The organism is Pseudomonas sp. NY11955, assembly GCF_048068035.1.
GTDB lineage: Bacteria > Pseudomonadota > Gammaproteobacteria > Pseudomonadales > Pseudomonadaceae > Aquipseudomonas.
Window position 1 is genome coordinate 114,347 of record NZ_JBLUPS010000013.1, and the last position, 56,640, is coordinate 170,986.

The 56,640-nt window shown below is 64.2% G+C and carries 48 protein-coding genes and 2 pseudogenes (2 of these 50 only partly in view); 27 read left to right on the forward strand and 23 right to left on the reverse strand.

Features of this window, described 5'->3' with window-relative positions:
* The 4 genes and pseudogenes from ACNFBR_RS22305 to ACNFBR_RS22320 all read right to left on the reverse strand — a co-directional run.
* Positions 1-575: pseudogene (locus tag ACNFBR_RS22305) on the reverse strand (MFS transporter) (its annotated part extends 808 nt beyond the left edge of the window); the annotation flags it as partial.
* A 161-nt stretch (positions 576-736) separates the two neighbouring features.
* Positions 737-1,063 carry an NIPSNAP family protein gene (locus ACNFBR_RS22310; protein ID WP_416736803.1) on the reverse strand — a complete coding sequence of 109 codons (327 nt, stop codon included), beginning with the start codon at positions 1,061-1,063 and terminating at the stop codon, positions 737-739.
* Complete coding sequence (locus ACNFBR_RS22315; RefSeq protein WP_416736804.1) at positions 1,063-2,781, reverse strand: FAD-dependent oxidoreductase; 1,719 nt, start codon at positions 2,779-2,781, stop codon at positions 1,063-1,065. Before ACNFBR_RS22315 ends, ACNFBR_RS22310 begins: the two co-directional genes overlap by 1 nt.
* The gene (locus ACNFBR_RS22320) at positions 2,778-3,605 is read right to left on the reverse strand and encodes an SDR family NAD(P)-dependent oxidoreductase (RefSeq protein ID WP_416736805.1); all 828 of its coding nucleotides are present in this window, start codon (positions 3,603-3,605) and stop codon (positions 2,778-2,780) included. Before ACNFBR_RS22320 ends, ACNFBR_RS22315 begins: the two co-directional genes overlap by 4 nt.
* A 177-nt stretch (positions 3,606-3,782) precedes the next feature.
* Between ACNFBR_RS22320 and ACNFBR_RS22325 the strand changes: the two genes are divergently transcribed.
* Complete coding sequence (locus ACNFBR_RS22325; RefSeq protein ID WP_416736806.1) at positions 3,783-4,655, forward strand: helix-turn-helix domain-containing protein; 873 nt, start codon at positions 3,783-3,785, stop codon at positions 4,653-4,655.
* A gap of 119 nt (positions 4,656-4,774) precedes the next feature.
* On the opposite strand, the gene ACNFBR_RS22330 is transcribed toward ACNFBR_RS22325, so the two are convergent.
* The 4 genes from ACNFBR_RS22330 to ACNFBR_RS22345 form a co-directional block, all read right to left on the reverse strand.
* A complete protein-coding gene (locus ACNFBR_RS22330; RefSeq protein ID WP_416736807.1) occupies positions 4,775-5,548 on the reverse strand; it encodes an IclR family transcriptional regulator in 774 nt (257 codons plus the stop codon).
* Positions 5,549-5,613: 65 nt separating this feature from the next.
* Positions 5,614-7,071 (reverse strand): amidase, encoded by a 1,458-nt coding sequence (locus ACNFBR_RS22335; protein WP_416736808.1) that lies wholly within the window; start codon positions 7,069-7,071, stop codon positions 5,614-5,616.
* Positions 7,068-8,378: a citrate-proton symporter gene (locus ACNFBR_RS22340; RefSeq protein ID WP_416736809.1), complete on the reverse strand. Its 1,311-nt coding sequence runs from the start codon at positions 8,376-8,378 to the stop codon at positions 7,068-7,070. Before ACNFBR_RS22340 ends, ACNFBR_RS22335 begins: the two co-directional genes overlap by 4 nt.
* Positions 8,379-8,459: 81 nt before the next feature.
* Positions 8,460-9,635 carry a M20 aminoacylase family protein gene (locus tag ACNFBR_RS22345; protein ID WP_416736810.1) on the reverse strand — a complete coding sequence of 392 codons (1,176 nt, stop codon included), beginning with the start codon at positions 9,633-9,635 and terminating at the stop codon, positions 8,460-8,462.
* A gap of 273 nt (positions 9,636-9,908) precedes the next feature.
* Between ACNFBR_RS22345 and ACNFBR_RS22350 the strand changes: the two are divergent.
* The 5 genes and pseudogenes from ACNFBR_RS22350 to ACNFBR_RS22370 form a co-directional block, all read left to right on the forward strand.
* Positions 9,909-10,091, forward strand: a pseudogene (locus tag ACNFBR_RS22350) (type VI secretion system protein TssA); the annotation flags it as partial.
* Positions 10,092-10,416: 325 nt separating this feature from the next.
* On the forward strand, positions 10,417-12,933 hold the full coding sequence (locus ACNFBR_RS22355) for an excinuclease ABC subunit A (protein WP_416736811.1): 2,517 nt from the start codon (positions 10,417-10,419) through the stop codon (positions 12,931-12,933).
* A gap of 87 nt (positions 12,934-13,020) precedes the next feature.
* The gene (locus ACNFBR_RS22360; protein ID WP_416736812.1) at positions 13,021-13,527 is read left to right on the forward strand and encodes a sigma-70 family RNA polymerase sigma factor; all 507 of its coding nucleotides are present in this window, start codon (positions 13,021-13,023) and stop codon (positions 13,525-13,527) included.
* Positions 13,527-14,489 carry a FecR domain-containing protein gene (locus ACNFBR_RS22365; protein WP_416736813.1) on the forward strand — a complete coding sequence of 321 codons (963 nt, stop codon included), beginning with the start codon at positions 13,527-13,529 and terminating at the stop codon, positions 14,487-14,489. Before ACNFBR_RS22360 ends, ACNFBR_RS22365 begins: the two co-directional genes overlap by 1 nt.
* A gap of 101 nt (positions 14,490-14,590) precedes the next feature.
* Positions 14,591-17,008 carry a TonB-dependent siderophore receptor gene (locus ACNFBR_RS22370; protein WP_416736814.1) on the forward strand — a complete coding sequence of 806 codons (2,418 nt, stop codon included), beginning with the start codon at positions 14,591-14,593 and terminating at the stop codon, positions 17,006-17,008.
* Between the two features lie 101 nt (positions 17,009-17,109).
* Here ACNFBR_RS22370 and ACNFBR_RS22375 read toward each other — a convergent pair whose 3' ends face one another.
* Positions 17,110-17,985: an AEC family transporter gene (locus ACNFBR_RS22375; RefSeq protein WP_416736815.1), complete on the reverse strand. Its 876-nt coding sequence runs from the start codon at positions 17,983-17,985 to the stop codon at positions 17,110-17,112.
* 525 nt (positions 17,986-18,510) lie between these two features.
* Here ACNFBR_RS22375 and ACNFBR_RS22380 point away from each other — a divergent pair.
* The 15 genes from ACNFBR_RS22380 to ACNFBR_RS22450 all read left to right on the forward strand — a co-directional run bounded on the left by ACNFBR_RS22380 (position 18,511) and on the right by ACNFBR_RS22450 (position 36,233).
* Positions 18,511-19,803: an MFS transporter gene (locus tag ACNFBR_RS22380; RefSeq protein WP_416736816.1), complete on the forward strand. Its 1,293-nt coding sequence runs from the start codon at positions 18,511-18,513 to the stop codon at positions 19,801-19,803.
* Between the two features lie 192 nt (positions 19,804-19,995).
* Positions 19,996-20,304: a hypothetical protein gene (locus ACNFBR_RS22385; RefSeq protein WP_416736817.1), complete on the forward strand. Its 309-nt coding sequence runs from the start codon at positions 19,996-19,998 to the stop codon at positions 20,302-20,304.
* Between the two features lie 48 nt (positions 20,305-20,352).
* A complete protein-coding gene (locus ACNFBR_RS22390) occupies positions 20,353-20,904 on the forward strand; it encodes a YbhB/YbcL family Raf kinase inhibitor-like protein (RefSeq protein WP_416736818.1) in 552 nt (183 codons plus the stop codon).
* A 554-nt stretch (positions 20,905-21,458) separates the two neighbouring features.
* The gene (locus tag ACNFBR_RS22395; RefSeq protein ID WP_416736819.1) at positions 21,459-22,520 is read left to right on the forward strand and encodes a 3-deoxy-7-phosphoheptulonate synthase; all 1,062 of its coding nucleotides are present in this window, start codon (positions 21,459-21,461) and stop codon (positions 22,518-22,520) included.
* Between the two features lie 79 nt (positions 22,521-22,599).
* Positions 22,600-22,881: a peptidylprolyl isomerase gene (locus tag ACNFBR_RS22400; protein ID WP_416736820.1), complete on the forward strand. Its 282-nt coding sequence runs from the start codon at positions 22,600-22,602 to the stop codon at positions 22,879-22,881.
* Positions 22,882-22,894: 13 nt separating this feature from the next.
* On the forward strand, positions 22,895-24,820 hold the full coding sequence (locus ACNFBR_RS22405; RefSeq protein WP_416736821.1) for an extracellular solute-binding protein: 1,926 nt from the start codon (positions 22,895-22,897) through the stop codon (positions 24,818-24,820).
* Positions 24,817-25,875 carry a microcin C ABC transporter permease YejB gene (locus ACNFBR_RS22410; protein ID WP_416736822.1) on the forward strand — a complete coding sequence of 353 codons (1,059 nt, stop codon included), beginning with the start codon at positions 24,817-24,819 and terminating at the stop codon, positions 25,873-25,875. Before ACNFBR_RS22405 ends, ACNFBR_RS22410 begins: the two co-directional genes overlap by 4 nt.
* Positions 25,875-26,891 carry an ABC transporter permease gene (locus ACNFBR_RS22415; protein ID WP_416736823.1) on the forward strand — a complete coding sequence of 339 codons (1,017 nt, stop codon included), beginning with the start codon at positions 25,875-25,877 and terminating at the stop codon, positions 26,889-26,891. Before ACNFBR_RS22410 ends, ACNFBR_RS22415 begins: the two co-directional genes overlap by 1 nt.
* A 19-nt stretch (positions 26,892-26,910) precedes the next feature.
* Positions 26,911-28,293, forward strand: a complete 1,383-nt coding sequence (locus ACNFBR_RS22420; RefSeq protein WP_416736824.1) for a sigma-54 interaction domain-containing protein — start codon at positions 26,911-26,913, stop codon at positions 28,291-28,293.
* A gap of 225 nt (positions 28,294-28,518) precedes the next feature.
* Complete coding sequence (locus tag ACNFBR_RS22425; protein WP_416736825.1) at positions 28,519-29,910, forward strand: GntP family permease; 1,392 nt, start codon at positions 28,519-28,521, stop codon at positions 29,908-29,910.
* A gap of 10 nt (positions 29,911-29,920) precedes the next feature.
* On the forward strand, positions 29,921-30,691 hold the full coding sequence (gene hbdH, locus ACNFBR_RS22430) for a 3-hydroxybutyrate dehydrogenase (RefSeq protein ID WP_416736826.1): 771 nt from the start codon (positions 29,921-29,923) through the stop codon (positions 30,689-30,691).
* A 55-nt stretch (positions 30,692-30,746) separates the two neighbouring features.
* Complete coding sequence (gene eco / locus ACNFBR_RS22435; protein ID WP_416736827.1) at positions 30,747-31,226, forward strand: serine protease inhibitor ecotin; 480 nt, start codon at positions 30,747-30,749, stop codon at positions 31,224-31,226.
* Between the two features lie 143 nt (positions 31,227-31,369).
* Positions 31,370-33,328, forward strand: a complete 1,959-nt coding sequence (locus tag ACNFBR_RS22440) for an acetoacetate--CoA ligase (RefSeq protein ID WP_416736828.1) — start codon at positions 31,370-31,372, stop codon at positions 33,326-33,328.
* Between the two features lie 34 nt (positions 33,329-33,362).
* Positions 33,363-33,638 (forward strand): peptidylprolyl isomerase, encoded by a 276-nt coding sequence (locus ACNFBR_RS22445; protein ID WP_016715601.1) that lies wholly within the window; start codon positions 33,363-33,365, stop codon positions 33,636-33,638.
* A 120-nt stretch (positions 33,639-33,758) separates the two neighbouring features.
* A complete protein-coding gene (locus ACNFBR_RS22450; RefSeq protein WP_416736829.1) occupies positions 33,759-36,233 on the forward strand; it encodes an autotransporter outer membrane beta-barrel domain-containing protein in 2,475 nt (824 codons plus the stop codon).
* Here the strand turns inward: ACNFBR_RS22450 and ACNFBR_RS22455 are convergent.
* Positions 36,230-36,853 carry a LysE family translocator gene (locus ACNFBR_RS22455; RefSeq protein WP_416736830.1) on the reverse strand — a complete coding sequence of 208 codons (624 nt, stop codon included), beginning with the start codon at positions 36,851-36,853 and terminating at the stop codon, positions 36,230-36,232. The two genes, ACNFBR_RS22450 and ACNFBR_RS22455, sit on opposite strands and share 4 nt — an antisense overlap.
* Positions 36,854-36,984: 131 nt before the next feature.
* On the opposite strand from ACNFBR_RS22455, the gene ACNFBR_RS22460 reads away from it, so the two are divergent.
* Together ACNFBR_RS22460 and ACNFBR_RS22465 are read left to right on the forward strand one after the other, a co-directional pair.
* The gene (locus ACNFBR_RS22460; RefSeq protein ID WP_416736831.1) at positions 36,985-37,794 is read left to right on the forward strand and encodes an AraC family transcriptional regulator; all 810 of its coding nucleotides are present in this window, start codon (positions 36,985-36,987) and stop codon (positions 37,792-37,794) included.
* Positions 37,795-38,031: 237 nt separating this feature from the next.
* A complete protein-coding gene (locus tag ACNFBR_RS22465; RefSeq protein WP_416736832.1) occupies positions 38,032-38,646 on the forward strand; it encodes a LysE family translocator in 615 nt (204 codons plus the stop codon).
* Here the strand turns inward: ACNFBR_RS22465 and ACNFBR_RS22470 are convergent.
* A complete protein-coding gene (locus ACNFBR_RS22470) occupies positions 38,594-39,319 on the reverse strand; it encodes a metallophosphoesterase (protein WP_416736833.1) in 726 nt (241 codons plus the stop codon). The genes ACNFBR_RS22465 and ACNFBR_RS22470 overlap by 53 nt on opposite strands.
* A 75-nt stretch (positions 39,320-39,394) precedes the next feature.
* Between ACNFBR_RS22470 and ACNFBR_RS22475 the strand changes: the two genes are divergently transcribed.
* The 3 genes from ACNFBR_RS22475 (at position 39,395) to ACNFBR_RS22485 (ending at position 40,968) form a co-directional block, all read left to right on the forward strand.
* Positions 39,395-39,910 (forward strand): DUF3016 domain-containing protein, encoded by a 516-nt coding sequence (locus ACNFBR_RS22475; protein WP_416736834.1) that lies wholly within the window; start codon positions 39,395-39,397, stop codon positions 39,908-39,910.
* A 75-nt stretch (positions 39,911-39,985) separates the two neighbouring features.
* On the forward strand, positions 39,986-40,729 hold the full coding sequence (locus tag ACNFBR_RS22480; RefSeq protein ID WP_416736835.1) for a carbon-nitrogen hydrolase family protein: 744 nt from the start codon (positions 39,986-39,988) through the stop codon (positions 40,727-40,729).
* Positions 40,726-40,968, forward strand: a complete 243-nt coding sequence (locus tag ACNFBR_RS22485; RefSeq protein WP_416736836.1) for a hypothetical protein — start codon at positions 40,726-40,728, stop codon at positions 40,966-40,968. Before ACNFBR_RS22480 ends, ACNFBR_RS22485 begins: the two co-directional genes overlap by 4 nt.
* A 4-nt stretch (positions 40,969-40,972) precedes the next feature.
* Here the strand turns inward: ACNFBR_RS22485 and ACNFBR_RS22490 are convergent, their stop codons facing one another.
* From ACNFBR_RS22490 to ACNFBR_RS22530, 9 genes are all read right to left on the reverse strand, one after another.
* Positions 40,973-41,473: a methylated-DNA--[protein]-cysteine S-methyltransferase gene (locus ACNFBR_RS22490; RefSeq protein ID WP_416736837.1), complete on the reverse strand. Its 501-nt coding sequence runs from the start codon at positions 41,471-41,473 to the stop codon at positions 40,973-40,975.
* Positions 41,474-41,543: 70 nt separating this feature from the next.
* On the reverse strand, positions 41,544-42,344 hold the full coding sequence (locus tag ACNFBR_RS22495; protein WP_416736838.1) for a lipopolysaccharide biosynthesis protein: 801 nt from the start codon (positions 42,342-42,344) through the stop codon (positions 41,544-41,546).
* 165 nt (positions 42,345-42,509) lie between these two features.
* The gene (locus ACNFBR_RS22500) at positions 42,510-44,150 is read right to left on the reverse strand and encodes a fatty acid--CoA ligase (protein WP_416736839.1); all 1,641 of its coding nucleotides are present in this window, start codon (positions 44,148-44,150) and stop codon (positions 42,510-42,512) included.
* Between the two features lie 11 nt (positions 44,151-44,161).
* Complete coding sequence (locus ACNFBR_RS22505) at positions 44,162-45,940, reverse strand: acyl-CoA dehydrogenase C-terminal domain-containing protein (RefSeq protein ID WP_416736840.1); 1,779 nt, start codon at positions 45,938-45,940, stop codon at positions 44,162-44,164.
* Positions 45,933-48,398, reverse strand: coding sequence for an efflux RND transporter permease subunit (locus tag ACNFBR_RS22510; RefSeq protein ID WP_416736841.1), 2,466 nt, complete (start codon positions 48,396-48,398; stop codon positions 45,933-45,935). Before ACNFBR_RS22510 ends, ACNFBR_RS22505 begins: the two co-directional genes overlap by 8 nt.
* 15 nt (positions 48,399-48,413) lie before the next feature.
* Positions 48,414-49,409, reverse strand: coding sequence for a WD40/YVTN/BNR-like repeat-containing protein (locus ACNFBR_RS22515; RefSeq protein WP_416736842.1), 996 nt, complete (start codon positions 49,407-49,409; stop codon positions 48,414-48,416).
* A 22-nt stretch (positions 49,410-49,431) separates the two neighbouring features.
* Positions 49,432-50,790 carry a DUF1329 domain-containing protein gene (locus tag ACNFBR_RS22520; protein ID WP_416736843.1) on the reverse strand — a complete coding sequence of 453 codons (1,359 nt, stop codon included), beginning with the start codon at positions 50,788-50,790 and terminating at the stop codon, positions 49,432-49,434.
* A 38-nt stretch (positions 50,791-50,828) separates the two neighbouring features.
* Positions 50,829-52,784, reverse strand: a complete 1,956-nt coding sequence (locus ACNFBR_RS22525) for a DUF1302 domain-containing protein (RefSeq protein ID WP_416736844.1) — start codon at positions 52,782-52,784, stop codon at positions 50,829-50,831.
* Positions 52,785-52,858: 74 nt separating this feature from the next.
* Positions 52,859-53,437 carry an RBBP9/YdeN family alpha/beta hydrolase gene (locus tag ACNFBR_RS22530; protein ID WP_416736845.1) on the reverse strand — a complete coding sequence of 193 codons (579 nt, stop codon included), beginning with the start codon at positions 53,435-53,437 and terminating at the stop codon, positions 52,859-52,861.
* A 244-nt stretch (positions 53,438-53,681) separates the two neighbouring features.
* Between ACNFBR_RS22530 and ACNFBR_RS22535 the strand changes: the two genes are divergently transcribed.
* Positions 53,682-54,692, forward strand: coding sequence for an AraC family transcriptional regulator (locus tag ACNFBR_RS22535; protein WP_416736846.1), 1,011 nt, complete (start codon positions 53,682-53,684; stop codon positions 54,690-54,692).
* Here ACNFBR_RS22535 and ACNFBR_RS22540 read toward each other — a convergent pair.
* The 3 genes in view from ACNFBR_RS22540 to ACNFBR_RS22550 are tightly spaced (each overlapping or abutting the next) and all read right to left on the reverse strand, a layout consistent with a single transcriptional unit that may run on beyond the window.
* Positions 54,689-55,705, reverse strand: coding sequence for a YeiH family protein (locus ACNFBR_RS22540; protein WP_416736847.1), 1,017 nt, complete (start codon positions 55,703-55,705; stop codon positions 54,689-54,691). The genes ACNFBR_RS22535 and ACNFBR_RS22540 overlap by 4 nt on opposite strands.
* Positions 55,702-56,028 (reverse strand): Rieske (2Fe-2S) protein, encoded by a 327-nt coding sequence (locus ACNFBR_RS22545; RefSeq protein WP_416736848.1) that lies wholly within the window; start codon positions 56,026-56,028, stop codon positions 55,702-55,704. The genes ACNFBR_RS22540 and ACNFBR_RS22545 overlap by 4 nt, the downstream gene beginning before the upstream one ends.
* Positions 56,025-56,640 carry the 3' portion of a DsbA family protein gene (locus tag ACNFBR_RS22550; RefSeq protein WP_416736849.1) on the reverse strand. Its footprint extends 38 nt past the window's final position, so 616 of the gene's 654 nt are visible here — the last part of the coding sequence; its start codon lies beyond the right edge, outside the window; its stop codon occupies positions 56,025-56,027. The genes ACNFBR_RS22545 and ACNFBR_RS22550 overlap by 4 nt, the downstream gene beginning before the upstream one ends.

Below are 56,640 nucleotides of genomic sequence, written 5' to 3' on the forward strand. Positions count from 1 at the left end.
AACGGCAAGACCAACAGCGGCAACACCCCGCCCAACGCCAAGACACTGCGCCAGCCCAGGTTGGGGATCATCCAGGCGCTGACGAAACCACCGGCCGCCGCCCCCAGGGAGAACCCACAGAACGCCAGGGTGATCAGCAGTGAGCGGCTGCGGGCCGGGGCATACTCGCTGACCAGGGTGCTGGCATTGGGCATGGCCGCGCCCAGGCCCAGGCCGGTGAGAAAGCGCAGTGCGACCAGGGTTTCCAGGTTGGGGGAAAAGGCCGAGGCCAGGGTCCAGATGCCGAACAGCAGCACGCTGCACAGCAACACCGCCTTGCGCCCGTAGCGGTCCGCCAGAGGCCCGGCAACCAGCGCACCAAGGGCCAGGCCGATCAGTGCGGCGCTCAGTACCGGGCCCAGGCTTTGCGCATCCAGGCCCCAGTCGCTTTTCAATTGTGGTGCGATGAAGCCGATGATGGCGACGTCCAGGCCGTCCAGGGCAATGATGAGGAAGCCGAGGAACACCACCCATTTCTGGTAGCGGCCGATGGGTTGCTGGTCGATCAGTTGGCGCACGTCGAGCGTGTTGTTCATGGGTATCACCTGTTGTTGTTTTTATGACGGTGTTTCGCAAGCAACCGGCTTTGTGCAGGAGCAGCCTTGTGCTGCAAAAGGGCCGGCATGATCACAGAGGATCTGTGGCTTTACGGGCCTCTTCGCAGCACAAGGCTGCTCCCACAGCTACCGCGCGTGCATTAGGGGAAAAGGCTGGGCAAGCGTACAGGCCTGATGATCCGTGTCTCCTGCGCCACCACCAGGTCGCGGGTGGCGTGCAGGTACGCGGCAAAGTCCGGGTCGGCATCGCGTGCCGCGCTGCGCTTTTCAAAATCATCGAGGCTGTCATAGCCCCACAAGTGCACCACCTGGTTCAACGGGCCGATGCTGCTGGTATAGAACGCCAAGGGTGCGCCGAGGTGGCGCAGCAGGATCGGCATCGCCAACTGGTCGAATGCTTCGAGAAAAGCCGCCATGCAGCGCGGGCGAATGGTGTAGATGCGGTGGTCGACCACAGGCTTGTCCATCACGCCACCTCCCGCGCACTGCCCGCAGCCGCCAGCCCCTGCTCGACACCCGCCAGATGGCGCCCGGTGATGTAGCCAAAGGTCATGATCGGCCCCAGGGTGATGCCCGCACCCGGGTAGTTGCCGCCCATGATGCTGGCGCGGTCGTTACCCACCGCATACAGGCCGTCGATGGCCTGCCCATCGGCCGCCAGCACTTCACCGACCACGCTGGTGCGCAGCCCGTCGAAGGTGCCCAGGTCGCCCATGATCACCTTCACGGCAAAGTACGGCCCTTCGCCCACCGGCGCCACGCACGGGTTGGGCTGTTGCTGCGGGTCGGCCAGGTAGCGATTGAAACGGGTGCTGCCGCGACCGAACTGGCGGTCTTCGCCATGCACCGCGCCTAAGTTGTACTCGCGTACAGTCTGCTCCAGCCCTTGTGCATCGATGCCGGCCTTGCCTGCCAGCTCGGCCAGGGTCTTGCCCTTGAGCAGGTAGCCGTTGCGCAGCAATGGCCCCAACGGCATCGGTGCAGGCTTGGCAAAGCCCAGCCCATACTTGGCCAAGGTGCGGCGGTCGCACACCAGCCACATGGCGGTTTCTGCCTGGTCGGCACAGGCTTCGATCAACGCTGCACCCACGTCATGGTAGGAGTTGGACTCGTTGGTGAAACGCCGGCCTGAACGCAGCACGCCGATCACACCTGGCTTGTAGCGGTCGAGCAAATGCGGAAAGGCAATGTGCCGCCCACCAGCCACCGGCACCTTCGATACCGGCATCCACGCTGCAGGTGCCTGCAGGCGGATATCCACCTTGGCCCCCAGCGCCTCGGCCATGCGCGCACCATCACCGGTATTACCTGCCGGCACCGGTGAAAAATGCTCGCCGCCACGCCGCACATGCGGGTAAGCCTGACGCAGCCGTTGCAAGTCATGGGAGAAACCGCCACAGGCCAGCACCACCCCGCGCCGGGCCTGAATGCGCAGCTCGCTGCCGGTCTGCCCGGCCAGCGCTCCAACCACCCGCCCCTCTTCGTGCAGCAACTGCCGCGCCGGAGTGCCTGTGAGAATCGGGATGCCCAGGTCCAGTGCCGAGCGCACCAGCCGCGCCGCCAGCGCATTACCGCTGGTGACCTGGGTGCCACGTCGGTACAGGGCCAGTTCCTTCAAGTGGGTCATCAGGCGCTTGGCCACATACACGAACGAGGTCAGCGAACGGGTGACATTGAAGAAGTGCTTGAGGTCGGCATTCGACGAATTGAACATCATGCCAATGAACGTGATGGTTTTCAGCGGCGGGCGCAGGCGCGCCATGTCCGGCCCCAGGCCACGAATGTCGTAAGGCGCGGCCAGTATCGAGCGACCCACATCGACGCCGCCCTCCACCTGTGGGTGGTAGTCGGGGTACAGCGTGGGCACGAACTTGACCGACGTCTCGCGCTCGAAAAACGCCACCATCTGCGGCGCGTAGCGCAAGAAGGCCTCGACCCCGGCCGCATCGAAGCAGGCACCGGCTTCGTTGCGCAGGTAGGTCATGGCTGCCGCGTAAGTGTCGTTGCCCCCATGCGGGTTGCCCGGTACCCACAACACGCCGCCGGAAAACGCCGTGGTGCCGCCGAAGCAATCGTCCTTTTCGATGACGATGACCTCCAGGCCAAGCTTTTTCGCCGTGATGGCAGTCGCCAGGCCACCCGCCCCCGCACCGATCACCAGCACATCGCAGCTGCGCGTATTCATTGGCCTGCCCCCTCGAAACCCGGGCGCGGGATCAATGCCATGGGCATGCTTTCCAGCCCGCCATCCACGGTCAGCTCGGCGCCGTTGATGTAGTCGGCGCGGCGGCTGGCCAGGAACAGCACGGCCTCGGCGATGTCCTGCGGCTCACCGATGCGCCGGTTGGCGGTCATGGCGCTACGCTGGCGCTCCACCTGCGGGTCGGCATAGAACGCCGCCGACAACGGCGTGCGGATCAAGCCCGGGCACACCGCATTGCTGCGCACACCGTGTGGCCCCCACTCCACGGCAAGCTGCCGCGACAGCATGCTGACGCCGGCCTTGGCCGCGCTGTAGGCACCGCTGTTGGGTTGCGGGTAATGGGCGGCAATCGAGGCGACATGCACGATGCGGCCCTGGCCGCGGGCCAGCATCGAACGGCCGAAGGCCTGGGCACACAACAGGTAGCCACTGAGGTTGACCGCCAGCACCTGGTTCCATTGCTCCAGACTCAGCGTGTCCAGCGCGCCTGGGCGCAGCACGCTGGCATTGTTGACCAGGACATCGCAGCGCCCATGCAGTGCCTGCACCTGGGCAGCCGCTTGCTCCACGCTGGCCGGGTCGGCGATGTCGCAGCCCAGGGCGCTGACTTCGCCCGCGCTGTGCTCACCCAGGGTGGCTGCCAGTTCGCGGCATTTGTCTAGGTCGCGGTCCAGCAGCACCACATGGGCCTGCTGCTCCACCAGGGCTGCGGCCAGCGCCGCACCTATGCCGCCGGCAGCGCCGGTTACCACGCAGACGGCCGAGTCCAGGCCCAGCCACTGAGAGGAAATATTGTTGTTATGCATGCTGCTCTCCAGAGTGTCGCTTGTTCTGGGCAACAGCCTATGGCCGGCAGACGTACCGGCAGAATGGACAAAACCTGCAACCAGCCCCACATTCCCGACAATTTTCTCCCTGCCCCCTGAAGCCTGCAGGCAGGTGTGGCACAGTAGCCAGGTACCGAACAGAACAATTACAACAACATGAACAAAATCCCCAATTACGCCCTGTACGGTGAAACCGCGCAGCCGGTGTGGCACGAAGCCCTGCACGTGGAGCAGATTTCCCTGCGTTCTGGCGCGCACAACTGGGAAATTGCCGCACACCGTCATGACGGCTTGCTGCAGCTGCTATACCTGCAGAGCGGTGGCGGTGAGGTGTTGTTCGACAGTGACCGGTTGCAGGTTCATGCGCCCTGCGTGGTGTATGTGCCGGCGCAGGTGGTGCATGGCTTTCATTGGGCCGGCCAGGTCGAGGGTCAGGTGATCACTGCCGCGCAGCCCCCGTTGGAAAGCATCGCCCAGGTGCTGGCACCCAACCTGCTGGTGCAATTGCGCAAACCACAGGTGATCGCCCTGCCGCTGTGGTCCGCCGATGAGGACCCGCTGCTGCCACTGTGCCAGGCCCTGCGCGAGGAATACCACAACCGCGCCCGCGAACATGTGGCCAGCAGCATGGCGCTATTGCTGACGCTGATGATCCAGGTGCTGCGTCATGAACCGCATGTGCCTCAGGGCGAACAGCGCCCGGTGTCCAGGCGCAGCCAGCAGTTGACCGCTTTCCGTGAACAGGTGGACATGCACTACCGCACGCACCGGCCACTGGCGGACTACGCCGCCGAGCTGGGCATGACCCTGGCGACCTTGGGGCGGTTGTGCCAGGAGCACCTGGGCATGACGCCAATGAATGTAATCAATGCCCGGCTGATGCTGGAGGCCAAGCGCATGCTTGCGCATTCGAGCCTGAGTGTGAAAGAGATCGCCCATGAACTGGGGTTTGCCGATGTGGGGTATTTCAGCCGGTTCTTTCGCAAGCAGGCTGGGGTGAGCCCTAGCGGGTTTCGGGAGGGCCAGTAGCACCTGCGGGCTTTTGCTTTGGCCTGTGGCGGCCCTTTCGCAGCACAAGGCTGCTCCTACAGGTATCGCGTGCTTTCTGTAGGAGCAGCCTTGTGCTGCGAAAAGGCCGCCACAGGCAATCAAACAGCCAAGGCCCGCTGCACCTCGCCGACGGTGGTCGCCAGGCTGCTCAAGTGCAAATTCAACACCCGCTCCACCGGTGCCTGGTCAAGCGGCCAATGCAAGGCAATGCTCCCGGCCAGGCGCCCTTCGGCATGCACCGGCAATGCAATGGCGCGGATCAGGAACGGCAAGCGCACCGGGTACTCCCAGTGCCCTTCGGTGCGCTGGCCAAAGCCCTTATGCGCTTCTTCTTCGATATCGCGCAGCAACGTGTCGTCACCCAACCGCGCATGGTCCGCCAGGCGCTGCACTTCATCCTCCGCCAGCTCGCCCAGGCAGGCCCGCCCCATCGCCGAATGGAACAGGCTGGCATGGTGCCCAACGATCTGGCAGGTGTGCGGGTAACGCTTACGCAACACCTGGGGAATGGCGCTTTCCATCACCTCCAGCCGCTGCCCGTCGAAACACGACAGGTCCGCCACCAGCCCGGTGCGTTCGCTCAGCTCCAGCAGCATGGGTGCGGCGCTTTCCACCAGGCGCCGCTTGAAGCGCAACTGGCGGTCACCGAACAGGCGCCGCGCGCACAGCCGGTAGCGCCGATCGCTCAGGCCACGGTACACCCAGCCTTGCTCCTGCAAGGTGGCGAGCATGCGCGACACCGTAGCCTTGGGCAGCGCTGTCAGGTAGTGCAGTTCTTCCAGGCCCAGTGCCTGGTGTTCGCCCAGCAGGTCGACAATGGCCAGCGCCCGCTCCACCGAACGCACGCCGCCACTGTCTGCCGTGATGCCCATGGATGTGACCTCCTTGTAGCGGGATGGTCAGGATAGCCAGCAAGAACCGCGCCTGCCCAGTGCTTTCATGAGCCCTGCAGGCATTGTGGCGGGCAACGCTCCACCCAGCGGGTGAGCTGCTCATGGGCATACGCCAACTGCAACACGGCATGATCAGCCTGCGCCGGGCCTATGATCTGCAGGCCCATGGGCAGGCCGGCGGCGTTGAACCCGACCGGCACGCTGATGCTCGGCAAGCCGGCCAAGGTTGACCCGATCACCACCTCCATCCAACGGTGATAGGTGTCCATCGCCCGCCCCCCGACCACCGTCGGCCATGGCTGGCGTGCATCGAAAGGGAACACCTGGGCCGAAGGCAACAGCAGGAAATCGTAACGTTCGAACAGCTTGGCCAAGGCGCGGTACCAATCGCTGCGGTCCAGCGAGGCCTGGTACAGCGCCGCCGCACTCAACTGCAAGCCACCTTCCACCTCCCACTGCGCTTCGGGCTTGAGCAGTGCGCGCTTGCCTGGGTCGGCATAGGCCGCGCCGAGGTTGCCGTGCACCAGGAAGTGGCGGTGGCTCAGCCAGCATTGCCACAAACGGGCCAGGTCGAATGCCGGCTGGCAGGCCTCGACCTGGCAGCCCAGTTCGGCAAAGTCGGCCAGCGCCGATTCGCACAGGCTCATGACCCCGTCATCCATCGGCAGGTAGCCGTTGTAGTCGCCCAGCCAGCCGACCCGTACACCGCGCAAGTCACGCTGCAAACCCTGGGTGAAATCGCGCCGGCCTTCGCTCAGCGACAGTGGCACCCGCGCGTCGACGCCAGCCTGTATCGACAGCAACCGCGCCACATCGACCACGCTACGGCCCATCGGCCCCTCGGTTGCCAGCTGCTGTACGAACAGCTCCGGCGCCGGCCCGTGCGGCACGCGGCCCTGCGACGGGCGCAGGCCGAACACGTTGTTGAACGCCGCCGGGTTGCGCAGCGAGCCCATCATGTCGCTGCCGTCGGCCACCGGCAACAGGCGCATGGCCAGTGCCGCAGCCGCCCCGCCGCTGCTGCCACCGGCCACCCGTCCTGGGTCATAGGCATTGGTGGTGGTGCCAAACAGGCTGTTGTAGGTTTGCGAACCGAGGCCGAACTCAGGCACGTTGCTCTTGCCCACGATCAGCGCCCCGCTCGCCCGCACCCGCGCCACGCTGATCGCATCCTGCTCAGGCAGCTGCTCGGCGAACAGCGGCGAACCCAGCGTGGTGCGTAGCCCGGCGGTAGCAGCCAGGTCCTTGATCGCCTGCGGCATGCCATGCATCCAGCCGCGCGAGTGGCCACGGGCAAGTTCGCGGTCGCGCTCGTCGGCCTCGGCCAGCAGCACCTCGGCCGGGCGCAGCGACACCAGCGCATTGACCTGCGGGTTGAAGCGTTCGATATGCGCCAGGTAGGCCTGCATCACCTCCCGGCACGACAGCTGGCCGGCATGAATGGCCTGGGACAATGCCTCTGCATCGAGGGCAACGATGGGGTCGATGGCTAGCGGCTTCACGGTTTTACTCCAAGGTTGAAAGTGGCAGGCTGGCCCGCTCGGGGTGCTTCTTTCAGGCAGTAGGTAGCCAACAGCGTCAGCAGGCAGGCGAACAGCACGTAGAACGATGGCGCCACCGGGGTGCCCAGCACTTTGCTCAGCCAAGTCACGATCAACGGGGCAAAGCCGCCGAACACCATCACCGCCACGTTATAGGCCACCGACACGCCGGTGGAGCGCACCTCCACCGGGAACTGCTCGGCCAGGGCGGTAGGCGCCGGGCCAAAGAAGCCGCCGATGGCCGTGCACAGCAGCAGCTGCATGACCAGCAGGCGCTCCACGGAGGGCGCGGCGGCCACCCACACATACAGCGGGTAGACCATCACGAAGAACGCCAGGGTAAAGGCCATCAGCACCGGGCGCCGCCCCAGCCGGTCGGACAGCGCGCCAGACAACGGAATCACCACGGTCATCAGCCCTACCGCGAGCATCTGTACCAACAGCACCTGGTCCAGCGGCAGCCCGAGGTTCTTGTGGGCGAAGGTCGGCATGTTCACCAGCACCACGTAGAACGACACCGTCGCGCCACAGGCCAGGCCCATCGATACCAGCAGACTACGTCGATGTTCACGCAGTACCTGCCACAGGCTGGGCGACTGGCCCTTGGCCTGACGGCGTGCCTCGACGAACTCTTCGGGCTCTTCCATATGCTTGCGAATCCACAGCCCCACCGGGCCGATCAGTAGGCCCAGCACGAACGGAATACGCCAACCCCAGCTGTCCAACGCCTCGGGCGAGCACAGGTGGGTCACCAGCGCCACCATGGCCGCGCCGGAGAACACCGCCAGGCACTGCCCTACCAATTGCCACGAGCCATAAAGGCCCTTGCGATGGGCAGGCGCGCTCTCCACCAGAAACGCCGTAGCACTGGCATACTCACCGCCCGTGGCAAAGCCCTGCAGCATGCGCGCCACCACGATCAGCAACGGCGCGGCCATGCCGATGGCCAGGTAGTCGGGGGCAAAGGCGATCATCGCGATCGACACGGTCATCAGCCGGATGATCATCTGCATGGCCGCCTTGCGGCCCTTGCGGTCGGAATACATGCCCAGCAGCACGCCACCTACCGGGCGCATGAAAAAGCCGACGCCGAAGGTGGCCAAGGCCATCAGCAGCGAGGCGTACTCATCGTCGGACGGAAAGAACTGCCGAGCGATGATGCTGGCCAGAAAGCCGTACACGATAAAGTCATACCATTCCAGGGCATTGCCGATAACGGCGGCGACCACTTGCCGGGTACGCGACACGCCGGTGCTCGAAGTCTGCATAGGGAACACTCCACACAATGATTGGGTGATCGCCCAGGCGCGGTCGCGCCCAGGTTCCAGCGGCAGTCGTCAAAAAGGCGATCAGGCGGGCGCGAGCCAGCGCTCTGCCAGCGCGCCCCAGTAGGCGGCGCCGGTCAGCAGGATGTCGTCGTTGAAGTCATAGGCCGGGTTGTGCACCATCGGCCGCGATACCCCATTGCCGATGAACAGGTAGGCGCCCGGGCAGCGCTGCAGCATCCAGGCAAAGTCTTCGCTGCCCATCAGCTTGCGGGTGTTGCCATCCACCGCCTCGGCACCGAGCAGCTCGATGCCTACCTGGGTGGCGAAGGCGTTTTCCGCGGCATGGTTGACCAGCACCGGGTAAGCCGGGCGGTGTTCGATGCTGGCGCGGCAGCCAAAGCTTTCGGCCTGGCTGACGATGATCGCCCGTACCCGCTCCAGGGTCTGCGCCCGCACCTCGGCGTTCAGCGCGCGCAGGCTCAGGCGCAGCAGCGCCTGTTGCGGGATCACATTGGCCGCTTCGCCGGCCTGCAACGCACCGACGGTGACCACCGCCGCCTCCTGCGCATCGATATTGCGCGCCACCACGGTTTGCAGCGCCATCACCACACTGGCCGCCGCCACCAGCGGGTCGACGGTCAGGTGCGGCATCGAGCCATGGCCGCCCACCCCGTCGAGGGTCACCGTGAGCAGGTCTTGCGAGGCCATCATCGGCCCCTCGCGAAAGCCCAGGTGCCCGGCTGGTAGCCCAGGCATGTTGTGCATGCCGAACAGTGCATCGCAGGGGAAGCGTTCCAGCAGGCCGTCGGCGAGCATCGCCTCGGCACCACCCTGGCCCTCCTCGGCCGGCTGGAAGATCAGCGTCAGCGTGCCGTCGAACTGCCGGGTCGCCGCCAGGTAGCGCGCCGCGCCCAGCAGCATGGTGGTGTGCCCGTCATGGCCGCAGGCGTGCATGCAACCCTGGTGCTGGCTGCTGTAGGCCGCGCCCGTTGCTTCGTGGATGGGCAGCGCGTCCATGTCGGCGCGCAGGCCCAGGCGGCGTGGGCTGCTGCCATTGCGCAGCACGCCGACCACACCGGTCTTGCCGATGCCGGTGTGCACTTCATAGCCCCATTGCTCCAGCAACCGGGCGACCAGCGCCGAGGTGCGGCTTTCTTCGAACCCCAGTTCCGGGTGGGCATGGATATCGTGACGGATCGCGTGCAGGTCGCTGGCCACATCGTTCAGCCAGGCCAGGATGTGCTGATGTCGGGACATGTAGAGTCTCCTCGCGCGGGTGGTTTCCCGTTCTTGTTGTTCGCCTTGAGGTCACGACGGGTGAGGCAGGTCGTGCTTGGCTGACAGATAAGCGCGAGTGACGAGGGATAACAAACGAATGTGGTTCCACCCAGCGGAACCAGTTGCGGAGACGGAAAGCGGTGTGAGCAAGGGAGTGGTCAAACTTTCGGTGCTTAGTAGCTGAAACGCTGGGTCAGGTAAAAGAAAGTCAATAGATCCGAGCCATCCTTTTTACTCTTGTCATGAGAGTTAGTGCTGCGCTACGACGAGTCGCGCCACGTAGAAAACCTCGCCTTGCAGAGCCCCAAGGCGATGCAGACCGCGCTGAACGAAGGCAAGACAACGCCGAAATCTTTCAGCGCTCGGTAGCGCTCAGCGACTCCGATCACCTGCGCGCCAAGCGCCTGCAGATCGCCACCGGCCTGAAGGCTTGCGATCAGTCCATCGTGACTAGAAAAGGACTCAGTGGAGTTGAGTGCGAAAGCGAAGACGACCTTAATGCCGGTACTTTTTCATGCAGGGGTTCAAGAATAGCCGACTCCTTGCCAAGCAGCAGATTCCATCCGCTGGCCTCCTTCAATGATTCCCAACCAAGATCAAGAAGAGAAACCCCTGCAATCTAACTTCCTGTACAGTCTTCCTGATATCGCTAAACAACTGCCTGACATAGCTCTCAGACTTACGGGTTCCAGAACCCGCACGGTATATGCATTTGCTGTTACCGCGAGCGCTTCATTGAGCCACAGCCAAGGACTGCCTCATGCCCCCACGCCCAACCACCCCAAGCGGCTTCGTCCGCGTGCGGGGCGCCCGCGAGCACAACCTGAAGAACATCGATGTCGATATCCCCCGCGACGCCTTGGTGGTGTTTACCGGCGTGTCCGGCTCGGGCAAGTCTTCGCTGGCGTTCTCCACGCTGTATGCCGAAGCCCAGCGGCGCTATTTCGAATCGGTGGCGCCCTATGCCCGGCGCCTGATCGACCAGGTTGGCGTGCCGGACGTGGATGCCATCGACGGCCTGCCGCCTGCCGTGGCCCTGCAGCAGCAGCGCGGCACGCCTAGTGCACGTTCCTCGGTGGGCAGCGTCACCACTTTGTCCAGCTCGATCCGCATGCTCTATTCCCGCGCAGGCCACTACCCGGCCGGGCAAGCGATGCTGTATGCCGAAGACTTTTCGCCTAATACGCCCCAGGGTGCCTGCCCGGAGTGCCATGGCATGGGCCGGGTCTACGAAGTGACCGAAGCGACCATGGTCCCCGACCCGTCGCTGACCATCCGCGAGCGCGCAGTGGCGGCATGGCCGATGGCCTGGCAAGGGCAGAACCAACGCGACATCCTGGTAACGCTGGGCTATGACGTGGACATCCCCTGGCGCGACCTGCCACAAGCGCAGCGCGACTGGATCTTGTTCACCGAGGAGACGCCCACCGCCCCCGTGTATGCCGGCCTTACCCCAGCGCAAACCCGCGAAGCGCTCAAGCGCAAACTGGAACCCAGCTACCAGGGCACGTTCATGGGCGCTCGGCGTTACGTGCTGCATACCTTCATGCACTCGCAGAGCGCGCAGATGCGCAAGCGCGTGGCCCAGTACATGCGCCCCAGCCCCTGCCCACTGTGCCAGGGCAAGCGCCTGAAGCGCGAAGCACTGGGCGTGACCTTCGCCGGCCTGGACATCGCCGAGCTGTCGCACTTGTCGTTGCAGGCGCTGGCTGCGGTATTCGCCAAGGTGGCGGCAGCAGACTACCTGACGCAGCAGCAGGATGACCTGAGCCTGGAAAAGCGCCTGGCCGCTCAACGCATCGCCAACGAGTTGCTCGAACGCATCACTACCCTGCTCGACCTCGGCCTGGGTTACCTGGCCCTGGAGCGCAGCACCCCGACGTTGTCCTCCGGCGAACTGCAACGCCTGCGCCTGGCCACCCAGCTGAACTCGCAGCTGTTCGGCGTGATCTACGTGCTCGACGAGCCGTCGGCCGGTTTGCACCCGGCCGACAGCGAAGCACTGTTCGAGGCCTTGCAGCGCCTGAAGCACGCGGGCAACTCGGTGTATGTGGTGGAGCACGACCTGGACACCATGCGCCGCGCCGACTGGCTGGTGGATGTAGGGCCGGCTGCCGGCGAGCATGGCGGCACCATTCTTTACAGCGGGCCGCCCGCAGGCCTGGCCCAGGTCGAGCAGTCATGCACCCGCGCCTACCTGTTCAGTGCCCCGGTCCAGGCCACCCGTGCACCCCGCCAGCCCGGCGACTGGCTGAAGCTTGAAGGCATCACCCGCAACAACCTCGATAACCTTGCTGCCGCATTCCCGCTGGGCTGCTTCACCGCCGTTACCGGTATTTCCGGCTCTGGCAAGTCCAGCTTGGTCAGCCAGGCCCTGCTGGAACTGGTTGGCGCACACCTGGGCCATGCCGAGCCACGTAGCGAGCCCGAAGAACACAGCCTGGAGGACGAACCTGAACAGGCCAGCAGCGGCCACGTGAGCGCGGGGCTTGGCAGCATCAAGCGCCTGGTGCAAGTCGACCAGAAGCCAATCGGCCGCACACCGCGCTCCAACCTGGCCACCTACACCGGCCTGTTCGACCATGTACGCAAGCTTTTCGCCGCCACCGAGCAGGCCAAGGCCCGGGGCTTCGACGCGGGGCGCTTTTCGTTCAACGTTGCCAAGGGCCGCTGCGGCAACTGCGAGGGCGAAGGTTTCGTCAGCGTCGAGTTGCTGTTCATGCCCAGTGTCTACGCGCCCTGCCCGACCTGCCATGGCGCCCGCTACAACCCCGAAACCCTGGCGGTGAACTGGCAGGGCATGAACATCGCGCAGGTGCTGCAACTGACCGTCGACCAGGCCCTGCAGGTGTTTGCCGAACAGCCACCGGCGCGACGTTGCCTGCAAGTGCTGCACGATATCGGACTGGGCTACCTGCGCCTGGGCCAGCCGGCTACCGAGCTGTCCGGTGGCGAGGCACAGCGGATCAAACTGGCGACCGAACTGCAACGCATCGCCCGTGGGGCAACGCTGTATGTGCTGGATGAGCCCACCAACGGCTTGCACCCGCAGGACATCGACCGGCTGCTGGTGCAACTGAACCGCCTGGTCGAGAGCGGACACAGCGTGGTGGTGGTCGAACATGACATGCGCGTGGTCGCGCAGAGCGACTGGGTCATCGATATCGGGCCGGGGGCCGGAGATGCCGGTGGCAAAGTGGTGGTCAGTGGCACACCGCAGGTAGTGGCTGAGTGTGCCGACAGCCGCACAGCGGCGTTCTTGGCCAAAGCCTTGTAGCGGCTGCGCATTGCCAGGTTCCGTGGACGGCGTTTAGAATGCGATCAATTCTTAATTACAGCCTTCGCCTGGAACCTTGCGCCCGCCATGCCGCCCGCCGACGCTACCCTCAACCTGCAGGTCCAGACGCTGTACACCGAGCACCATGGCTGGCTGCAGGGCTGGCTGGGGCGCAAGCTGGGCAATGCCTGCGATGCTGCCGACCTGGCGCATGACACGTTCGTGCGCCTGCTCAGCCGGCAGGGCAATAGCTATTTGGGCAGTGAGCCCCGGGCCTTGCTGACCCACATCGCCAAGGGCCTGGTGGTCGACCGCTGGCGCCGCCAGGATGTCGAGCGGGCCTACCTGGAAGCCATTGCCCACTTGCCGCAACCCGAAGTGCCTTCGCCGGAAACGCGCTGGTTGATCCTCGAAACCCTGTACCGTATCGACGCCATGCTGCGCGACATGCCGGCCCGGGTGCGCCAGGTGTTTCTCCTGTCGCAACTGGACGGGCTGACCTACGCACAAATCGCCGAACAGCTGCAGGTTTCACTGATCACGATCAAGCGCGACATGCGCACGGCTTTCCTCGCCTGCCTGAGCATCGACTGATGGTGCAGCGCATCGACCCGTTGATCCTTGGCGAAGCCGCAGACTGGCTGGTGCAGTTGCAATCGGGCAGCGCCACCGAGGACGACCATCGTGCCATCCAGGCCTGGTGCCAGCGCAGCGCCGAGCACGCCCAGGCGTGGCAGCGTGCCGAGGCCATTCTTGGCGACTTTCGCCGCCTGCCCACCCCCGTTACCGGCGAAACCCTGCGCCGCCTGAGCCGCAACGGTGCGGTCAGCCGCCGCCAGGCCCTGCATCGCCTTGGGCTGTGGCTGCTGGCAGCGCCAGCGGCTTGGCTGGCCTGGCGAGAAATGCCCTGGCAGCAATGGACCGCCGATGCACGCACAGCAGTTGGTGAACAACGTGCGTTGACCCTGGCCGACGGCAGCCAGGTGCTGTTGAACACCGCTACCGCCATCGATATCACGTTCGACGCCCGACAGCGCCGCATCGACCTGCTGGCGGGCGAGATTCTGCTCACCAGCGCCAAGGACCCTGCCACCCCAGCGCGCCCGCTGCTAGTGCGCACCGTGCATGGGCAAGCCACCGCGCTGGGCACACGTTTCAGCGTCCGTGTCGATGGCGCGCTGACCCGGGTAGCCGTACTAGAGGGCGCAGTCGATACCCGCCCATTGCATGCTGGCGGCCTGCTGCTCAACGCTGGGGAGCGCAGCGCTTTCGATGCCGAACGGGTACTGCCTGCCTCCATGCTGGAAACGGGGGACCTGGCCTGGGAGCACGGTATGCTGCTGGCGCGCGACATGCGCCTGGCCGACCTGCTGCTGGAGCTGGGCCGCTATCGCCCCGGCGTGCTGCGCTGCCATCCAGCGGTGCGCGAATTGAAGGTATCTGGCGCCTTTCCACTGGCCGACACCGATGCCAGCTTGCGGCTGTTGAGCGACACCTTGCCAGTGGTGGTACAGGGCCTGACCCGCTACTGGGTGACCGTTGAGCCCATCAGTTGACGGCCCGCCTGCAAGGGCCGCGAAAATTGAGTGATACCTTTTCCTGCGTCGTCCGGTGATGAGTGCAGAACCTTCATTTTCCGCACCCACAGGACCCTCGCATGACGCCCCGCCAGCCGTACCGTTTGCCTTTCAAGGCCCTGGGCCTTGCCATCGTCATGGCCGCCCTGGCCCCCACGGCGATGGCCGCCGACACCACCCCGCGCACCTACCACCTGGCTGCCGGCCCATTGGCCGATGTACTGGCGCGCTTCGCCGCCAGCGCCGGGGTACCGTTGTCGTTCGACCCCGCTTTGCTCAAGGGCGTGCAAAGCCAGGGCCTGGAGGGCAGCTACAGTATCCCGGAAGGCTTCACCCGCCTGCTGGCCGGCAGCGGTTTCAGCCTGATCACTACCGACAGCGGCGGCTACACCCTGGCACCAACAGTGGAGCTGGGCAATGCTCTGGAACTGGGCGCGACCACCATCAACAGCGACCTGGCCGCCAGCAGCGACACCTGGCAAGGCGGCCAGGTCGCCCGTAGCGCCCGTCTGGGCGTGCTCGGCGACCAGGCCATCAGCGATGTGCCGTTCAGCGTCACCAGCTACACCGCCAAGGCCATCGCCGACCAGCAGGCTCGGACGCTGGGTGACGTGTTGCTCAATGACGCGTCGGTGCGCCAGTCGGCGGGCTTTGGCAACTTTTCTCAGGTCTTTACCATCCGCGGCTTGCCGCTGAACACCGACGACATCAGCTACAACGGCCTGTACGGCGTACTGCCGCGGCAGATCGTGACCACCGAGGCGTTGGAAAGGGTCGAGGTGTTCAAGGGCTCCAGTGCCTTCCTCAATGGGGTTGCGCCCCAGGGCAGCGGCATTGGGGGTGCAATCAACCTGGTGCCCAAGCGCGCCGAAGATACCCCCACGCGGCATGTCACCCTCGACTATGCCACTGGCGACAACGTTGGCGGCCACCTCGACCTGGGCAAGCGTTTTGGTGAAGACAACCGTTTCGGCGCTCGCCTCAACCTGGCCCAACATGATGGCGGCACCGGCGTCGACGACGAGGCCCAGCACTCCACCCTGGTCGCCGTAGCGCTGGATTACCGTGGTGAAAGGCTGCGCCTGTCCACCGACCTGGGTTACCAGAAAGAGCGCATCAACCAGGGCCGCGCGGTGATCTACCCCACCGGCAGCAAAGTGCCCCATGCGCCCTCGGCGCGTGACAATTATTCGCAGGCCTGGACCTGGTCGCAGCTGGAAGACACCTACGGCATGCTCAACGCCGAGTACGACCTGAACGACGACTGGATGCTGTATGCCGGTGCCGGCGCCAAGCATACCCGCGAGAATGGCGAATACTCCTCGCTGTACGTCAGCGACGAGAACGGCACCGCGCGCGGCGGTTTTCTCTATTCGCCCCACGACGAGGACAACAAAAGCGCCGTCGCCGGGCTCAATGGCCGCTTTGCCACCGGCCCGGTCAGCCATCGGGTCAATTTCGGCCTGTCGGGCATGTGGGGCGAACAGCGCTCGGCCTACGAGGCGTTGGCCGCCAGCAAGCGCTACGACAGCAACCTGTACAACCCGGTGAGGGTTCCTCGCCCAACCGATACCTACTTCGGCAGCGACCTGCACGACCCACGCATCGTCGGCAAAAACCGCAACAAGAGCGTCGCGTTGTCCGACACCCTGGGCTTTCTTGATGACCGTGTGCTGTTGACCGTGGGTGTACGCCGGCAATCGATCAGCGTCGACAGCTGGGCGACCGCCACGGGTGTACGCAACACGCCTTACGACGAGTCGATCACCACGCCGGTGTATGGCCTTGTGATCAAGCCTTGGGAGCATGTGTCGTTCTACGCCAACCGCATCGAGGGCCTGGCCCAGGGCCCGACGGCACCGTCGAGTGTCAGCAATGCCAACGAGGTGTTCCCGCCCAAACGCAGCAAGCAAATCGAGGCCGGGGTGAAACTGGACTGGAACAGCTTCGGCGCCACGCTGGGGGTGTACCGCATCGAGCAGCCCAACAGCGTCACCTACCGCGCCCCAGGCGCTGCGCTGGACACGTTCAGCATGGACGGCGAGCAGGTCAACAAAGGTGTGGAGCTGAACCTGTTCGGTGAACCGGTAGACGGCCTGCGCCTGCTGTCAGGCGCGGTGTTCATGCACACCGAGCAAAAGCATACGGCCTATGGCAACAACGACGGCAACCGCGCCGCCGGCGTGCCACGCTTTCAGTTCAACCTGGGTGCCGACTGGGACGTGCCTGGTATTCAGGGTGCCGCGCTCAATGCCCGGCTGCTGCGCACCGGTGGCCAGTACGTGAACGCGGCCAACAGCCTGAGCATCCCGGCCTGGACCCGGGTGGACCTGGGCGGGCGCTATCGCTTCAAGGTCGATGACAAGCAGGTGACATTGCGCGCCAATGTGGAGAACGTGGCGAACAAGGCGTACTGGGCATCGGCGTCGACCTCGAACAACTACTTGACCCAGGGTACGCCGCGAGTACTGCGATTGTCGGCCAGTGTAGATTTCTGAGCCCTTCGCAGCACACGCTGCTCCTGCAGGTACGGCGCCGCCTGTAGGAGCAGCCTTGCGCTGCGAAAGGGCCGGAACAGATGGATGTCATTACCACTGCCCTACATCCACCAGGCCAGCACCACCGGCAACCAGGCAAACGACAGCACCGTCGAGCACATCACCAAGTTTGCCACCTGCTCCGGCTCACGGTTGGCCCGTACCGCCATCAGGTAGTTGAACACGGCCACCGGCATCGCCGACTGCACCACCAACACCGCACGCTCCAGGCTGTCCATCCCCAGCGCTGCGCCCACCGCCCAGCCCACCCCGGCCCCCAGGCCAATGCGCAAACCACCCAGCAGCATGCCACTGCCGACATGGCGCAGGCGAATGCTGGCCAGCGATATCCCGAGGGTCAGCAGCATCAACGGAATGGTCATGCCACCCAGTAAGTCTGCGGTGTTGGCCAGCCAGCGCGGCAACTCGAAATCCAGAAATATGATCGGCATGGCACCGGCCAGGCTGATCACGATAGGGTTGTGCAGCAATGCCTTGAACGAAGCGGCGGTGCCGGAAATGGCCATGCCAAGGGTGAACTGCACGATCGACAAGGTGAGAAAGAACGCCACCGCCAGTGCCAGGCCATGCTCGCCAAAGGCGTACAGGCTGATCGGCAGCCCCATGTTGCCCGTGTTGGGGAACATGAACGCCGGCAGCAGCACCCGCCAGTGCATGCCCGAAGCGCGGCACACCAGCAACCCGGCCAGGGCCATGCCCAGGGTACACAACAGACAGGCCAGGGCCATGCTGGTGAAGGCGCTGGGGTCCAGCTCGGTGCGGCTGAGGGTGGAGAGCACCAATGACGGTGTGCCGACGGTCATCACCACCCGGGCGATGAACTCGGTCGGGTAGTCCAGGCCCTTGCGGGCCCAGGCATAGCCGATGCCGGCGACGATGAATACCGGTGCCAGGACTGCGAACAGCGACGCGAACATTCAGGGCCTTCCTTGGTGTAGGTTCAGCATTATGCAGCAGTCTGCACATTTTCCCAGGCGCGAACACGCCCCTGTAGGAGCAGCCTTGTGCTGCGAAAGGGCCTGTAACCGGTCAAACTGTCTGTGGCGTTAACGGCCTCTTCGCAGCACAAGGCTGCTCCTACACAAACCAGATCAGCCATCGAAAATGTCTGTAAAAGACACTTTCATGTCGCGCCGAGACTGCGGCGTCTCGTCGCACACCGATGCCCCTTGGGCAAACGCTTCCAAGCCCGTAGAATCCCGCTTCCTTTTCGCCCGTCGCCTTGAACGGTGGCAACCGGCAGCAATGACAGAGTCAGCGCCTGAACACATGGACGCACATGTGAAATAGGCTCAACCCTCCCCGCCCGGCCCATTCCTCATGGGGCCCAGCGGTTGAGTCTTGCCCAGGTCGCATCCGTGTCGCCACTCGCCCCTTGCCGGGTCGAGCCGGTGTGCGCGTCCGAGAAGGCGCTCATTCCGCTCATCCAACTAGAGGTACGTATGTCTCCGCGTTTGCTGGCCATGGCGCTGGCGCCCCTGCTCGGGCTGTTCATCATCGCCCTGGGCAACGGCTTCATGTCTTCCCTGACCACCCTGCGCCTGGGCGCTGCCGGTGAATCAGCCACCACCATTGGTATCGTCTCGTCGACCTACTTCATCGGCCTGACCCTCGGTGCCATCTTCAACGACCGGCTGATCCTGCGCATCGGCCACATCCGCGCCTACACCAGCTTCGCCTCGCTGATCGCCGTGACCATCCTGCTGCAAGGGCTGTTCTACGACGTCACCTGGTGGTCGGTGCTGCGCCTGATCAACGGCTGGGCGGCGGTCGGCGTGTTCCTGGTGATCGAAAGCTGGCTGCTGCTGGCCGGAGACGCGAAGATCCGTGGCCGCCTGCTGGCGCTTTACATGATCGCCTTCTACGGTGCCGGGGTGATCGCCCAGGCGGGCCTTGGCGAAATTACCCAGCTGGGCGACACCGCACCCTTCATGCTGGCTGGCGTGCTGGCTGCCCTGTCGGTCCTGCCCATCGTTATCCTGCCGCGTGTATCGCCGCTGCTGGACCAGGTAGAGCCGCTCAAACCCCGCCAGTTGTTGGGTGTGGCGCCGTCGGGCCTGGTGGGCTGTTTCGGTTCCGGGGTGGCCATTGCCGGCATCTATGCGCTGCTGCCGCTGTACCTGCAGCGTATCGGCCTGGAGGTGGGTGAGGTCGGCAACATGATGGCCTGGGTGATCCTCGGTGCCATGTTGCTGCAATACCCGGTGGGCCGCTGGTCCGACCGCAAGGACCGCCAGGATGTGCTGATCGCCCTGGCCGCGCTGTGCGTGGTGCTGTCGCTGATCACGGTGTTCCTGCCGTCTGACTCGTTCCTGCTGCCGGCCATGCTGTTCCTGCTGGGTGGCGGCGTGTTCACCTTGTACCCGGTGGCGGTCAGCCATGCGGCTGACCGGGCGCCGTCCGATGCACTGGTACCGATGATTCAGGGCTTGCTGCTGATCAACTCGCTGGGTTCGGCCATGGCGCCGGTCGCCATGTCGCCGATGATGACCGAGTTTGGCGAGGCCGGGTTGTTCTGGGCCTTTGCCGTGGTCAACCTGGGCATGGTGTGCTTCTTCATGTGGCGCCGCGGCAAGCGCCCGGCTGCGGAGCACCCGGCGCCGTTCACGGCTTCGACCACCTTCTCGCCAACCGGCGCCGAACTGCGCGTGACGGAAGACCTGATGCATGCGGCGCAGGAGCATCCGCCGCTGGAGCCAGTTGAAAGCCCGACGCAACGCTCAGAACCCATCTGAGTCAATCGCTGGTCCTCTGTGGGAGCGGGCGTGCCCGCGAAGCAGGCAACACGTTGTCTGGCACCGGCTTCGCCGGTGTTCGCAGGCACGCCCGCTCCCACAGTGGTGCAATGACCACCCGTCGCCCGGACGGCACGCCTCCTTTCGCCCTAAGCCAAACGAATGACAGATCATCCGCAAAGGAGACGTTCCATGATCCGCATTCGCCCACTCTCCCTGTGCCTGGCGCTCGCCTTGAGCAGCCTCGCCGGCACCACCTTCGCCGCCACCGATACCAACACCGACAGCCACCCGCAAACCGACCAGACTGGCGGCAAGACCGCCGGTGAAGACAGCAGCGTCAATAGCCCCGGCAGCGGCAAAAGCAACGACAGCAGCGACACCGGCAGCAATACCGATGCCGCCGACGGCGCCAGCGGCGGCTCCAACAGCACCGGCGAAGCCACCGGCTCAGGCGCCGGGCACACCGGTGGCACCGCCGAGGACCAGGACAGCTACTGAAGCACCCCTGGGCTACACTGCGCTGCAAAGCCCGGCCAAGGAGTTACCATGAACCTCAAGCCCTGGCTGCTCGCCGCCCTGCTGCCCTGCGCAGCCTTGGCCAACAGCAGCAACCAAGGCGCGCTGTCGATCAGCTCCTCGTCGTTCACCGATGGCGGCGTGATCGCGCTGCAGCAGGTTGGCCTGGACCCGGCCTGCGGGGCCGGCGAGGAGCGTACCCCGCAGCTGAGCTGGGACAACCTGCCCCCAGGCACGCAATCGCTGGCCCTGATCATGTTCGACCCGGATGGCGGCAAGGGGGTTGGCGTGGTGCACTGGCTCGCCTACAACATCGACCCCGAACAGGATGGGCTCAAGGAAGGCTCGGCAGGGCTGAGCGGGCAATACGTGACCGTTGGCCGCAACTCGCGGGGCACCTCCAGCTACCGTGGCCCCTGCCCACCCGCCGGCGATAACCCGCACCACTACGCATTGACCCTGATCGCCACCGACCTGCCGTTAGGTACCTTGCCCAAGGAGCTGGACCGCAACGGCCTGCTGCAACTGCTGCAAGGCCATGCACTAGGGGCGCAAACCCTGGTCGGGCGCTACGGCCATTGAACCAGCCAGTACAAAAACAAATCATCGACCCCATAGCATTTATCCATTGAATGGCCCGGTCGAACTGAAGTAAGCTCGGGCTCATTCACTGGAGAGCAACATGCCGAAACACACCCGCAACCACGCCAACCACACCGGTCGCAACCTGCGCCCTGTGCTGGCCGTTGCCGGCTGCGTGGCACCTGCCAACTATTACTTTGGGTATTGGTTTAGCCACTAGGCGCCGGTACCCACACGGCGCCCACCTTCGAGGGGCCGCCGAACATGAGAATACTCAAACCCCCGGTCGGCTCCCCGACCGGGGGTTTTGCTTTTCAGGCCTTTGAACAACACCGATTCACATTGAGGACAGATTCATGAACTACGCCACTTATTACTACGCAAACACCTATGCCTGGCGATTTAGCCAATCCCGTTCGGGCCAGCCTGCCGCCTCCGACCGGTCTTCTACAGGTGGCAATGCAGCAGCCAATACGAATTCAACGATCTGTCGAACACCTCGATAGGGCCGACCACGCGGGCTTGAACCCGCCGTCCGCCCAGGGAAAAACGCCATGCAAGCTTCCAACCTCGCCCTGCCCCTGACCCAGCCGCAAGCGGCCAACAGCACCGTCAGCAAACGCCTGCCCAGCCCGCACCTGCTCAAACAGCAGATGCCACTGCCCAGCGAACTGGCCCTGCAAGTCCAGGCCCACCGCCAGGCTATCCGCAACATCCTCGAAGGCCGCGATCAGCGCTTGCTGGTCATCGTCGGCCCGTGCTCGATCCACGACCCACGCTCGGCCCTGGAATACGCCGACCGCCTGGCCGCCCTCAGCCGCGACGTCGACGACAAGCTGCTGCTGGTGATGCGCGCCTACGTCGAAAAGCCGCGTACCACCGTGGGCTGGAAAGGCCTGGCCTACGACCCGCACCTCGATGGCAGCGACGACATGCACTCGGGCATCGCCTTGTCCCGTGGGCTGATGCTGAGCATGATCGAACGCGGCCTGCCGATCGCCACCGAGTTGTTGCAACCGATGGCCGCCGGCTACTTCGATGACTTGCTGGCCTGGGCCGCGATTGGCGCACGCACCACCGAATCGCAAATCCACCGCGAAATGGTCAGCGGCCTGGAATTGCCGGTCGGCTTCAAGAACGGCACCGACGGCGGTATCGCCATCGCCAGCGATGCCATGCGCAGCGCTGCCCACCCGCACCGCCACTTCGGCATGGATGCGCAGGGCCACCCGGCAATCATCGAAACCTTGGGCAACCCGGACACGCACCTGGTACTGCGTGGCGGCCACAAGGGCCCGAACTTCGACGCCAACAGCATCGCCATGGCCCGCCAGGCGTTGGCCAAAGCCGGGTTGCAGGCACGGATCATGGTCGATTGCAGCCACGCCAACAGCGGCAAGGACCCGGCGCGCCAGCCGGCCGTCTTCAATGATGTGCTGGAGCAGCGCCTGGCCGGCGACCGTTCGCTGGTCGGCGTGATGATCGAGGGGCACTTGTTCGATGGCTGCCAGGCACTGGGCAAGGGCGCACTGAAATACGGCGTGTCGATTACCGACGGCTGCCTGGGCTGGGCGTCGACTGAAACCCTGTTGCGCGAAGCGGCACAAAAACTGTGAGCCGAAGGTCGTAAGGCTGGCAAGACATACCCCGGGCAAGTGCGCTAGGCTTGCCTTTTTACCCCAAGGAGCAGTACCCATGGCCCGTGCAACAGCCCGCCACATCCTGGTCAGCAGCGAAGACAAATGCAACGAACTGAAAGCCCAGATCGAAGCAGGCGCCGATTTCGCTGAAGTCGCCAAAGCCAACTCTACCTGCCCGTCCAGCCGCCAGGGCGGTGACCTGGGCTCGTTCGGCCCAGGCCAGATGGTCAAGGAATTCGACACCGTGGTGTTCAGCGCCCCGATCAACACCGTGCAAGGCCCGGTGAAAACCCAGTTCGGCTACCACCTGCTGGAAGTGACCAGCCGCCAGGACTAAGTCATCGCAGCCGATGAAAATCCCTGTGGGAGCGGGCATGCCCGCGAATAGGCCGGATCAGGCAACCCGATTGCCTGGTCTGACGCATTCGCGGGCTGGCCCGCTCCCACAAGGCTTGGGTTGCCTGCTCTTGCTTTGTCTTGCCTTCAACACACTGGCCGCCCCAACCCACGCCCTCACCGTCTACGGTGAAGCCCCGCGCTACACTGCCAACTTCCAGCATTTCGACTACGTCAACCCCAATGCCCCCAAGGGCGGTATCCTGCGCCGTTCGGCCATCGAGATTGGCCAGTTCGACCACCTCCTCCCCTACATCGACAAAGGCATCGGCGTCAGCGAAGTCGATGGCTTGCTCTACGCGCCACTGGCTGTGCGCTCTTTCGACGAACCCTATACCGTGTATGGCCTGATCGCCCGGCGCATGGAGCGGGGCCCCGAGGATGCCTGGCTGCGCTTCGACATCGACCCGCGCGCCACCTTCGCCGATGGCAAGCGGGTGCGCGCCGAAGACGTCCGCTTCACCTTCGAGTTGCTGATGAGCAAGGGCAGCCTCAAGTACCGCACCCAGTTCGCCGACGTGACCGGCGTGACCGTGGAAAGCCCGCACAGCGTGCGCTTCGACTTCAAGCCCGAGCACGGCCGCACCCTGGCGCTGGACCTCGCCAGCCTGCCGGTGTTGCCCGAACACGATTGGCAACAGCGCGACTTCACCAACGGTGCCGGCTTCGACAAACCTGTCGGCAGCGGGCCGTACCGCATCGGGCGCATCGACAACGGCCGCAGCATCACCTTCGAGCGCGACCCTGCCTGGTGGGCGCGTGACCTGCCGGCCAGCCGTGGCCGCTACAATTTCGACAAGCTGCGCATCGAGTACTTCGGCGATACCGAAGTGGCGCGCCAAGTGCTCAAAGGCGGTGGCTACGACTACAACCGCGAGTTTTCCGCCACCGCCTACACCCTGGGCTACAACGGCGCGCAACTGGACGACGGCCGCCTGCAACGCGCCCATCTGGGCCCGGCCAAGCCGCAGGTGGCCCAAGGCTTCGTGTTCAATCTCGACCAGCCGCAGTTCAAGAACCGCCGTGTGCGCCAGGCGCTGGGCATGTTGTGGGACTACGAGTGGAGCAACCGGCAGATGATGCGCAATATGTACATCCGCCAACAAAGCGTGTTCTCCAACACCCCGCTGGCTGCCCGCAAGCTACCCGATGCCGGTGAGTTGAAGCTGCTTGAACCGCTGCGCGGCAAGGTGCCAGACGAAGTCTTCAGCGCCGTGTTCACCGCCCCGGTCACCGATGGTTCGGGGATTATCCGCCAACAGCAGTTGCAGGCCCTGGCCCTGCTTGAAAAGGCCGGCTGGCACCCTGAAGGCGACCGCCTGGTGAACAGCCAGGGCACACCGTTGGCGTTTACTTTCCTCAATGGCCAGTCGGGCATGGAGCGCCTGCTGCTGCCGTGGAAGCGCAACCTGGCCCAGATTGGCGTCACCCTGAACATCCGCAACGTCGATTCGGCCCAGTACGTCAACCGGCTGATGGCGCGCGACTACGACATGATCGTGACCGGCTACCCGGTCACCCTGTCGCCGGGCGCCGAGCTATACAACTACTTTGGCTCGGCTGCGGCCCACGACCCCGGCTCGAACAACTTGATGGTGTTGCAGGACCCCGCCGTGGACCAGCTGATCGACGGCCTGGTGCGCGCCAACAGCCAGGCCGACATGCTGCACCACGCCCATGCGCTGGACCGGGTACTGCAATGGAACTACTACTGGATCCCCAACTACTATCCGCCGGGCAGCTCCACCGCCTGGTGGAACCGCTTCGGCCTGCCCAAGGTGCAGGCGGCCTATGATGAAGGCTTGGACACCTGGTGGGAGATCAGCCCCAGCCCACTGACCAACGCACAGATGGCCGAACGCCAGAAGTCCTCACCATGACCACCTACCTCCTGCGCCGCTTGCTGTTGATCGTCCCAACGCTGCTGGCGATCCTGTTGGTCAATTTCGCCATCGTCCAGGCCGCGCCGGGTGGCCCGGTGGAACAGGCCGTGGCGCGCCTGCAAGGCCTTGGTGGCGGCGCCCCCGGCGCGCGGGCTGAAGTTGTCCACGGCGAATCCCGGGCCACCCGGGGCCTGGACCCAAAACTGATCGAAGAGATCAAGCGCCAATACGGTTTCGACAAAACCGCCCCTGAGCGCTTGTGGTTGATGCTCGGCCAGTATGCCCGGCTGGACTTCGGCAACAGCTTCTTTCGCGGCGCCAAGGTTACCGACCTGATCCTGGACAAGCTGCCGGTCACCCTGTCGCTGGGCTTTTGGGCCACGCTGATCACCTACCTGGTGTCGATCCCGCTGGGTATTCGCAAGGCGGTGCGCCACGGCAGCCGCTTCGATGTCTGGAGCAGCGCGCTGATCGTCATCGGCTACGCCCTGCCCTCGTTCCTGTTCGCCCTGCTGCTGATCGTGCTGTTCGCCGGCGGCACCTCGCTCAACTGGTTCCCGGTGCGCGGCCTGGTCTCGGACAATTTCGACGAGCTCAGCCTGCTGGGCAAGGTGGCCGACTATTTCTGGCACTTGGTGCTGCCGGTCGGCGCCCTGGTGATCGGCGGTTTCGCCACCCTGACGCTGCTGACCAAGAACGCCTTCCTCGACGAAATTTCCCGCCAGTACGTGGTGACAGCCCGTGCCAAGGGCCTGAGCGAGCGCCGTGTGCTGTATGGGCATGTGTTGCGCAACGCCATGCTGCTGGTGGTGGCCGGGCTGCCACAGGCGCTGATCAGCGTATTCTTCGCCGGCTCGTTGCTGATCGAAGTGATCTTCTCGCTTGATGGCCTGGGCCGCATGAGTTACGAGGCGGCCGTGTCGCGGGATTACCCGGTGGTGTTCGGTACGCTGTTCATCTTCACCCTGGCAGGCCTGCTGATTCGCCTGATCGGCGACCTGTCGTACACCCTGCTCGACCCGCGCATCGACTTCGACACGAGGGCGCACTGATGCTCTCGCCCGTATCGCGCCGACGCCTGCAACGCTTTCGCCGCAACCGCCTCGGTTGGGTGTCACTGTGGTTGTTTGCCGGCCTGCTGCTGCTCAGCCTGGGGGCTGAGCTGGTGGCCAACGACAAGCCGCTGCTGCTGAGCTACAAGGGCCAATTGTACGTACCGGCGCTCAAACGCTATACCGAGCAGCAGTTCGGCGGGCAACTGCCATTTCAGCCCGATTACCGCAGTGCCTATGTGCGGCAGCTGATAGCGGACCAGGGCGGCTGGATGCTGTTCGCACCTATCCCGTTCAGCGCCGATACCCCCAACTACGACCTGCAGGTGCCCACCCCCAGCCCGCCCAGTGCCAGCAACTGGTTAGGCACCGACGACCAGGGCCGTGACGTGCTGGCGCGCGTGCTGTACGGCACGCGGGTATCGCTGCTGTTTGCCTTCGCCCTGACCGTGGTCAGCGTGCTGATCGGCCTGGTGGCCGGTGCCCTGCAGGGCTACCACGGCGGCTGGGTCGACCTGCTTGGCCAGCGTTTGCTGGAGGTGTGGTCGGGGTTGCCAGTGTTGTACCTGCTGATCATCCTCAGTGGTTTTGTCGAACCGGATTTCTGGTGGCTGCTGGGGATCATGGCGTTGTTCTCCTGGTTGACCCTGGTCGACGTGGTGCGCGCCGAGTTTCTGCGTGGGCGCAACCTGGAGTATGTAAAGGCCGCCCGGGCGTTGGGGTTGCCGGACAGCCAGGTGATGCTGCGGCATATCCTGCCCAATGCCATGAATGCCACATTGACCTATGTGCCGTTCATGCTGACCGGGGCGATTACCACACTCACCGCACTGGACTTTCTTGGCTTTGGCATGCCGGCAGGCAGCGCTTCGCTGGGCGAACTGGTGACCCAGGGCAAGCAGCACCTGGAGGCGCCATGGCTTGGCTTTACCGCGTTCTTCGCGCTGGCGGTGATCTTGTCGCTGCTGGTGTTTATCGGGGATGCCTTGCGGGAGGCGTTCGATCCCCGAGGATGACTTTTCAGGATGTTTACCCATGCACGACAGCGACAGCCTCAAGGACTACCCCCAGGTACGGCAACTGGCGATCCGTTCGCTGTTCGAGATCATCGAGCAGTCCAGCGAAGGCACGGTGATCGTCGACCGCCAGGCACGCATCGTCTGGATGAACGAGCGGTACGCCCGGCGCTTTGGTTTGGCCGACGCCGCCAGTGCCATCGGCCAGCCGTGCGAAGCGGTGATCCCCGGCAGCCTGATGCGCGAGGTGGTGGGCAATGGGCGGCCGATTCTGCTGGATATGCTCGACACGCCGAACGAGCCGCTGGTGGTCATGCGCCTGCCCATTCATGATGACCAGGGCACGCTGATCGGCGCCATCGGCTTTGCCCTATTCGATGAACTGCGCAGCCTTTCGCCGCTGCTCAAACGCTACTCCAGCATGCAGCAGGAACTGGCCTCGACCCGCTCGCAACTGCGCGCTCGTCAGGCCAAGTACAGCTTCGCCCAGTTCGTTGGCAGCAGCGCCGCCTGCCTGGAGGCCAAACGCCGCGCCCGGCGTGGCGCGGGCAGTGATTCGCCGGTGTTGCTGCTGGGCGAAACCGGCACCGGCAAGGAGCTGCTGGCCCACGCCATTCACGCGGCGTCAGCGCGGGCGCACAAAGCCTTTGTCAGCATCAACAGCGCGGCAATCCCTGAAAACCTGCTGGAAGCCGAGTTCTTCGGCACCGCCCCGGGTGCTTTTACCGGTGCTGACCGCAAAGGCCGCAGCGGCAAGCTGCAGCTGGCCGAAGGCGGTACGCTGTTCCTCGACGAGATCGGCGACATGCCGCTGGCCCTACAGAGCAAGCTGTTGCGGGTGCTGCAGGAAAAGGAATACGAGCCGGTAGGCTCGAACCAGATGCTGCGCAGTGACATACGCATCATCGCCGCCACCTCCATCGACCTGCAGGCCGCCATGGCCCGTGGGGCGTTCCGCGCCGACCTGTATTACCGGCTGAACGTGTTGCCGATCGATGTGCCGCCGTTGCGGCAACGGCTGGAGGACCTGCCCGCGCTGTGCGAGGCCATATTGGGTGAACTGGGAAGCCAGTACGAGTTGGAGGCAGACGCGCAGCAGCTGCTGGCGATGCATGCGTGGCCGGGGAACATTCGCGAACTGCGCAATGTGCTGGAACGCGCGACATTGCTGACGGACCAGCCGCGGTTGGGGGTGGCAGACCTGCGGGCGGCGTTGGGGCCGTTGAGCCCAGTGGCCGAGGCGCCAGTGCGGCAGACGTACCGTGAGGCGTACGAAGCGTTCGAGCGCAAACTGATTACCGGGGCGTTGGCCGAGCATGACGGAAATGTGCCGGCAGCTGCGGTAGCGCTGGGGCTGGGGCGGTCGACCTTGTACAAAAAAATGGTCGCGCTCAATCTCTAAACGGAGACTTTTGTTTCTAATTTGAGATAAATGAGATGGCCTAGTCCTGTAGGAGCTGGCCTGCCTGCAATGGGCTGCAAAGCAGCCCCTACAGTCTCAAAACCAAGACATCGATGTACATCATAAGAAAATAACCCTTTAAAATCATAAACTTACTGATTGGCACGATTCCCGCTATCTCCTGCAAACCGATAAAAACAAGACTCACCCAGGAGACCCACCCCGATGACCGTGCTCATCGCCCTCGCCGCTTTGGCCCTGCTGATGCTGGCTGCCTACCGCGGTTACAGCGTAATCCTCTTCGCCCCCATCGCCGCCCTCGGCGCCGTCCTGCTCACCGACCCGTCCGCCGTGGCCCCTGCGTTCACCGGGGTGTTCATGGAGAAAATGGTCGGTTTCATCAAACTGTACTTCCCGGTATTCCTGCTGGGTGCGGTGTTCGGCAAGCTGATCGAACTGTCCGGCTTTTCCCGTTCGATCGTCGCTGCGGCCATCCGCCTGCTCGGCACGCGCCAGGCGATGCTGGTGATCGTGCTGGTTTGCGCCCTGCTCACCTATGGCGGCGTCTCGCTGTTCGTGGTGGTGTTCGCGGTGTACCCGTTCGCCGCCGAAATGTTCCGCCAAAGCCGCATCCCCAAACGCTTGATCCCGGCCACCATCGCCCTGGGCGCCTTCTCCTTCACCATGGACGCCCTGCCCGGCACCCCGCAGATCCAGAACATCATCCCCAGCACCTTCTTCAACACCACCGCCTGGGCTGCACCGTGGCTGGGCCTGATCGGCACACTGTTCGTGTTCTTTACCGGCATGGCCTACCTGCAGCGCCAGCGCAACAAGGCCCAGCGCGCCGGTGAAGGTTATGGCACCAACTTGCGCAACGAGCCGGAAACCGCTGCCGACCTGACCCTCCCCAACCCTTGGCTGGCCCTGTCGCCGCTGATACTGGTGGGGGTGATGAACCTGCTGTTCACCCACTGGATCCCCCAGTGGTACGGCCCCAGCCACAGCCTGCAACTGCCAGGCATGAGCGCGCCGGTACACAGCGACGTGGCCAAGCTCACCGCCATCTGGGCCGTGCAGGCAGCGTTGCTGGTGGGCATCCTGATGGTGCTGGTGTGCGCCTTTGGCGCCATCCGCACACGCCTGGCCGAAGGCACCAAAAGCGCGGTGGGCGGTGCCTTGCTGGCAGCCATGAACACCGCTTCGGAATACGGTTTTGGCGCAGTGATCGCCTCGCTGCCAGGCTTTCTGGTACTGGCCGATGCCCTGCGCGGCATCCCCAACCCGTTGGTCAATGAAGCCATCACCGTGACCTTGCTGGCCGGCATCACCGGTTCTGCATCGGGAGGCATGAGCATCGCCCTGGCGGCCATGGGCGACACGTTCGTCGCCGCCGCCCATGCCGCCAACATCCCGCTCGAAGTGCTGCACCGGGTGGCCGCCATGGCCAGCGGCGGCATGGACACCCTGCCGCACAACGGCGCGGTGATCACCTTGCTGGCAGTCACTGGCCTGACCCACCGCGAGGCCTACAAGGACATTTTTGGTATTACCCTGATCAAGACCCTGGCGGTGTTCGTGGTCATCGCCACGTTCTACGCCACCGGCATCGTCTAAGGAGCTTTGCATGACCCTCAATGGCAAGACTGCACTCGTCACCGGTTCCACCAGCGGCATCGGCCTGGGCATCGCCCAGGTATTGGCCCGGGCTGGCGCCAACATCGTGCTCAACGGCTTTGGCGACCCGGCACCGGCCATGGCCGACATTGCCCGGCATGGGGTGAAGGTGGTCCATCACCCGGCCGACCTGTCGAACGTGGCCCAGATCGAGGCTTTGTTCAACCTGGCGGAGCGCGAATTCGGCGGCGTCGACATTTTGGTCAACAACGCCGGCATCCAGCATGTGGCGCCGGTGGAACAGTTCCCGCTGGAGAGCTGGGACAAGATCATCGCCCTCAACCTGTCGGCCGTATTTCATGGCACGCGCCTGGCGCTGCCGGGCATGCGCACGCGCAACTGGGGGCGCATCATCAATATTGCTTCGGTGCATGGCCTGGTCGGTTCGACCGGCAAGGCCGCCTACGTGGCGGCCAAGCATGGTGTAGTCGGCCTGACCAAAGTGGTGGGCCTTGAAACCGCCACCAGCAATGTCACCTGCAACGCCATCTGCCCAGGCTGGGTACTGACGCCGCTGGTGCAAAAGCAGATCGACGATCGTGCCGCCAACGGTGGCGATCCACTGCAAGCACAGCACGATCTATTGGCAGAAAAGCAGCCGTCGCTGGCCTTCGTTACCCCCGAGCACTTGGGTGAACTGGTACTATTCTTGTGCAGCGAGGCCGCAAGCCAGGTTCGCGGCGCCGCCTGGAACGTCGATGGTGGCTGGTTGGCCCAGTGACGGGCGGCCTGGACCTGGTGCGGGTCTCGCATTCGTTTATCTGCAAGGAGGCCCTATGCGCCCAACCCCAAAGTCCGCGATTCTGGCCCTGAGTCTGGCTGCCGCCGCGCCTGCGCTGGCTGCCAGCCTGAAGGACGTCGCCCCTTACCCTGAAGCGGAAAAAGGCTTCACCCGGCAGGTCATCCACTTGCCAGCCCAGGCCGATGAGTCGGCCTATAAACTGGAAATCCTCGCCGGCAAAACGCTGAAGGTCGACTGCAATCGCCAGCGCCTGGGCGGCAGCCTGGAAGAACGCACCCTGGATGGCTGGGGCTACAACTACTACCGCCTGGACAAAGTCAGCGGCCCGGCCAGTACGCTGATGGCCTGCCCGGATGGCAAGAAGACCGAAGCCTTCGTACCGGTGGTCGGTGACGGCTTCCTGCTGCGCTACAACAGCAAGCTGCCGGTGGTGGTGTATGTGCCCAAGGATGTCGAAGTACGCTACCGCGTGTGGTCGGCGTCGCAGGACGTGCAAAAGGCTAAAGTAGAATAAGTCGCCCGCTTTCGCTGTAGGAGCAGCCTTGTGCTGCGAAAGGACCGGTAAGCCTTGAGATTGTTCGTGGTTTTCACGGCCTCTTCGCAGCACAAGGCTGCTCCTACATGCAAATAGCATCCTTGCGGTCGAGGAGGTTCGGCATGAACGATGTGCTCTGGCGCCCCTCCACGGCGCGGATCGAGGCCAGCCGGATGGATGCGTTCCGCCGCCGGGTCAACCTGCGCTACAACCTGCAACTCAACGACTACGAGGCGCTGCACCGCTGGAGCATCGAGCAGCGGCCCGCTTTCTGGCAGACCCTTGCCGAGTATTTTCACGTGCGCTGGCATACCCCGCCGAGCCAAGTGCTCAGCGAAGGGCCTCAGATGCCTGACGCACAGTGGTTCGCCAATGCCACCCTGAACTTCGCCGAACACCTGCTGCGCCGCCGCGACGACCGCCCGGCCGTGGTCGCCGTGCGTGAAGATGGCCAACGCGAAATGTTCACCCATGCTGAACTGGCCGCACAGGTCGCCGGGCTGCAAAAGGCGTTCATGGCCGCCGGTATCGTCGCCGGCGACCGAATAGCCGCCGTCATGCCCAACACCTGGCAAACCCTGGTTGCCATGCTCGCCTGCACCAGCCTTGGCGCGGTCTGGTCCACCTCTTCGCCCGAGTTTGGTGTACACGGCATCATCGACCGCTTCGGCCAGATCGAACCCAAGCTGCTGATTGCCTGCGCCGGTTACCAGTACGCCGGCAAGGCCATTGACCAGGTGGCCAAGGTCAACCAGGTGTGCGCTCAGTTGCCTGGCTTGGAACAGCTGATCGTGGTGCCCCATACCCGCAGCGGCACGCGCGCCGACGAATTCCAAGCAGCCAATGTCAGCCTGTGGGATGACTTCTTCCAGCCTGGCGGCGAACCCCGCTTCACCCCGCTGCCGTTCGATCACCCGCTGTACATCCTCTACTCCAGCGGTACCACCGGCGTGCCCAAGTGCATTGTCCATCGTGCCGGTGGCGTGCTGTTGCAGCACCTCAAGGAACACGGTCTGCACAATGACCTGAAGGCCGATGACGTGCTGTTCTACTACACCACCTGCGGCTGGATGATGTGGAACTGGCTGGCCAGCGGCCTGGCGGTGGGGGCCACGCTGGTGCTGTACGACGGTTCACCGTTCCACCCAGGCCCCGAGCGCCTGCTGGACATGATCGACGCCGAACGCATCCACGCCTTCGGCACCAGCGCCAAGTACCTGGCAGCGCTGGAGCAGGCGGGCCTTGAACCTGCCGCCAGCCACCGCCTGAGCAGCCTGCGGCTGCTGCTGTCCACCGGCTCGCCGCTGTCACCACATAGCTATGACTACGTGTACGACAAGATCAAGGCCGACCTGTGGCTGGTGTCCATGTCTGGCGGCACCGATATCGTCTCCTGCTTCGTGCTGGGCAACCCGACCCTGCCGGTGCGCCGTGGCGAAATCCAGTGCAAGGGCCTGGGTATGGCGGTGCAGGTGTGGAACCAGCAGGGCCATGCGGTGGTGGACGAAAAAGGCGAACTGGTGTGCTCGCACAATTTTCCCTCGATGCCGCTGGGGTTCTGGAATGACCCGGACGGTAGCCGTTACCTCGACACCTACTTCAGCCAGTTTCCGGGGGTGTGGGCCCAGGGCGACTATGCCGAACAACGTGCCAGCGGGGGCATGGTGATCCACGGTCGCTCCGATGCCGTGCTCAACCCTGGCGGTGTGCGCATTGGCACGGCGGAAATCTACCGCCAGGTGGAAAAAGTCGAACAGGTCGTGGAAAGCGTGGCCATCGGCCAGGACTGGCACGGTGATGTGCGGGTGGTGCTGTTCGTGCGCCTGCACGAAGGCCTGCAACTGGATGAACCCCTGCGCCAGCACATTCGCCAAGTGATACGCCAGTACACCACACCCCGCCATGTGCCGGCGGTGATTGCCCAGGTCAGCGACATACCGCGCACCATCAGCGGCAAGCTGGTGGAGCTGGCCATTCGCAATGTGGTGCATGGGTTGCCGGTGAAGAACACCGACGCCCTGGCCAACCCGGAGGCGCTGGAGCAGTTTCGTGATCGCGTGGAGTTACGCGAGCAGGCATAATGCCGTCCTTTTTTCCCCGATGCACAGGTAGCCCATGAAAGCCCAAGCCCGCCACATCCTGGTCAAGACCGCTGACGAAGCCGAAAAGCTCAAGCAGCGCATCGCCAATGGCGAGGCTTTCGATGTGCTCGCGAAGAAGTTCTCCATCTGCCCTTCGGGCAAGCGTGGCGGTGACCTGGGCGAAATCCGCCCGGGGCAGATGGTCGGCGCCATCGACCAGGTGATCTTCAAGAAGCCGTTACGTGTGGTACACGGTCCGATCAAGAGCAAGTTCGGCTACCACCTGGTGCAAACCTTCTACCGCGATTGACCGCAACGGGTACCTAGCATTTTTGCCAGTTGCCCCGGCACCGTACATTGCATACAAAACAGGCAGGGCCGAAGCGTTGCTTCAGGTTGTGGCTCCTTCAATGGGCACGGAGACCTGTCTATGCGATGCCACCGCTTGCTGCTGCCTGTCGCATTGCCCCTACTGACCCTGCCTTTGCTGGCTCACCCCCAATCCCAGACGGTTTCAGCCGGTGAAAACCTGGGCGCTCTTGTGCAGACCAATGCCGCTGATGATTTCACCCTCACGGGTGGATCGGTTCAATCGTTGCAGCAAGGCAATGGCCAAGACACATTCAGCATGTCTGGCGGCACGCTTGGGTCGTTGAACCAGGGCGGTGACTTCGACACATTCAGCATGACCGGGGGCACCATCACGGGCGCATTCGAAGACGGTGACTCGGCTTCGTTCAAAGGCGGCAGCATCGGCCGAATTGACCTCAAACTCGCTGACAACTTCCTTGAGATATCCCAGGATCTCGGGGTCGAAACCATCGTTGTCGGCAACGTGGTCAGCGGGCTTGGCAACGACACGATCATCATGACTGGCGGCACCATCGGCGGTGATATCAGTACCAGCAGCGGCGTTGACAAGGTCACCATCAGCGGCGGCACGCTCAAAGGCGAAATTCGTACTGGCAACGACGACGATGTGTTTACCTGGACGGGTGGCCAGATCGGTAAAAGAGTCATCTTGGAGAACGGCAATGACACGGCCACGGTACGCACCCTTGACCTCAGCAACTCAACAGTTACCCTGGACGGCGGCACGGGCACCGACACGCTGACGTTCGAGCAGACTCAGGTCGGCAAAGGAGCGTTGTACGCCAACTGGGAGTCCATCGCCCTAGAGCAAGGCAGCCAGCTGACCCTTAACGACACGCTGAAATTGGGCGACTTGGGCGCCACCCTGCCACGCGTGATCCCCGCCACGGACACCGGCACCTTGCAAATCGATGCAACGAGTTCTCTGATCAGCCGCCAGGGCAGCATTGTCAGTATTCAAGGTGAGAACAAGGCATCGGTGGTGAACGCCGGCACTATCGACCTGAGCAGTGGCAACGACGCACAAGGCCGCCTGACCGTCCAGGGCAATTACACCGGCGACAACGGCACCCTACGCCTGAATAGCGTGCTGGCAGGCGATGATGCAGCCTCCGACCGCCTGGTGGTCAGCCGGGGGGCCATCGGCGGTTCTACCCGATTGCTCATCAACAACCTCAATGGCGCAGGTGCATCGACCGTACAGAACGGCATCCAGGTGGTCGAAGCCCGTGATGGCGCTACCAGCACAGCCACCGCCTTCGTGCAGACCCAGACGCTTTCGGCCGGTGCCTATGACTACCGACTGTTCAAAGGGGGCGTGACGGCAGGCAGCGAAAACAGCTGGTACTTACGCTCCACCCTGGTCGCGCCACCCGCCCCAGTCACTGTACCGGAACCGGTGCCAGAACCTGGCGAGCCGACCCAGCCAACCGAACCAACCGAACCAACTCAGCCAACTCAGCCAACCCAGCCGGGCGAGCCACCCGTGGCCGCCCCAGCCGTCACCCCACCGGTCGCTGCGCCAGCGCCCGGCCAGATCGACCTGCCCGCACCCGTGCCAGGTGAAAGCGTGCCGCTGTATCGCCCAGAAGTCCCGGTATACGCCGCAGCGCCAAGGGGTGCTGCGATCATCGCCCGCCAGGCATTGGGCACCTTCCACCAGCGCCAGGGCGACCAGCAGTTGCTCAACGCCGAGGGCGCCCTGCCCGCCAGCTGGGGCCAGGCTTACGGCGGCACCCTGCGTCAGCAATGGAGTGGCACGGTCAGCCCGAGCCTGGATGGCGACCTTTACGGTTTCAAGGTGGGCCAGGACCTGTATGCCAAGGGTGGTGACAGCGGTTACCGCCAACATGTCGGTATCTACGTCAGCCACAGCCGCCTGGACGCCGACGTCAAAGGTTTCGCCCTGGCCGTGCAGGACCGCAGCGTGGGTGACCTCAAACTCGATGGCGACAGTGTAGGCACCTACTGGACGCTGGTAGGGCCGCAAAGCGAATACCTGGATGCGGTGCTGCAGTACACCCACCTAAATGGCCGGGCGCGCTCCGACCGTGGCGACAAGCTGAACATCGACGGCCACGCCTGGACCGCTTCGCTGGAAACTGGCTACCCCATCGCCCTTTCGGAGCGCTGGACGGTGGAGCCGCAAGCCCAGCTGATCGCGCAGAAGGTCTCGCTCGATAGCGCCAGCGACAGCGTCTCGCGTGTCAGCCACGACGCCCAGGTTGAACTCACTGGCCGCTTGGGCCTACGCCTGGAAGGCACGTTCACGGGCAGCAGCGGCCGCCTGTTGCAGCCTTTTGCGCAGGTCAACCTGTGGCACGGCGACGGTGGCCGCGACACCTTGACCTTCGATGGGGTAGACAAGATCAAGACCGACTACCGCTATACCTCGGTGCAACTGGAAAGCGGCGTGGTGGCGCAGGTCAGCGAATCACTGAGCCTGCATGGCGGCGTGCAATACACCGCCAACCTGGACAGCCGCCAGCAGGAAGCCAGCGGCGTGAACCTGGGCGTACGTTGGCAGTTCTAGCGGCGCGCCGCCAGCAAACCGAGGCCGGCGCAACCCAGCAAAGAGGCACTGACCCGGTTGAACAGCCGGCGTGGGCCGGGCTGGCTGAACCAGCGCTGCATATAGGCGCCCAGGCCCGAGTAAATGGCAATGGCCGCCCATTCCAGCAGCAGGAACAGCACGCCCAACCAGAGGAACTGCTCACTCACCGGCGTGGTGCTGCCGACCGAGACGAACTGCGGCAGGAAGGCGGTGAAGATCAGAATGGCTTTGGGGTTGCCGGCCGCAACCCAGAACTCCTGGCGCGCCAGGCGCCAGGTACCGCGTGGGTGATCGGTTGCCACCACAGCCTCGCCCACCGGTGCGCGCCACAATTGCCAGGCGATGTAGAACAGGTAGGCCGCGCCCACCACCTTGATGGCCAGGAACAGGTATTCGCTGGTATGCAGCACCACCGCCAGCCCCATGGCGGCCAGGGCAATCATGCCGCTGAAGGCGAGGATGCGCCCGCCACCGGCCACGCAGGCGGTGCGCAGGCCGTAACGGCTGGCGTTGTGAAGCGACAGCAGGTTGTTCGGCCCTGGCGCCATGTTCAGGGCGAAGCAGGCGGGGATAAAGAGCAGCAGGCTTGAAAGGTCCATTCTTGTTTTCCTCTGACAACAGGTGTCTATTTCGGCGTGTGCCGGGCCTTGCGGTCAAGTTACAGCCAGCGATAAAAACTGTACGGGTACGCGGCAGCTGTTAACCTGCCGGCAATCCCGAGGAGCCTGCTATGCCCCGTTCCCACACCGTCCTGTGGCGCGACCCGGCCCTGGCGCATGTCGAAAGCCGCCGCGCCTGCCATAGCCGGGCCTGCTACAAAGCCCACAGCCACCCGACGTTCTCCATCGGTGCGGTGGATGCGGGTCAAAGCCATTTCAGCGGGGCTGCCGGTGGGCAAGAACGCCTGACACCCGGCACGTTGGTACTGGTCCCGGCCCAACGTGTACATGCCTGCAACCCCGAGCCTGGGCAGGCCTGGAGCTACCAGATGCTGCATGTGGATGCCGACTGGCTGACGCAGTTGCGCCGGGAATCAGGGCTGGGCGGCGCCGGGGCCGGCGAGCCGGCGCGTGTCTGCCGGGATCCGCAGGTGTATCGGCAGTTCTGCGCGCTGAACAGCGTGCTGTTTTCCAGCGCCAGCAACAGTGAGAAAGATACGGCGTTGATTGCCTTTCTGGGGGATCTGGATTTTTCCGTGCACCCGCCGCTGACAGTGGCTCCCGCCTTGGAAGCTGCCACGTTGAGCGGGTTGCTCACCCACATCGAACACCTGGACCCGGCACAATTGAGCTTGGAGGTACTGGCACGGGAGGCCGGGCTTGGGCGCTATCAACTGATCCGCGCGTTTCGTGCGGCTACCGGGCTTACGCCCCATGCCTACCTGCTCAATGCCCGGGTCAATCGCGGGCGCCGGCTGTTGGGTGAGGGGGTGGCGCTGGCCGAGGTGGCCTACCAGCTTGGGTTTGCCGACCAGAGCCATTTCCAGCGGGTGTTCAAGGCCTATGTGGGGGTAACGCCGGGGCAGTACCGGGGAGACTGAAGGCCTGAATTGCGCGATCCCCTGTAGGAGCAGCCTTGTGCTGCGAATGGGCTGCGCAGCAGACCTAAAGGCATTTAATCCGCATTGCAGATTGCGGGGGCTGCTACGCAGCCCATTCGCAGCACAAGGCTGCTCCTACAGGGGACCGCGCCCACAGGTTGGGTGTGCAATTTTGTTCAATACGGTGCGGCAGGCCCGGCAGCAGACTGCGGTTTTCTCCGTCGAGCAACCCAGCCCATGCAGCCATTTCTGATCATCGCCCTCGCCCACTTCCTCGCCCTGCTATCCCCCGGACCAGACTTTTTCCTGGTCGCACGCAGCTCGATCAACAGCGGCTGGCGCATCGCCAGTGGCGCTTGCCTGGGCATCGCCCTGGCCAATGGCGCGTTCATCGCCATGGCCTTCACCGGCCTTTCGGTACTGCAGCAAGGCAGCCTGTTGTTCACCACGCTGCAGCTGGCCGGCGCCAGCTACCTGCTGTACATCGGCGTGCTGTTTCTGCGCCATGCCGGGCAAGCCAGCCTGGGCACGGTCGCTGGCAGCCAGCGGGTTCAGGGTTGGTGGCGGAATATGGGCATAGGCTTCTTGTCGGGCATTCTCAACCCCAAGAACGCACTGTTCTACGCCAGCCTAGCCAGCATGGTCGCCAGCACCAGCGCCGGCTGGAAAACGGCTTACGCCCTTTGGATGTTCAGCATCGTTCTGCTCTGGGACCTGCTGGTTGCCGTGGCCATCGGCAACCAGCGGGTACTGCGGCGTTTCTCCCGCAGCCTGCCATGGCTGGAGCGGGCCTCGGGGGTCATGCTGGTGGCTCTGGCGGGAGCGTTGTTGCTGCATCTGGCTCGGGGCTGACCAGTTGCAGGGTGCGCATGTCCATCAAGGTGAAATGGCCGCTGGCCCAGCCCCCGGTGTCCAGGTGCCAGACATTGCCCAGCAGCTTGGCCTCCAGCACCGGCGTGTGGCCGACCAGCAAGGCGCGCAGGCCCTGTACCGGCAGGGTGTCGCCTTCCTTCAGCCGCCGCCGTGACCACTGGCACACTTCCCGCACCTTGGGGTCGTCATCCAGTTCCAGCCAGGTGCGTAATACTGTCCAGTCGGCAAACGGGCTGTCGGCATGCAGCAGGCCGACCAATCCGGCCGCGCTCTCGACTTCTATCGCTATCGGTAGCTGTTCGAAGCGCTCAACGAAACGCAGTTGCTGGTCACGCGGCAGGTCGAGGAACCAGCCCCCTCCAGCGGCGCGGTACATGTCCAGATCGAGCCGGCCACCGCGCACGCGGGTAATGGCCAAGGCCTCATGATTGCCCTGCACGGCATGGAACCAGGGCTGCGCCAACCAATCCAGCGCCGCCTCGCTGTGCGGCCCACGGTCGACCAGGTCACCCACGCTGAATAGGCGGTCCACGGCCGGATCGAAGCCGACTGCGTCCAGGCACTGCTGCAGGCGCTGGAAGTGCCCGTGGATATCACCCACCGCCAGGTCCCGTCCGCGGATATTGGCGATCAACCGCCGAAACCGTCCCATTACAATCTTCCTCTGCTGGTAGCGCCATGCCAGGGGTAAAATGGAAGCACACGCAATCTGCCCCGGAGGTGCATCATGCGTACCGCCCTCGTGTGTGCCGTGCTCATGGCGCTGTCACTGGACAGCATGGCACAAGGTGCCCCGGCCGCGCAGGTCGAGGTGCGTTTCGACCACCCGGAAAAATTCCGCGATGCCAGCCTCGACAGCCACGGCTACGAGCGTGGCGCCGACGACTATGTCATGAAAACCCTCAGCCAATACCTGCAGAAGCTCGGCCAGCGCTACCTGCAACCGGGCCAGCAATTGGTCATCGACATCCGCGACATCGACCTGGCCGGGCGCTTCGAACCCTGGCATAGCCAGGCCTACGATGTGCGCTTCATGCGCGAAATCACCTGGCCGACCATCGACCTGACCTACACCCTCAGCCAACCCGGCAAGCCCGACCAGCAGGCGCAGGAACGGGTCAGCGACAAAATGTACCTCAGCCGGCCGGGCCGGGCCGCCAGCAGCAGCGATCGCCTGTATGCCGAGAAGGCCATGCTCAACGACTGGTTCCGCCAGCGCTTCGCGCCGCACTCGGCTTCCTGAAAAACCCTTCACTGGTACAGGCGTTGGTGCCGATAGTATGCTCGGCCCTTCGATCCGTACCAGGGAATGGTTCTCATGAAACTGTGTGCCGTACAACTGGCATCGCTCAAGGGCGATTTACCAGGCAATCTCCAGCGCCACCTGGCCTGCATCGAGCAAGCTGCGGCCCTTGGGGCCGAACTGGTGGTGTTCCCCGAACTGTCGCTGACCGGCTATGAGCCGAGCCTGGCGCGCCAGGCCGCCTTGCCCGTCACCTCCACGCGGCTGGACCCGCTGCAGGCAGCCTGTGACCGCCTGAGCATCACCCTTGCCGTGGGCCTGCCACTGCCAACGCCCGACGGCATACGCATCGGCATGCCAATCTTCAGCCCTGGGGCTGCGCGCCAGGCCTATGCCAAGCGGCGCTTGCACGATGACGAGCTGCCTTACTTCACCCCGGGCGATCAGGCGCTGATGATAAAGGTGGGGGAGCACCGGGTGGCACCGGCGATCTGCTACGAATCGATGTTCATGGCGCATGCGGCCATGGCCCGCGAGCACGGTGCCGACGTGTACCTGGTCAGCGTGGCGAAAACCGCCAAGGGTATCCGCGAGGGATACGCGCATTACCCGGAAGTGGCGCGTGAGCTGGGTATGCCGGTGCTGATGGCCAACTGCGTGGGGCCGGCCGACACCTTCATCGGTGCCGGTGGTTCTGCGGCGTGGGACAGCCAGGGGCACTTGTTGGCGAGCCTGAATGACCACAGCGAAGGGCTGATCGTACTCGACACCCGTAATGCCAGCGCAATCGCGCTGCCTTTGGACCCGCACCCTGCATGATCTATCTGTTTCTGGCGTTGCTGAGTTATGCCTGCACTTATTACCTGGTCGGCTTGCTGATTCAGGGCCAACTCGCCGATGTGGCCGAGGGTTTGCGCCATCGACCCGATGCGCCTACGCCCGGCGAGTACCTGCGTGAAGTCGAGCCCCTTGCCCGTCGAGCGCAACGGCACTACACCCTGATGGCCGGCTCGGTGCTGGCCGTGCTGGCCTGCCTGGTCGCCAGCTGGTTCGGCTGACGCCTTACAGGTCCAGCGCCAGGCTTTGCCGGCCCTCCAGCGCCAGCAGGTACTGCTTGGCCGCCAGGCCACCGGCAAAGCCGGTCAGGCTGCCCGACGCGCCGATCACCCGATGGCACGGTGCGATGATCGAGATCGGGTTGCGGCCATTGGCGGCGCCTACCGCACGCACCGCGCTGGGGTTACCGATTTGCCGGGCGATGTCGCCGTAGCTGCGGGTTTCGCCGAACGGTATCGCCAGCAGCGCGGCCCACACTTGGCGCTGGAACTCAGTGCCGGCAAAGTCCAGCGCCAGTTCGAAACGCTGGCGCTTGCCGGCAAAGTACTCACCGAGCTGGCGGGCGGTTTCCAGCAGTACCGGGCACTGGTCATCACGGTGCAGCGTGCCCAGGCGTACGCGGTTTTCCCGCTCTTCTTCCCACAGTACGGCTGCCAGGCAGTCGCCACGGGCCACCAGGGTCAAGGTGCCGACAGGTGATCGCATGAAAGTGAAAGCGCTGGACATAGCGGGCTCCTGCAGGTTGCGATGGACCTACTGTACGCATCCACAGTTCCTCATGCACCCGCTTTCTTGCTCAAGTAATTGCGCAGCCGGCAATGTGCCGTGCCTGACTGAGATTGACCTTGGGGATCAGGTCGGCGGGAATGCGCGACGTCGCCGACAGGTTGTAGACATGGAAATGCTCGTTGACCACTTCCCTGGCCATCAGCGTCAACGACGGCAGGATACGGCTGTCCCAATGCTGATCGAGCCCGCACGGCGAACACTCGCCTTTGCCGTTCTCATAGAAGCGCCCGACGCTCTGATCGAGGTCTACCCCTACCAGCAGCACCTCTTCGAAGCCCAGGTGGTAAGCCAGTTGCAAGGCCACGTACGCCACTGTGCGAGCATCGAAGAAACCATGGGCCAGGTCTTTGCTGAAGGCAATCGAGCGGCTGCGTTTACTCCACAGTGCGCGGTTGCACACGCAGCTGTCACCGTGGCCGCGCAAACCGTCCAGCAGGCCCGGCGTGTCGGCTTTGTGCAGGGCATAACACTCGGTATCGGCTGGCACATTGGCACCCGCATATTGCTCGGGCCAAAGTGCCAGGCGCTGGCTGTCGCGCAAGGCCGTGGCGAACAAGGCCGGCTGTTGCAGGCGAAAACTTTTGTCGGTGCACACGTAGAAGAACGGCTTGATACCGTGTTCGGCGGTCATGGCGACCGAGCCGTTCATGGCGATGATGGGCAAATGCGCGAATTCGCCCAGCGGAAAATGCTTGGCCGAGGCACCGGAGGCAAGGATCACCACGGGGCCCTGTTGGGTGTTGCGACACGCCTCGAAACTGGAGAACGCCCCGCGTTCAGCGCTTGGCTGCGACGGAAGTGTGTTCATCAATGGCATCTTTAACTGGACAGTACAAACCACAATACCGATCCGTGTATACGCCGTGGCCGCTTTTACCTAACTTTACCTAGCTGAACGTTAGTCAACCGCCATTCCCTTGCTTGGCGGGGTTTTGGGGCCGCTGCGCAGCCCCAAGGAATCGCACGCCAACCGCTAGATTTCAGCCTGGCGAATGCGTTTCTTGTCGATCTTGCCGACGCTGGTCCTGGGGATCTCGGCCACGCAACGCAGCTGCCGTGGTATGGCCCACTTGTTCAGGTGGCCGCTGTCGACGTACGGCTGCAGGTGCCTGGCCAACGACGGCTGGTCCAACTGCATGCCGTCACAGCAGACCACCAGGGCCAAAGGTTGTTCCCCCCACTGTGGATCAGGAATACCGATTACCGCCACCGAGGCGACGGACGGGTGCTGACTGATCAGGTTTTCCAGCGCCACCGAGCTGACCCACTCGCCACCGGTCTTGATCACATCCTTGATCCGGTCGCGGATGCGCACCACCCCCGCCGCATCGATGCAGGCCAGATCGCCGGTGTGCATCCAGCCCCCCAGCCACAGCGCCGCACCGTGCTCCGGTTCGTGCAGGTAGCCTTGGGTCAGCCAGGGCGCGCGCACCACGATTTCACCCAGGCTTTCGCCGTCGTGCGGCACCTCCCGGCCCTCGCTGTCGACGATGCGCAGGTCCACCATGGCAATCGGCACACCGGCATCGATGCGCAGCGGCAGTTGTTGCGCCATCGGCTTGGCCAGCAGCTCAGCACTCAGGTAGGTGATGCTGAGCAGCGGGCAGCTTTCCGACATGCCATAGCCACAGTGGACACTGATGCCGCGCTCGCTGGCGCGCTGGGCCAGGCCCAGGGTCAGCGCGCTGCCGCCCAGCAGCATCTTCCAGCCGGTGAGGTCGGTGCGGCGCCCTTGCTCGCTGTCGAGCATCATCTGCAGCACCGTTGGCACGCAATGGGAGAAGGTCACCCCCTCGTCATGGAACAGGCGCACCAGGCGGTTTGGCTCGTAGCGCCCGGGGTAGACCTGCTTGATACCCAGCGCCGTCGCCACATAGGGCACGCCCCATGCGTGCACATGGAACATGGGCGTGATCGGCATGTACACATCGCCTGTGCGCAGCAGCGGCACCTCACCACAGGCGGCCAAAGTGCCCTGCTCGACCAGGGTATGCAGCACCAACTGCCGGTGGCTGAAATACACACCCTTGGGGTTGCCGGTGGTACCGCTGGTGTAGAACAGCGTGGCCAGCGAATTTTCGTCGAAATCGGCGAAGTCGAACCGGGGCTCGGCAGCCGCCAGCATGGCTTCGTACTCGCCCAGCAAAGGCACTGCCTGCGCGGCGGGAGCACCCTCGCTGAGGCGGATGAAACCATCGACAGTCGGCAAGTCTGCACGTAGCTGCTGCATCAACGGCAAAAAGTCATCATGCACCAGTACCAGCCGGTCCTTGGCGTGGTTCATGGTGTAGCGCACCTGCTCGCTGGACAGCCGCACGTTCACCGTATGCAGCACCGCGCCAAGCATCGGCACGGCAAAGAAACACTCCAGCGCCCGGTGGCTGTCCCAGTCGAGCAAGGCCACGGTGTCGCCAGGCTTGACCCCGGCAGCGGTCAGCACGTTGGCCAGCCGTTGGATGCGTTCCAGCAACGTGGTGTAGGTGTAGCGCAGCTTGTCGGCGTAGACGATTTCCTGATAGGGCTGGTAGCGCACTCCCGACAGCAGCAGGCGCTTGATCAGCAGCGGGTAGGCATAGGCCTGCTCGGCCGAGGGCATGACGCGGGTGGTGATCATGTTCGTGGCCTTCACAGTTGCCCTGCCTCAAGCAGGTACAGGCTGTCGCTGCCGGCCCTGACACTGGCGCTGAGCGAGTGGATGCGTGGCAGCAGGCGTGCAAAGTAGAAGCGCGCGGTGCCCAGCTTGCTCAGGTGGAACGGCTCAGGTGTTGCCTGGGCCTGGCACACCACCGCCATGCGCGCCCACAGGTAGGCGTAGAACGTGTAGCCAAACACCTGCAGGTATTCCACCGCTGCCGCGCCAAGCTCCCGCGGGTTGCCTTGGCCGCGGTCGAGCAACCAGGCGCTGAGTTCGTCGAGGTTGCGCACGGCCGCCAGCAGGGGTACAGCGAACTCGGCCTGCTCCACTGGCAGTGCTTCGGCAAACGCGGCCATTTCGTCAGACACGCCGAGATACGCCTTGCCACCATCGGCAAAAAGCTTGCGCCCGACCAGGTCCAGGGCCTGGATACCGTTGGTGCCTTCGTAGATCTGGGTGATGCGACAATCCCGTATCAACTGCTCCTGGCCCCATTCACGGATATAGCCGTGACCACCCAGCACTTGCTGGCCGTGCACGGTGGTCTCCAGCCCCATGTCGGTAAGAAACGCCTTGGCCACCGGCGTGAGCAACGCCACCTTGGCCTCGGCCTTGGCACGCGCAGCGGGGTCGTCGCTGTACTTGGCCAGGTCCAGCTGCAACGCCACGTAGGTGGAAAACGCCCGCCCACCTTCGTTCAGCGCTTTCATGGTCAGCAGCATGCGGCGTACGTCTGGATGGACGATGATCGGGTCTGCAGTCTGCGTTGGCGCTTCGGCCCCCGTCGGTGCGCGACCTTGCAGGCGATCGCGGGCATAGGCGATGGCACCCTGATAGGAGCGCTCGCCCAGGGCCAGGCCCTGGATGCCCACACCCAGGCGCTCGTAGTTCATCATGGTGAACATGGCATTGAGGCCCTTGTTCGGCTCGCCGACCAGGTAACCAATGGCACCATCGAAGTTCATCACACAGGTGGCCGAGGCCTTGATGCCCATCTTGTGCTCGATCGAGCCGCAACTCACCGCATTGGCCTCGCCCAGCGCACCGTCGGCGTCGACCAGCACCTTGGGCACCAGGAACAGCGAGATGCCCTTGGGCCCAGCGGGTGCGTCGGGCAGCCGCGCCAGAACCAGGTGGATGATGTTCTCGGTCAGGTCCTGCTCACCGCCAGTGATGAAGATCTTCGTGCCGCTGATGCGGTAGCAGCCTTCGGCGATGGGCTCGGCGCGGGTGCGGATCAGGCCCAGGTCGGTGCCAGCCTGCGGTTCGGTGAGGCACATGGAGCCGGTCCAACGCCCTTGGTACATCGGCGGCAAGTACAGCGCCTTCAGCGGATCACTGGCATGGTTGAGCAGCGACAGGCAGGCCCCGGCGGTCAGCATCGGGTACAGGCCGAACGACAGGTTGGCGGCGTTGAGCATTTCTTCGAGCTGGGCGCCAATCACCTTCGGCATGCCCATGCCGCCGTATTCCGGGGCCCCGGCCACACCCACCCAGCCGTCAGCGGCGAATGCGCGGTAGGCATCGGCGAAGCCTTCGGGTGTTTGTACCTGGCCAGCCTCCCAGCGGCAGCCCTGCTCGTCGCCGCTGCGGTTGAGCGGCGCCACCCGCTCGGCAATCAGCTTGCCAGCCTGTTCGAGTATGGCCCGGGCAGTGTCGCCATCGACCACCTCGGCCAATGCGGGCGTTTGCGCCCACCACGTCGGGATGTCGAACACTTCGTTGAACAGAAAAGCCATGTCGCGCAGCGGCGGTAGGTAATCAGACATGAGGCGAACACTCGGTTTCTTGGGTTTTCGAAAGCGCTTTGGCCTGGGCTTCGGCAACCGCCTGGGCGCCCACACCGCGCAGAAGGAAGTGCGACAGCGCCGGTATCAGCACCAGCGCGCCGAGCATGTTCCACAGGAACATGAAGGTCAGCAGCAGGCCCATGTCGGCCTGGAACTTGATCGGTGACCAGGCCCAGCCGACCACGCCGGCCGCCAGGGTGATACCGACCAGCCCCACCACCCGGCCGGTGAAGGCCACGGCTTTCTGGTAGGCCTGGGCCAGGTTCAGGCCGGCGCGCTGGTAGTGCAGTTGCACGCTGAGCAGGTACAGCGCGTAGTCCACGCCAATGCCCACGCCCAGGGCGATCACCGGCAAGGTGGCAACCTTGACACCAATGCCCATGGCCACCATCAGCGCCTCGCACAGCACCGAGGTGAGCATCAGCGGCAGGATCGCCACCAACGTGGCACGCCAGCTGCGGAAGGTGATCAGGCAGAACAGCGTCACCGCCAGGTACACCAGCAACAGCATGCGGTGGTTGGCCTCGCGCACCACCACGTTGGTGGCAGCCTCGATTCCGGCGCTGCCGGCGGCCAGCAGGAACTGGTGCTCGGCACTGCTGTTGGCTTGGGCGAACCGCTCGGCCGCGGCGGCCACCTGGGCCAGCGTATCGGCGCGGTGGTCCTTGAGGTAGGCGATCACTGGCATCAGCGAACAGTCGTTGTTGAACAACTCGGGGGCGTTGACCGAGGCTTGCTGGGCCGCGTAGTTGAGCACGTCCTGGTTGCGCTGCAAGCTGTTCAAGCGCGGGTTGCCTTCGTAGGTACCGGCGGTGATCTGGCGCACGGCGTTGGCCAGCGACGCGGTGGTCTGCACACCCGGCAGTTGCTGCAGCTCCCAGGCCAGGCGGTCGGCGAGGATCAACGTCTGGTATTGCAGACAGCCTTCGGGGGCAGTCTTGACCATGACCGCGAAGGTGTCGCTGGACAGTGCGTAATGCTGGGTGATGTAGGCGTTGTCGAGGTTGTAGCGCGAGTCGGCGCGCAGCTCGGGGGCACCACTGTCGAGGTCACCGATTTTCAGCTGCAGGCTGCCCCAGATACCAACGGCGGTCAGGGCCAGGGCAACCAGCAAGGCAGCGCTGGCCCATTTACGTTCGGTAAAGCGGTCAAGCAGGTCCCACAGCCGGCCAAAGCCACGGTGCTGGTCCGCGCGGGCATCGATACGCAAAGCCCGTTCGGCAGCCTTGTGGCCTACACCGACATAGGACAGTGCCACCGGCATCAACAGCAATGAAGTGAAGATCAGCACCGCCACACCAATGCTGGCGGTAATGGCCAGGTCCTGGATCACCGGAATATCGATCAGCATCAGCACGGCGAAGCCCACGGCATCGGCCAGCAATGCGGTCACCCCGGCGACGAACAGGCGGCGGAAGGTATAGCGGGCAGCGATCTGCCGGTGGGTACCGCGGCCGATGTCCTGGAGAATGCCGTTCATCTTCTGCGCCGCATGGGACACGCCGATGGCAAAGATCAGGAACGGCACCAGGATCGAGTACGGGTCGATGGCATAGCCCAGCCAGGCGACGATACCCAACTGCCATACCACTGCGGTCAGCGAGCACAGCACCACCAGCAAGGTGCTGCGCACGCAGCGGGTATAGCAGTAGATGATCACCAGGCTGGTCAGCACCGCCAGGGCAAAGAACGCCATCACCTCGAGCAAGCCATCGATCAAGTCGCCCATCAGCTTGGCGAAGCCGATGACATGAATACGGTACTGGCCGCTGGCCTGGTACTGGCTACGCAACTGTTCGAGCTTTTGTGAAAAGGCATGGTAGTCCAGGCCTTTGCCGGTGGCTGAATCCTGGTCGAGCAGCGGCACCACCAGCATGCTCGACTTGAAGTCGCGCGCTACCAGGCTGCCGACGATGTTGGCCCGCTCGATGTTCTGCCGCAGTTGTTCGATATCGCCGGCCGCGCCCTGATAACCGTCGGGCATCACCGGGCCACCCTGGAAACCTTCCTCGGTAACCTCGGTCCAGCGCACCGCCGGGCTCCACAGCGACTTCACCCAGGCCCGGTCCACGCCTTGGCCAAGAAACAGCTCGTCGTTGATGTGGCGCAGGGTCTGCAGGTAGCCGGGGTCGAAGATATCTCCCTGGGTGTTTTCCACCACCACCCGCACCGCATTGCCGAGGCCGCGCAACGAGGCGCGGTTCTCCAGGTAGTTTTGGATATAGGGGTGGCTCTGCGGCAGCATCTTGTCGAAGCTCGGGCGCAGCTCCAGGCGGGTCAGCGCCATGAAGCCCAGCACCAGCGTCGCCACCAGCATGCACAGCAGAAATGGCAGGCGGTGGTTGAACACCAGGCGTTCCAGGCCATTGCCCGAGCGCGGGTCGAAATCGGCAAGGTTGCGGATTACCGGAAGGGTATCTTGGCGGGTAGCGGCCATCAGGGTCTTCTCTTGTTATGGGTGCGGCGAGGGGTTACCAAACGGGTTGCGCACGCCCCGCTCGCCCACCAGCACCAGGCGGTTGTCGGCATCGCTGGCAAGGGCGGTCACCGGGCCACGGGCGCTTTGTGGTACCGCGCGGAAACTGGCGCCATCATCGCGGCTGAGCAGCAGGTCACCAGCCTGGCTGGCCAACCACAGCTGCCCGTCACGATCGATGCCGGCGGCGGTGAGGCTGGTCGTGATACCGGTGTCGATCGGTTGCCATTGCTGGCCGCCATCAGTACTGCGGTAGGCGTGGCCGCGCAGCCCGTAGATCAGCAGCGCACCGGGCTTGCCGACGGCGCCGAACAGGGTGCCGGCGTAGGGTGTGTCGACCCGGCTGAAGCGCTTGCCGTCCCACTTCAGCAGCAGGCCCTGCTCGCCGGTGATGTACAGGTCATCACCCACCGCAGCCAGGCTGGTCAGGTGCAGGCCTTGAGGGTTGTCACTGTGGTCGAGCCACGGTTGCCAGTGCTCGCCACCATCAGTGGTGCGCAACAGCAGGTTGAACAAGCCCACCGCATAGCCATTGCGGGCATCGCCGAACCACACATCGAGCAAGGCATTGTCAGTGCCTGCGCCAGGCAACTGTTCGGCCAGGGTTCGACCATCCAGCTGCCTTTGCCAGTGCAGGCCACCATCGCGGCTGTGCAGTACCACACCATCGTGGCCGACCGCCCAGCCCAGTTCGGGGGTGGCGAAGCTCACCGCATTCAGGTCGGCGCTGACCGGCACCTGAGCCTGCTGCCAGTGCGCGCCGTGGTCATCGGAATACAGGATGTGCCCACGCGGCCCAACCGCGACCAGGCGTTGCCCGGCCAAGGTCACATCCCGCAGGGCACTGCTGCTGGCCAAGGCGCTGGGCATGGCGGGCACATCCAGCACATCGGTGAATGGCGCCGCCTGCGCCGCGCCGTGTAGCGCGGCCAGGGTCAGCATCACCACGCTGCATCGTTTGAAGACAGACATCGGCAACCTCTGCTCCGTGGGTTCAGCGAATGCCATTGCCGGCCAGCGACTCGGGCGACCACTGGGTTTTCGACAGTGGCTCGATGTAGCGGATACCGCCATAAGCACCGACCACGCCGTTGAGGTTGTAGGTGCCGCCGATCAGGTCGTAGATCATGAAAGGCGTGGCGTCCGGGGTCTGCTTGTCATAGCTCTGGGTGAGGAAGGCGAACGAGCCGCGATACAGTTGGCCACGGGCGTCGTACTGGTCCGAAGCCAGAGCGATCCAGCTGTCCTCGTCAAGGTAGAAGCGGCGCTTGTGGTAGATGTGGCGCGCACCCTCCTTGAGCTTGCCTTCCACCACCCACACGCGGTGCTTTTCCCAGCGCACGAACTGCGGTGCCAGGTGGTTTGGGGTAATCACCTGCTTGACGTCGGTGTTGTAGGTCAGCTGGTAGGTGTTGTACGGCACGTACATTTCCTGCTTGCCCACCAGGGTCCAGTCGTAGCGGTCCAGCGCGCCGTTGAAGACGAACACGTCGTCGTAGGTGCCAGAGCCGGAGGTGCCCGGGTTGGGTGTGTCGTAGGCCAGGTTAGGTGCCAGTTTCACCCGGCGCTGGCCCGGCAGGTATTGCCAGGCGTTGCGTGGCTGCACCAGCGGGTTGGCGGCGTCGCGCAGCATCATCGCTTCACCGGCACGGCGCGCGGGCCCGGTGTACACCAGTTTCATCTGGTAGTAGGTGTCCTTGGCACCGATCGGCTTGGCCATGTCCTCGTAGATCGGGTAGCTGATGTTGGCCTGGCCGGTGGTCGACAGCGACGCTTTGCCGGCAGCGTCGACGTTCCACGAGTCGTACTTGGCGGTCATGCTCACGCCCTGGTAGCGCAGCAGGAAGTTCCACATGGCCTCGGCGCCGTTCTGCGGAATAGGGAACGGGATACCCGGTAGCACGTTGTCCACCGCAGTGCCGCCCTCCTGGCTTTTCGCACCGGTGGCGTTCTTGCGGGTGTTGTCCAGCACTGCCTGCGGCAGCGCCACACTGCGGTGGGTCGGGTACACGTCGACGCGGTAGCTGGGGTAGCGCTTGAGCAACTCCAGGGTGGTGGCGGTCAACTGGCCCTTGTACTGATCGGCGTTCTTGCCATCGATGACCAACAGCGGCTTCTCGCTGGCAAACGGGTCGGGGCGCATGCTGGCACCGTTCTGATAGCTGGCTGGCGGCGTTTGCAGGCCGCCCTGGTAGGCCGGGATCGAACCGTCGGCATTGCCGGCCTTTTCTGCGCCGATGGCGGTCAGGTTGCTGCCCAGGTGTGCAGCCTGGTCAGGGGAAACGGCGGCCTGGGCGGCGTTCAGCGCGGCCAGCGACAGGCACGAGGCCAGCAGGGTACGTACGAAATTCATGATGGTTGTCTTCCTGTGTAGGCGGTAGGAAACATGACTCAGAAGGTCGTCTTGACGGTCAGGTACAGGGCACCACGGTCCTCGGTGGTGGCACCACCGCCGGAGAAGGAGGCGTAGCCGCCGCCGTAGCAGGTGTAATCCTGTTCGCCGTCCAGGGCATTGGGGGTGCTGCCATCGGTCTGGCCGTCCTTGCAGGCCTTGGTCTCACCGAAACTGTCGACGTACTTGAGGTCGACGAAGTACTGGTTGTAGATGGCGGCGCTAAAGCCCACCGCGTAGTTGCCGGTATTCTCGGCACCGCCGCCTTGCACCGGCGATACACCGTCGATGCCGACGTTGACCGACAGCGGCATGCTCAGGTCCATGCCCGGAAACACCTGGTACCAGGTGGGGGTGAAGTTGACGGCGATGCCCCAGTTGTCACGGGTGGCCTTGTCGATGCCGCGGTAGCTGCTCTTGCCTTTGTACAAAGCTTCGTTGTGGCTATCGAGCTTGAGCAGGTTGCTGTAGAACAGCTCGCCAAGCAGGGTCGCCGAGTCGAACAGCGGCGTGTCGCCAATCGTCATCAGGCCGTTGAGGGTGAAGTGCAGGGTGTCGCCGGTGGCGCTCAGGCTGTCGCCATCCTTGGGCACGTCGTAGATCACCCCGCTGCTTGGCAGGCGTGCCGGCAGCAGGCCGAAGCCGCCGCCCAGGCCACCTTGGCCGGGGGCACTGACGATTGCCGGGATGCTCGCCAGCGGCATGTTGTGGCGGATGTTCAGGTCGCTGCCGACGCTGATGCCGGCCACATCCTTGGAAAGGCTCAGCCCGTAAACGTCGATGTTGTCGGCATAGGCAAACTGATAAGTGGTGCTTTGCAGCGAGTTGTACAGGTTGCCGACCGCGCCTTGGCGGCTGGCCGGCGGGTTGCCGAACGGGCCGTTGGCCACGGTCATGCCGCGCGCATCGAGCCAGGCCTGAGGCAAGATCTCGGACGTCTTGCGGTAGTAGAAACCAAGGGTGCCGCCCAGCCATTCTGGCGACCACTTGGCCATGATGCCCCAGTCGCCGCTTTTGCCGGGAGTCAGGTCATGACCGCGGCGAATGGTGGTCAGCGCACCGCGCACCGGGATCAACCCCGGGGTGCCTGTGTGGCCCAGCAGGAAGCTCTGCGCGCCCTCGCCCACCACATCAGAACCGCCATAGTAGGTACCGGCCTCGGGCAGGCGGGCAGCGTCCCAGTCGAAGAAGTACTGGGCACCCAGGGTGAGCTCGGAGTTGACCAGGAACGAGGTCGACAGCTGGTTGCGCGGTACGAACAGCTCCTTGGCCTCTGTGCCCGGCGAAGCCGCCAGCTTGGCCAGGTCCAGGCCGGACTGGCCATAGCTCAGCGAATGCACCGGGTTGAGCAGGGTTTCACCCCAGAACAGGTTGTGCTGGCCCAGCTTGGCGCTGACCTGGGACGCTTCGCCCACATCGCGGCTCATGAACACGAAGGCATCCAGCACTTCGCCCGACGGGCCGCTGTAGTAACGCTGGGCGTAGTTGCTCAGGTGCGGGCTGCCCAACGGTATGCCGGTGCCCGGCAGGCCATTGAGGCTGGGGTTGATACCCGACTGGTCACCGTTGCCGTTGACGAACGGGTTGCTGTTGGACCCCGTGTTGTCGTAGGCCTTGTCGTACCAGCTGGCAGTGCTGACACGAAAACCGGTGTTGCCCTGGTACACCACATCCAGCTCGGTCAACAGGTCGACCCGGTTGGTGATGTTGGTGCCGGCCTTGCGGAAGTTGTAGTCACCGTCGTTGCTGTTGGGCGTACCCAGCAGGCGCTTGTCGGCGCTTTCCGTGCGCACGCCGTAGTTGTATTTGACGGTATTGTCGAAGCGCACAGCCCAGTCTTCATGGCCGGTATCGACTTCGAAGGCCTGGGCGGCGGGCAGCGTGAGCAGGCCGATGGCGCAGGCGAGCAGGCAGCGCTGTGGCTTCACAGCACGGTGAATGCGGTGTTCTGGCATTACGATGGCTCCACGTATTGTTATTGTTTTTTACGCCGCCCGTCTGCTGCGGGCGTGGCTGGGGCGTCCATGCGTTACTGCGGGTTTGCGCTGTCCAGCCGGCGGATCAGGGCCTCGGCCAACGGCCAGGGGCCGAAACCGGAGGCTGGGTTGAGATGGCCAACGGCGCCCAGGCCGATCAATTCGCTGCCCCAACGCCGGGCCAGTTCACCGGCAGCGGCGTAGCTGGCGAGGTGGTCGTTGCTGCTGGCCGCGACGATGCTGGGGAATGGCAGCGGCGAGGACGGAAGTGGCGACCAGCCCTTCTCGGCCAGGCTGGCCGGGCTCGGGTAATGCGCCGGCCAGTGAGCGTTGAGGTCAGGCGGGGCAGCCAGCAAAGCGCCCTTGATCGGCCGCCGATAACGTGCTGCCCAATGGGCGACCATCAGTGCGCCGGCACTGTGCGCCACCAGTAGCACCTGGCCATCGATCTGTTCCAGCTCGCGCTGGATCGCCTCTACCCGAGCGTTGCAGCACAGGCCGTCAGCTTGCAGCGGCGGTACGCTGCGTACCTTGGCCAGGCGGCCGGCAAGCAGCGTTTGCCAATGTTCGGCGACGTGGTCGCGCAGGCCAGGGACAATCAGCACGGTGGCAGCGGTTTGCAGTTTTTCCACGGTGAACCTCGTGTGCGGTATAGCGCTTGATGTTCACAGTAAACAGCCCGCCCCCTGGGCGCTTCACATTGGGCGTCAGGCGCTTTTCATTTCATGACATTGGCGCGGGAGGGGCTTTGCTTTTCAATTCATGACACGCAGGCTATAACCCGTGCATCCTGTAGGAGCAGCCTTGTGCTGCGAAAGGGCCGTGACAGGCGCCCCAAAAGCGCCGGATGCCTGAACAATAGGGACAACAATAAAAATGCCTGCTCTAGTCCGTGCCGCCAGCTTGACCAACTACCTGGAAGTGTCCCGCCACCTGGGCCTCAACCCCCATGCACTGCTGGCACAGGTTGGCCTTAGCGCCGCCTTGCTCGACGACCCCAACCGGCGTATCCCGGTGGCCAGTGTCATCAGTTTGCTGGAGGCTTCCGCCAGCGCCACCCAGTGCGAAAGCTTTGGCCTGCGCATGGCCGAGTTGCGCCAGTTGTCGGACTTCGGCGAAATCAGCCTGCTGCTCAGCCACCAACGCAACCTGCGCGATGCGCTGCAGGTGATCGTGCAGTACCGCCACCTGCTCAATGACGCGCTGGCCATTCATATCGAAGAAGCCGGCAAGACCGTGGTCATCCGCGAGGAGGTGATCAACGAGCGTGCGCCCTGCAGCCGCCAGGCCACCGAGTTGGCCATCGGCGTGATGATGCGCTTGTGCGCGGCGTTGCTGGGCGCCCACTGGCACCCGATCAGCGCCAACTTCACCCATGCGGCCCCCGCCGACCCCGCTATCCATCGGCGCATCTTCGGCTGCACGCTGGTGTTCGGCAGCGAATTCAATGGCATCGTCTGCCCCGCCGCCGACCTCGACAGTGCCAGCCCGCAGGCCAACGAAGCCATGGCCCGCCTGGCTCGGCGCTACCTGGACACGCTGCCGGCCAGCGGCGTGCCGTCTCTTGAACTGGAGCTGCGCAAGACCATCTACCTGCTGCTGCCCATGGGCCGTGCCACTATCGAGCAAGTGGCGCAGACCCAGGGCATGAACGTGCGTACCTTGCAGCGGCGGCTGGAAGAAAGCGGGTTGACGTTCAAGGACCTGATCAACAGCGTGCGCCGCGACCTGGTGATGCGCTACCTGGAAAACCCCAGCTACTCGCTGGGGCGCATTGCCGACATGCTGGGTTACTCGATGCCCAGCTCGTTCACCCGCTGGTTCATCGCCCAGTACGGCATGCCACCGGCCAGCTGGCGGGCACAGCGGGATATGCAGGAGCCCTAGGGCTGGAGCCCCCAGTGCATCAACGTCAGCACCAGTAGCACAAGAAACACGCTTTCACCCACCATCAACGCGATGGGCCTGAGCCCGACCGAGGCCAGAGCCTTGAGCTGCGTCTTCATGCCCAGGGCGCTGATCGCCACCACCAGGCACCCCCGCGATAACTCATTGATAGCACCTTGCGCTGGCGCTGGCACCCACCCTGTACTGTTGATGCAGGCCAGCAGCACGAAGCCGACCGCGAACCACGGCAGCAACGGCGGCCGTTGACCGCCTGCCTCCAGGCCTTGGCGACGTGTGATCATCGCCGCACAGACAATCACCGGCAGCAGCATGGCCACGCGCATCAACTTGACCACCGTGGCGATGTCGCCGGTCTCGGTGGACATGCTGTAGCCCGCCCCCACTACCTGCGCCACATCGTGAATGGTCGCGCCCAGGAAGACGCCCGCTTGCGGCGGCGACAGGTGCAGCCACTGGGCGATCATCGGGTAGAGGATCATCGCCAAGGTCGACAGCGCCGACACCCCGATCACCGTGAACAGCGTTGCGTGCTCCTTGCGCGGATGCTGCGGCAAGGCGGCCGCCAGGGCCAGTGCCGCAGAAGCCCCACAAATGGCCGTGGCGCCGCCGGTGAGCATGCCGAACAGTCGCGAGAAGCCCAGTGCTTTGGCCACCACCACCGAGACCAGAATGGTGACGACGACCAAGGCCACCACCAAGGCCACTGGTTTCCAGCCCAAGCTGGCGATCTGGCTCAGGGTAATGCGCATGCCCAGCAGGGCCACACCCAGGCGCAGTACCGTGCGGGCGGTAAACTCGATGCCCGCCTTGCAGGGGCCGTCGACCGCCAAAAAGTTCAGCGCCATGCCCAGCAGCAGGGCAAACAGCATGACTGGCGCAGCGTAGTGCTCGCTGAGGAAACTGGCGGCTGCGCCGACGATCAGGCTTACCGCTACCCCTGGGGCCAGGGTGCGAATACGGTGATGGGCTGCGGTCAGGGTCAGTGTGCTCATGGCCCGGTCTCCTCGCTGTCCAGCACGATGAAGACCTGCCCGTCCTGTTGCTCGATCGGGTAGCTGGCAACCTTCAAGGCCTTGGAGTTGATCAAGTAACCGCTGGCCAGGTCGAAACGCAGGCCGTGGGCGCAGCACTGGATAACCCGCCCTTCCAGTCGCCCGCCGCACAGCGACGCCCCCTGGTGCGGGCAACTGTCGTCGATGGCATAGAGCGTATCGGCGACATTGAACAAGGCCACGCTATGGCCCTCGCAGGCTAACAGTGCCCGGCCATTGCGCTGGGGCAGTTGGCTGGGGCTTATGGCGATACGTCGGCTCATGCCTGCACCACCTCATGCAAGGCGTCATTCATGGCGGCGAACAACGCTTCGGCAGGCCGCACGCCGGCAATCAGCGGGCCCTGGTTGAAGCGATAGCGTGGCACGGCACTGCCTGCACGCCCGGCACCGTCCAGAAATGGGCTGCCGTCGTCACGTAAGCAATCGATCACTTGCGCGGCTTCAAGCCCACTACTCTGGGCGATCCCGAGCAACGTGCGGCTATCACCCAGGTCACGGCCTTGGTGGAAATAGGCAATGAACAGTTGCGCCAGCAGCGCTTCCTGTTGCGCTACACCGAGCAGGTTGCCGGCCCGTTGCATCAAACGGTGAGCATTGCCGGTATTGGGCATGCGGCGGATACGCGAAAAATCGATATCCTCGCCCACCACACTGGCAGCGGCGCGCACCTGAGCCTGGCGCTCGCGCACTGCTTGCTCGCTGCCCAGGCGTTGCAGGTAGAAGGTATTGAAAGGCACCCCATTGGCAGGCAAGCCGGGCAGCAACTGCACGCCCCGCCACTGCACCTGCACCTGCACCTGTGGCTGCTCACGCTGCAACAGCAGCAAGGCCGCTTGCAGGTGCCGCTGGCCTATCAGGCACCAGGGGCAGACG

Excerpts from the sequence above, each read along its gene's own strand:
- ACNFBR_RS22310 (WP_416736803.1), bottom strand. The coding sequence starts at position 1,063 with ATGGACAAGCCTGTGGTCGACCACCGCATCTACACCATTCGCCCGCGC.
- ACNFBR_RS22315 (WP_416736804.1), bottom strand. The coding sequence starts at position 2,781 with ATGAATACGCGCAGCTGCGATGTGCTGGTGATCGGTGCGGGGGCGGGT.
- ACNFBR_RS22320 (WP_416736805.1), bottom strand. The coding sequence starts at position 3,605 with ATGCATAACAACAATATTTCCTCTCAGTGGCTGGGCCTGGACTCGGCC.
- ACNFBR_RS22325 (WP_416736806.1), top strand. The coding sequence starts at position 3,783 with ATGAACAAAATCCCCAATTACGCCCTGTACGGTGAAACCGCGCAGCCG.
- ACNFBR_RS22330 (WP_416736807.1), bottom strand. The coding sequence starts at position 5,548 with ATGGGCATCACGGCAGACAGTGGCGGCGTGCGTTCGGTGGAGCGGGCG.
- ACNFBR_RS22340 (WP_416736809.1), bottom strand. The coding sequence starts at position 8,378 with ATGCAGACTTCGAGCACCGGCGTGTCGCGTACCCGGCAAGTGGTCGCC.
- ACNFBR_RS22345 (WP_416736810.1), bottom strand. The coding sequence starts at position 9,635 with ATGTCCCGACATCAGCACATCCTGGCCTGGCTGAACGATGTGGCCAGC.
- ACNFBR_RS22355 (WP_416736811.1), top strand. The coding sequence starts at position 10,417 with ATGCCCCCACGCCCAACCACCCCAAGCGGCTTCGTCCGCGTGCGGGGC.
- ACNFBR_RS22360 (WP_416736812.1), top strand. The coding sequence starts at position 13,021 with ATGCCGCCCGCCGACGCTACCCTCAACCTGCAGGTCCAGACGCTGTAC.
- ACNFBR_RS22365 (WP_416736813.1), top strand. The coding sequence starts at position 13,527 with ATGGTGCAGCGCATCGACCCGTTGATCCTTGGCGAAGCCGCAGACTGG.
- ACNFBR_RS22370 (WP_416736814.1), top strand. The coding sequence starts at position 14,591 with ATGACGCCCCGCCAGCCGTACCGTTTGCCTTTCAAGGCCCTGGGCCTT.
- ACNFBR_RS22375 (WP_416736815.1), bottom strand. The coding sequence starts at position 17,985 with ATGTTCGCGTCGCTGTTCGCAGTCCTGGCACCGGTATTCATCGTCGCC.
- ACNFBR_RS22380 (WP_416736816.1), top strand. The coding sequence starts at position 18,511 with ATGTCTCCGCGTTTGCTGGCCATGGCGCTGGCGCCCCTGCTCGGGCTG.
- ACNFBR_RS22385 (WP_416736817.1), top strand. The coding sequence starts at position 19,996 with ATGATCCGCATTCGCCCACTCTCCCTGTGCCTGGCGCTCGCCTTGAGC.
- ACNFBR_RS22390 (WP_416736818.1), top strand. The coding sequence starts at position 20,353 with ATGAACCTCAAGCCCTGGCTGCTCGCCGCCCTGCTGCCCTGCGCAGCC.
- ACNFBR_RS22395 (WP_416736819.1), top strand. The coding sequence starts at position 21,459 with ATGCAAGCTTCCAACCTCGCCCTGCCCCTGACCCAGCCGCAAGCGGCC.
- ACNFBR_RS22400 (WP_416736820.1), top strand. The coding sequence starts at position 22,600 with ATGGCCCGTGCAACAGCCCGCCACATCCTGGTCAGCAGCGAAGACAAA.
- ACNFBR_RS22405 (WP_416736821.1), top strand. The coding sequence starts at position 22,895 with ATGAAAATCCCTGTGGGAGCGGGCATGCCCGCGAATAGGCCGGATCAG.
- ACNFBR_RS22410 (WP_416736822.1), top strand. The coding sequence starts at position 24,817 with ATGACCACCTACCTCCTGCGCCGCTTGCTGTTGATCGTCCCAACGCTG.
- ACNFBR_RS22415 (WP_416736823.1), top strand. The coding sequence starts at position 25,875 with ATGCTCTCGCCCGTATCGCGCCGACGCCTGCAACGCTTTCGCCGCAAC.
- ACNFBR_RS22420 (WP_416736824.1), top strand. The coding sequence starts at position 26,911 with ATGCACGACAGCGACAGCCTCAAGGACTACCCCCAGGTACGGCAACTG.
- ACNFBR_RS22425 (WP_416736825.1), top strand. The coding sequence starts at position 28,519 with ATGACCGTGCTCATCGCCCTCGCCGCTTTGGCCCTGCTGATGCTGGCT.
- hbdH (WP_416736826.1), top strand. The coding sequence starts at position 29,921 with ATGACCCTCAATGGCAAGACTGCACTCGTCACCGGTTCCACCAGCGGC.
- eco (WP_416736827.1), top strand. The coding sequence starts at position 30,747 with ATGCGCCCAACCCCAAAGTCCGCGATTCTGGCCCTGAGTCTGGCTGCC.
- ACNFBR_RS22440 (WP_416736828.1), top strand. The coding sequence starts at position 31,370 with ATGAACGATGTGCTCTGGCGCCCCTCCACGGCGCGGATCGAGGCCAGC.
- ACNFBR_RS22445 (WP_016715601.1), top strand. The coding sequence starts at position 33,363 with ATGAAAGCCCAAGCCCGCCACATCCTGGTCAAGACCGCTGACGAAGCC.
- ACNFBR_RS22450 (WP_416736829.1), top strand. The coding sequence starts at position 33,759 with ATGCGATGCCACCGCTTGCTGCTGCCTGTCGCATTGCCCCTACTGACC.
- ACNFBR_RS22455 (WP_416736830.1), bottom strand. The coding sequence starts at position 36,853 with ATGGACCTTTCAAGCCTGCTGCTCTTTATCCCCGCCTGCTTCGCCCTG.
- ACNFBR_RS22460 (WP_416736831.1), top strand. The coding sequence starts at position 36,985 with ATGCCCCGTTCCCACACCGTCCTGTGGCGCGACCCGGCCCTGGCGCAT.
- ACNFBR_RS22465 (WP_416736832.1), top strand. The coding sequence starts at position 38,032 with ATGCAGCCATTTCTGATCATCGCCCTCGCCCACTTCCTCGCCCTGCTA.
- ACNFBR_RS22470 (WP_416736833.1), bottom strand. The coding sequence starts at position 39,319 with ATGGGACGGTTTCGGCGGTTGATCGCCAATATCCGCGGACGGGACCTG.
- ACNFBR_RS22475 (WP_416736834.1), top strand. The coding sequence starts at position 39,395 with ATGCGTACCGCCCTCGTGTGTGCCGTGCTCATGGCGCTGTCACTGGAC.
- ACNFBR_RS22480 (WP_416736835.1), top strand. The coding sequence starts at position 39,986 with ATGAAACTGTGTGCCGTACAACTGGCATCGCTCAAGGGCGATTTACCA.
- ACNFBR_RS22485 (WP_416736836.1), top strand. The coding sequence starts at position 40,726 with ATGATCTATCTGTTTCTGGCGTTGCTGAGTTATGCCTGCACTTATTAC.
- ACNFBR_RS22490 (WP_416736837.1), bottom strand. The coding sequence starts at position 41,473 with ATGTCCAGCGCTTTCACTTTCATGCGATCACCTGTCGGCACCTTGACC.
- ACNFBR_RS22495 (WP_416736838.1), bottom strand. The coding sequence starts at position 42,344 with ATGAACACACTTCCGTCGCAGCCAAGCGCTGAACGCGGGGCGTTCTCC.
- ACNFBR_RS22500 (WP_416736839.1), bottom strand. The coding sequence starts at position 44,150 with ATGATCACCACCCGCGTCATGCCCTCGGCCGAGCAGGCCTATGCCTAC.
- ACNFBR_RS22505 (WP_416736840.1), bottom strand. The coding sequence starts at position 45,940 with ATGTCTGATTACCTACCGCCGCTGCGCGACATGGCTTTTCTGTTCAAC.
- ACNFBR_RS22510 (WP_416736841.1), bottom strand. The coding sequence starts at position 48,398 with ATGGCCGCTACCCGCCAAGATACCCTTCCGGTAATCCGCAACCTTGCC.
- ACNFBR_RS22515 (WP_416736842.1), bottom strand. The coding sequence starts at position 49,409 with ATGTCTGTCTTCAAACGATGCAGCGTGGTGATGCTGACCCTGGCCGCG.
- ACNFBR_RS22520 (WP_416736843.1), bottom strand. The coding sequence starts at position 50,790 with ATGAATTTCGTACGTACCCTGCTGGCCTCGTGCCTGTCGCTGGCCGCG.
- ACNFBR_RS22525 (WP_416736844.1), bottom strand. The coding sequence starts at position 52,784 with ATGCCAGAACACCGCATTCACCGTGCTGTGAAGCCACAGCGCTGCCTG.
- ACNFBR_RS22535 (WP_416736846.1), top strand. The coding sequence starts at position 53,682 with ATGCCTGCTCTAGTCCGTGCCGCCAGCTTGACCAACTACCTGGAAGTG.
- ACNFBR_RS22540 (WP_416736847.1), bottom strand. The coding sequence starts at position 55,705 with ATGAGCACACTGACCCTGACCGCAGCCCATCACCGTATTCGCACCCTG.
- ACNFBR_RS22545 (WP_416736848.1), bottom strand. The coding sequence starts at position 56,028 with ATGAGCCGACGTATCGCCATAAGCCCCAGCCAACTGCCCCAGCGCAAT.